45 protein-coding genes and 4 pseudogenes (2 of these 49 cut by a window edge) are annotated in these 57,671 nt (G+C 66.5%); 31 read left to right on the top strand and 18 right to left on the bottom strand.

The window, feature by feature from the left end:
- The 7 genes from NU688_RS04815 to NU688_RS04785 form a co-directional block, all read left to right on the top strand.
- Positions 1 to 173, top strand: the end of a protein-coding gene (locus NU688_RS04815) for a YbgC/FadM family acyl-CoA thioesterase (RefSeq protein ID WP_257859387.1). Its footprint begins 286 nt before the window's first position; 173 of the gene's 459 nt are visible here — the last part of the coding sequence; the start codon falls outside the window, past its left edge; its stop codon occupies positions 171 to 173.
- Positions 170 to 892: a protein TolQ gene (tolQ, locus tag NU688_RS04810; RefSeq protein ID WP_257859386.1), complete on the top strand. Its 723-nt coding sequence runs from the start codon at positions 170 to 172 to the stop codon at positions 890 to 892. Before NU688_RS04815 ends, tolQ begins: the two co-directional genes overlap by 4 nt.
- Before the next feature lie 15 nt (positions 893 to 907).
- Positions 908 to 1,348: a biopolymer transporter ExbD gene (locus NU688_RS04805; protein ID WP_206178787.1), complete on the top strand. Its 441-nt coding sequence runs from the start codon at positions 908 to 910 to the stop codon at positions 1,346 to 1,348.
- Positions 1,349 to 1,351: 3 nt separating this feature from the next.
- Entirely contained in the window at positions 1,352 to 2,263 is a 912-nt protein-coding gene (gene tolA / locus NU688_RS04800) for a cell envelope integrity protein TolA (RefSeq protein WP_257859385.1), read from the top strand.
- A 111-nt stretch (positions 2,264 to 2,374) separates the two neighbouring features.
- A complete protein-coding gene (locus NU688_RS04795) occupies positions 2,375 to 4,105 on the top strand; it encodes a penicillin-binding protein 2 (RefSeq protein ID WP_257859384.1) in 1,731 nt (576 codons plus the stop codon).
- 84 nt (positions 4,106 to 4,189) lie between these two features.
- Positions 4,190 to 5,410, top strand: coding sequence for a SprT-like domain-containing protein (locus NU688_RS04790; protein ID WP_257859383.1), 1,221 nt, complete (start codon positions 4,190 to 4,192; stop codon positions 5,408 to 5,410).
- A complete protein-coding gene (locus tag NU688_RS04785) occupies positions 5,407 to 10,638 on the top strand; it encodes an AAA domain-containing protein (protein ID WP_257859382.1) in 5,232 nt (1,743 codons plus the stop codon). Before NU688_RS04790 ends, NU688_RS04785 begins: the two co-directional genes overlap by 4 nt.
- On the opposite strand, the gene NU688_RS04780 is transcribed toward NU688_RS04785, so the two are convergent.
- Positions 10,613 to 11,002 (bottom strand): YgiW/YdeI family stress tolerance OB fold protein, encoded by a 390-nt coding sequence (locus NU688_RS04780; protein ID WP_257859381.1) that lies wholly within the window; start codon positions 11,000 to 11,002, stop codon positions 10,613 to 10,615. The two genes, NU688_RS04785 and NU688_RS04780, sit on opposite strands and share 26 nt — an antisense overlap.
- Before the next feature lie 95 nt (positions 11,003 to 11,097).
- Entirely contained in the window at positions 11,098 to 14,616 is a 3,519-nt protein-coding gene (gene dnaE, locus NU688_RS04775; RefSeq protein WP_257859380.1) for a DNA polymerase III subunit alpha, read from the bottom strand.
- A 253-nt stretch (positions 14,617 to 14,869) separates the two neighbouring features.
- Between dnaE and NU688_RS04770 the strand changes: the two are divergent.
- The 3 genes and pseudogenes from NU688_RS04770 to NU688_RS04760 all read left to right on the top strand — a co-directional run.
- Positions 14,870 to 15,053, top strand: a pseudogene (locus NU688_RS04770) (IS5/IS1182 family transposase); the annotation flags it as partial.
- Positions 15,054 to 15,155: 102 nt separating this feature from the next.
- The gene (locus NU688_RS04765) at positions 15,156 to 15,932 is read left to right on the top strand and encodes an ATPase (RefSeq protein WP_257859379.1); all 777 of its coding nucleotides are present in this window, start codon (positions 15,156 to 15,158) and stop codon (positions 15,930 to 15,932) included.
- A gap of 26 nt (positions 15,933 to 15,958) precedes the next feature.
- Positions 15,959 to 16,276: a hypothetical protein gene (locus NU688_RS04760; RefSeq protein ID WP_257859378.1), complete on the top strand. Its 318-nt coding sequence runs from the start codon at positions 15,959 to 15,961 to the stop codon at positions 16,274 to 16,276.
- A 97-nt stretch (positions 16,277 to 16,373) separates the two neighbouring features.
- On the opposite strand, the pseudogene NU688_RS04755 reads toward NU688_RS04760, so the two are convergent.
- Positions 16,374 to 16,499 (bottom strand): annotated as a pseudogene (locus tag NU688_RS04755) (IS5/IS1182 family transposase); the annotation flags it as partial.
- 180 nt (positions 16,500 to 16,679) lie between these two features.
- On the opposite strand from NU688_RS04755, the gene NU688_RS04750 reads away from it, so the two are divergent.
- The 5 genes from NU688_RS04750 to NU688_RS04730 all read left to right on the top strand — a co-directional run bounded on the left by NU688_RS04750 (position 16,680) and on the right by NU688_RS04730 (position 21,922).
- Complete coding sequence (locus NU688_RS04750; RefSeq protein WP_257859377.1) at positions 16,680 to 17,471, top strand: sulfurtransferase; 792 nt, start codon at positions 16,680 to 16,682, stop codon at positions 17,469 to 17,471.
- A 23-nt stretch (positions 17,472 to 17,494) separates the two neighbouring features.
- Positions 17,495 to 18,199 (top strand): response regulator, encoded by a 705-nt coding sequence (locus NU688_RS04745; protein ID WP_257859376.1) that lies wholly within the window; start codon positions 17,495 to 17,497, stop codon positions 18,197 to 18,199.
- Complete coding sequence (locus tag NU688_RS04740) at positions 18,162 to 19,712, top strand: sensor histidine kinase (protein WP_257859375.1); 1,551 nt, start codon at positions 18,162 to 18,164, stop codon at positions 19,710 to 19,712. The genes NU688_RS04745 and NU688_RS04740 overlap by 38 nt, the downstream gene beginning before the upstream one ends.
- A 115-nt stretch (positions 19,713 to 19,827) precedes the next feature.
- On the top strand, positions 19,828 to 20,349 hold the full coding sequence (locus tag NU688_RS04735) for a tripartite tricarboxylate transporter TctB family protein (protein ID WP_257859373.1): 522 nt from the start codon (positions 19,828 to 19,830) through the stop codon (positions 20,347 to 20,349).
- A 4-nt stretch (positions 20,350 to 20,353) separates the two neighbouring features.
- Positions 20,354 to 21,922, top strand: coding sequence for a tripartite tricarboxylate transporter permease (locus NU688_RS04730; RefSeq protein WP_257859372.1), 1,569 nt, complete (start codon positions 20,354 to 20,356; stop codon positions 21,920 to 21,922).
- Between the two features lie 62 nt (positions 21,923 to 21,984).
- On the opposite strand, the gene NU688_RS04725 is transcribed toward NU688_RS04730, so the two are convergent.
- From NU688_RS04725 to NU688_RS04710, 4 genes are all read right to left on the bottom strand, one after another.
- On the bottom strand, positions 21,985 to 22,917 hold the full coding sequence (locus tag NU688_RS04725) for a pirin family protein (RefSeq protein ID WP_257859371.1): 933 nt from the start codon (positions 22,915 to 22,917) through the stop codon (positions 21,985 to 21,987).
- 25 nt (positions 22,918 to 22,942) lie between these two features.
- A complete protein-coding gene (locus NU688_RS04720; protein ID WP_257859370.1) occupies positions 22,943 to 23,494 on the bottom strand; it encodes a flavodoxin family protein in 552 nt (183 codons plus the stop codon).
- Positions 23,495 to 23,640: 146 nt separating this feature from the next.
- Entirely contained in the window at positions 23,641 to 24,057 is a 417-nt protein-coding gene (locus tag NU688_RS04715; RefSeq protein ID WP_257859369.1) for a DoxX family protein, read from the bottom strand.
- A 73-nt stretch (positions 24,058 to 24,130) separates the two neighbouring features.
- The gene (locus NU688_RS04710; protein WP_257859368.1) at positions 24,131 to 24,832 is read right to left on the bottom strand and encodes a pirin family protein; all 702 of its coding nucleotides are present in this window, start codon (positions 24,830 to 24,832) and stop codon (positions 24,131 to 24,133) included.
- A gap of 163 nt (positions 24,833 to 24,995) precedes the next feature.
- Between NU688_RS04710 and NU688_RS04705 the strand changes: the two genes are divergently transcribed.
- The 4 genes from NU688_RS04705 (at position 24,996) to trmB (ending at position 28,815) form a co-directional block, all read left to right on the top strand.
- Positions 24,996 to 25,949 carry a LysR family transcriptional regulator gene (locus NU688_RS04705; RefSeq protein ID WP_257859367.1) on the top strand — a complete coding sequence of 318 codons (954 nt, stop codon included), beginning with the start codon at positions 24,996 to 24,998 and terminating at the stop codon, positions 25,947 to 25,949.
- A 98-nt stretch (positions 25,950 to 26,047) separates the two neighbouring features.
- Positions 26,048 to 27,130, top strand: a complete 1,083-nt coding sequence (locus NU688_RS04700) for an NAD(P)/FAD-dependent oxidoreductase (protein WP_257859366.1) — start codon at positions 26,048 to 26,050, stop codon at positions 27,128 to 27,130.
- Between the two features lie 12 nt (positions 27,131 to 27,142).
- Complete coding sequence (gene gluQRS, locus NU688_RS04695; RefSeq protein WP_257859365.1) at positions 27,143 to 28,054, top strand: tRNA glutamyl-Q(34) synthetase GluQRS; 912 nt, start codon at positions 27,143 to 27,145, stop codon at positions 28,052 to 28,054.
- A complete protein-coding gene (trmB, locus tag NU688_RS04690) occupies positions 28,054 to 28,815 on the top strand; it encodes a tRNA (guanosine(46)-N7)-methyltransferase TrmB (RefSeq protein WP_257859364.1) in 762 nt (253 codons plus the stop codon). The genes gluQRS and trmB overlap by 1 nt, the downstream gene beginning before the upstream one ends.
- Positions 28,816 to 28,828: 13 nt before the next feature.
- Here the strand turns inward: trmB and NU688_RS04685 are convergent, their stop codons facing one another.
- Complete coding sequence (locus NU688_RS04685; protein WP_257859363.1) at positions 28,829 to 29,290, bottom strand: energy transducer TonB; 462 nt, start codon at positions 29,288 to 29,290, stop codon at positions 28,829 to 28,831.
- Positions 29,291 to 29,374: 84 nt separating this feature from the next.
- Between NU688_RS04685 and NU688_RS04680 the strand changes: the two genes are divergently transcribed.
- Positions 29,375 to 30,538 (top strand): ABC transporter substrate-binding protein, encoded by a 1,164-nt coding sequence (locus NU688_RS04680; protein WP_257859362.1) that lies wholly within the window; start codon positions 29,375 to 29,377, stop codon positions 30,536 to 30,538.
- Positions 30,539 to 30,550: 12 nt separating this feature from the next.
- Here NU688_RS04680 and NU688_RS34035 read toward each other — a convergent pair whose 3' ends face one another.
- From NU688_RS34035 to NU688_RS04660, 5 genes and pseudogenes are all read right to left on the bottom strand, one after another.
- Positions 30,551 to 37,426: a YadA family autotransporter adhesin gene (locus NU688_RS34035; protein ID WP_374684632.1), complete on the bottom strand. Its 6,876-nt coding sequence runs from the start codon at positions 37,424 to 37,426 to the stop codon at positions 30,551 to 30,553.
- 75 nt (positions 37,427 to 37,501) lie between these two features.
- Positions 37,502 to 37,621 (bottom strand): annotated as a pseudogene (locus NU688_RS34030) (ESPR domain-containing protein); the annotation flags it as partial.
- A gap of 405 nt (positions 37,622 to 38,026) precedes the next feature.
- Positions 38,027 to 38,405 (bottom strand): annotated as a pseudogene (locus NU688_RS04670) (integrase core domain-containing protein); the annotation flags it as partial.
- A 52-nt stretch (positions 38,406 to 38,457) separates the two neighbouring features.
- Positions 38,458 to 39,147, bottom strand: coding sequence for an alpha/beta hydrolase (locus NU688_RS04665; protein ID WP_257859361.1), 690 nt, complete (start codon positions 39,145 to 39,147; stop codon positions 38,458 to 38,460).
- Between the two features lie 102 nt (positions 39,148 to 39,249).
- Positions 39,250 to 39,972, bottom strand: a complete 723-nt coding sequence (locus NU688_RS04660) for a Crp/Fnr family transcriptional regulator (RefSeq protein ID WP_257859360.1) — start codon at positions 39,970 to 39,972, stop codon at positions 39,250 to 39,252.
- Positions 39,973 to 40,106: 134 nt separating this feature from the next.
- Between NU688_RS04660 and NU688_RS04655 the strand changes: the two genes are divergently transcribed.
- The 11 genes from NU688_RS04655 (at position 40,107) to NU688_RS04605 (ending at position 52,367) form a co-directional block, all read left to right on the top strand.
- Positions 40,107 to 40,697, top strand: coding sequence for an HD domain-containing protein (locus NU688_RS04655; protein ID WP_257859359.1), 591 nt, complete (start codon positions 40,107 to 40,109; stop codon positions 40,695 to 40,697).
- Between the two features lie 27 nt (positions 40,698 to 40,724).
- Complete coding sequence (locus NU688_RS04650; RefSeq protein ID WP_257859358.1) at positions 40,725 to 41,492, top strand: class II aldolase/adducin family protein; 768 nt, start codon at positions 40,725 to 40,727, stop codon at positions 41,490 to 41,492.
- A gap of 100 nt (positions 41,493 to 41,592) precedes the next feature.
- Entirely contained in the window at positions 41,593 to 42,471 is an 879-nt protein-coding gene (locus tag NU688_RS04645; RefSeq protein WP_257859357.1) for a bile acid:sodium symporter family protein, read from the top strand.
- 7 nt (positions 42,472 to 42,478) lie between these two features.
- Positions 42,479 to 43,399 carry a LysR family transcriptional regulator gene (locus tag NU688_RS04640; RefSeq protein ID WP_257859356.1) on the top strand — a complete coding sequence of 307 codons (921 nt, stop codon included), beginning with the start codon at positions 42,479 to 42,481 and terminating at the stop codon, positions 43,397 to 43,399.
- 95 nt (positions 43,400 to 43,494) lie between these two features.
- Entirely contained in the window at positions 43,495 to 44,931 is a 1,437-nt protein-coding gene (gene tcuA, locus NU688_RS04635; protein WP_257860517.1) for an FAD-dependent tricarballylate dehydrogenase TcuA, read from the top strand.
- Positions 44,915 to 46,150, top strand: a complete 1,236-nt coding sequence (tcuB, locus tag NU688_RS04630; protein WP_308340282.1) for a tricarballylate utilization 4Fe-4S protein TcuB — start codon at positions 44,915 to 44,917, stop codon at positions 46,148 to 46,150. The genes tcuA and tcuB overlap by 17 nt, the downstream gene beginning before the upstream one ends.
- A gap of 41 nt (positions 46,151 to 46,191) precedes the next feature.
- Positions 46,192 to 46,980, top strand: coding sequence for a class II aldolase/adducin family protein (locus tag NU688_RS04625; protein ID WP_257859355.1), 789 nt, complete (start codon positions 46,192 to 46,194; stop codon positions 46,978 to 46,980).
- 83 nt (positions 46,981 to 47,063) lie between these two features.
- Positions 47,064 to 48,023 carry a tripartite tricarboxylate transporter substrate binding protein gene (locus NU688_RS04620; protein WP_257860513.1) on the top strand — a complete coding sequence of 320 codons (960 nt, stop codon included), beginning with the start codon at positions 47,064 to 47,066 and terminating at the stop codon, positions 48,021 to 48,023.
- A complete protein-coding gene (locus NU688_RS04615; protein ID WP_257859354.1) occupies positions 48,020 to 48,982 on the top strand; it encodes a D-2-hydroxyacid dehydrogenase in 963 nt (320 codons plus the stop codon). Before NU688_RS04620 ends, NU688_RS04615 begins: the two co-directional genes overlap by 4 nt.
- Positions 48,983 to 49,024: 42 nt before the next feature.
- Positions 49,025 to 49,993 (top strand): tripartite tricarboxylate transporter substrate binding protein, encoded by a 969-nt coding sequence (locus tag NU688_RS04610; protein WP_257859353.1) that lies wholly within the window; start codon positions 49,025 to 49,027, stop codon positions 49,991 to 49,993.
- A 94-nt stretch (positions 49,994 to 50,087) separates the two neighbouring features.
- A complete protein-coding gene (locus NU688_RS04605) occupies positions 50,088 to 52,367 on the top strand; it encodes a glycoside hydrolase family 3 N-terminal domain-containing protein (RefSeq protein WP_257859352.1) in 2,280 nt (759 codons plus the stop codon).
- A 21-nt stretch (positions 52,368 to 52,388) separates the two neighbouring features.
- On the opposite strand, the gene NU688_RS04600 is transcribed toward NU688_RS04605, so the two are convergent.
- From NU688_RS04600 to phnE, 5 genes are all read right to left on the bottom strand, one after another.
- Positions 52,389 to 52,763, bottom strand: coding sequence for a hypothetical protein (locus tag NU688_RS04600; protein WP_257859351.1), 375 nt, complete (start codon positions 52,761 to 52,763; stop codon positions 52,389 to 52,391).
- Positions 52,764 to 52,891: 128 nt separating this feature from the next.
- Entirely contained in the window at positions 52,892 to 54,781 is a 1,890-nt protein-coding gene (locus NU688_RS04595) for a hypothetical protein (RefSeq protein ID WP_257859350.1), read from the bottom strand.
- 33 nt (positions 54,782 to 54,814) lie between these two features.
- On the bottom strand, positions 54,815 to 57,070 hold the full coding sequence (locus NU688_RS04590) for a phosphocholine-specific phospholipase C (RefSeq protein ID WP_257859349.1): 2,256 nt from the start codon (positions 57,068 to 57,070) through the stop codon (positions 54,815 to 54,817).
- A gap of 54 nt (positions 57,071 to 57,124) precedes the next feature.
- Positions 57,125 to 57,319 carry a hypothetical protein gene (locus tag NU688_RS04585; protein WP_257859348.1) on the bottom strand — a complete coding sequence of 65 codons (195 nt, stop codon included), beginning with the start codon at positions 57,317 to 57,319 and terminating at the stop codon, positions 57,125 to 57,127.
- 133 nt (positions 57,320 to 57,452) lie between these two features.
- Positions 57,453 to 57,671: the end of a phosphonate ABC transporter, permease protein PhnE gene (phnE, locus tag NU688_RS04580; RefSeq protein ID WP_257859347.1), read on the bottom strand. Its footprint extends 789 nt past the window's final position; 219 of the gene's 1,008 nt are visible here — the last part of the coding sequence; its start codon lies off the right edge, out of view; it ends in the stop codon at positions 57,453 to 57,455.

Genomic DNA, 57,671 nt, shown 5'->3' with positions numbered 1-57,671 from the left:
CAAAAACAGAGCAAGAGCGAACTGGCGCTGCGGCACCGGTCTTGCTGTGCGAAGGCACGATCCGTATCGGGTGGGTGAACGCCGCCACTTTGCGTCCCGCACGCATCCCTTCCCCGGTTTCGGGAACCCTCGAGCGCTGCGGCGGCTCCATGACTCAACCTTTCAAGCCATGAACCAAGATCTTTCCATCATCAACCTCCTGCTCCACGCCAGTTTCGTGGTGCAAATGGTCGTGCTGCTGCTCGTGATCGTCTCGATTGCCAGCTGGGCCGCGATCATCCGCAAGTACTTCGCGCTGCGGCGCATGCGCACCCTGAACGACGACTTCGAGCGCGAGTTCTGGTCGGGCACGAGCCTGAACGAGCTGTTCGCCTCGGCCGCCCAGAACGCCAAGTTCGCGGGACCGATGGAGCGCATCTTCGCCTCGGGCATGCGCGAGTATCAAAAGCTGCGCGAGCGCCATGTGAGCGACCCCGCCACGCTGCTGGACGGCGCCCGCCGCGCGATGCGTGCGAGCTTCCAGCGCGAGCTCGATGCGGCCGAGCAGAACCTCTCGTTCCTCGCCACCGTCGGTTCGGTATCGCCGTATGTCGGCCTCTTCGGCACGGTCTGGGGGATCATGCATGCCTTCACGGGCCTGGCCGCCCTCGCGCAGGTGACGTTGGCCACCGTGGCGCCCGGCATCGCCGAAGCGCTGGTGGCCACGGCCATCGGCCTCTTTGCCGCCATTCCCGCGGTGGTCGGCTACAACCGCTTCGCCCGCGAGATCGACAAGATCGCCATCGCCCTCGAAACCTACATCGAGGAGTTCTCCAACATCCTGCAGCGCAACCTCTCGGCCAATCCGGGCGCGGCTGCCGCGGCAACCACGGTGGCTCCGGCCAACCGCTGAGCGGAGTCCGAGCGCATGCCCGCCGTTTCATCCCGGGGCCGTGGCCGCCGGACGATCAACGAGATCAACATGGTCCCGTTCATCGACGTGATGCTGGTGCTGCTGATCATCTTCATGGTCACCGCGCCGCTCATCACGCCGAGCGTGATCAACCTGCCCTCGGTCGACCGTGCCAACAAGCAGCCCGACAAGCCCATCGAGATCGTCATCAAGAGCGATGACGAAGTGCAGATCAAGAAGGACCCGTCCACCGGCAACACGGGCAGCACCTCCATCCCGATGACCCAAATCGGCGCCGCGGCCAAACAGGCGCAGGGCGGCGACGCCCAGCGCCCGGTGGTCATCAGCGCCGACAAGTCGGTGAAGTACGAAACCGTCGTGAAGGCAATGAACCAGCTCAAGCGCAGCGGCATCGAGCGCGTGGGCCTGTCGGTCACCACCACGGGCGGCAAATAAGGCATGTCGCTCGCACTGGATCGCCCCGAGTTCGCGCCACCGGCGCAGCGCGGCACGCCGCGTGCCGTCGTGCTCGCCCTCATCGCGCATGCGCTGCTGATCGCGGCACTGACGTGGGGGGTGCGCTGGCGCAGCGATGCCGACGAAGGCGCCGTCGATGCGGAGCTGTGGTCCTCCACCGTGCAACAGGCCGCACCGCGGCTGTCCGCACCGGAGGCGCCAACGCCCGCTCCCGCGCCGCCCCCGCCTGCACCGACACCGCCGCCGCCTCCTGCAGCCAAGGCCCCTGAGCCCGCGCCCGCGCCGGCCGCACCCGACATTGCCCTGGAGCGCGAGAAGAAGCTCAAGGAGCAGAAGGAACAGAAAGAGCGCGAGCTCGAGCAGCAACAGCAGAAGAAGAAAGAACTCGAAGCCAAGCAGCGCGCCGATGACGAGGCACAGCGCAAGAAAGACCAGCAGAAACTCGCCGACGCGAAGAAGCAGCAGGAAGCCGACGCCAAGCAGGCCGAAGCCAAGAAGGCCGAGACCGCTGCGAAGCAGGCGGCCGCCGATCGCGCCGCCACGCTCAAGCGCATGCAGGGTCTGGCGGGCGCGAGCGGCGCCGACGATTCGAAGGGCACGGCCCTGCGGTCTTCAGGTCCGTCGAGCGGTTATGCCGGACGCATCGCCGCCGCGGTGCGCCCGAACATCACCTTCCCCGATGCCGACACGGTGAACGGCAACCCGGCCGCCGAGTTCGAGGTGAACCTCGCGCCCGACGGCACCATCGTCGGCGTGAAGCTCACGCGCTCCAGTGGACTGCCCGCCTGGGACGAAGCGGCCGAGCGCGGCCTGCACAAGACCGACAAGCTGCCGCGCGACACCGACGGGCGCATCTTCCCGTCGCTGATCGTGTCGCTCCGGCCGAAGCGCTGATTCGCACCGGCGCCGGGGGGCCTTTCGCGAGGCCGCCCGGAACTCCGCTGCCGCCCTGCTGTCTACCCGCGCACAACAACAGCGGGCCCCGTGCTCGCACAAGAGCCCAAGATGAATTCCAACGGCCGAATCCGCTACGGCAGCAGTCCGCTCCTGGCGAGCCCGACACCCGTCTGGCGCAGCAAGTTCATCGTGGCCAGCATCGCCTTCGGCTTCGTGCTGCTGGCCGGCCGGGCCGCCTATGTGCAGGTCTTCAACCACGACTTCTTCCAGCACCAGGGCGAGGTGCGCTACCAGCGCACGCTGGAGCTGCCCGCGAACCGCGGGCGCATCCTCGACCGCAACGGGCTGATCCTCGCCTCCGACATCCCGGCGCCCAGCATCTGGGCCATTCCCGAGGACATCGAGCGCGACGATCCGGCCGTGCAGGCCAAGTTGAAGCAGGCGGCAAAACTCCTCGGCATGCCGCAGAAGGAGTTCGACAAGAAGCTGGAGGACGAGGACAAGAGCTTCGTCTGGCTCAAGCGGCAGGTCGACACCGCCGTTGGCAAGCAGGTCGCCGAGCTCGGCATCAAGGGCATCTACCTGCGCCGCGACTACCGGCGCCAGTACCCCGAGGGCGAGGCGGCCGCGCACCTGGCGGGCTTCACCAACGTCGAGGACATCGGGCAGGAAGGCGTGGAGCTCGCCTTCAACGGCGAGCTGGCCGGCAAGGCGGGCTCCCGCCACGTCATCAAGGACCGCCTGGGCCACATCGTCGAGGACACCGAGGACCAGGTGCCACCGACCGACGGCCACGACATCCAGCTGAGCATCGACGACCGCGTGCAGTTCACCGCCTACGAGAAGATCCGCGACGCAGTGATCGCCAACAAGGCCCGGGCGGGCAGCGTCGTAGTGGTCGATACCCAGACGGGCGAGCTGCTCGCCATGGCCAACTACCCGAGCTACGACCCGAACGACCGCCGCAACCTCACCGGCGAACAGTTGCGCAACCGCGCGATGACCGACGTGTTCGAGCCGGGCTCGACGATGAAGCCGATCACCATCGCCACCGCGCTGCAGCTCGGGCGCGTGACGCCGCAGACCATCATCGACACCAACCCCGGTCGCATCACCGTCACGGGCGCGACGATCCACGACGACGAGAACTTCGGCGTGCTCACAGTGCAGGGCGTGATCCAGAAGTCGAGCAACGTGGGCGCCACCAAGATCTCGCAGCGCATGACGGCGCAGGAAATGTGGAACTCGTTCACCTCGCTGGGCCTCGGCCAGAAGCCGCAGACGCCCTTCCCCGGCGCGGTGACCGGGCGCCTTCGGCCCTGGAAGTCATGGCGGCCGATCGAGCAGGCCACCATGTCGTACGGCTACGGCCTCTCGGCGTCGCTGTTCCAGATCGCACATGCCTACACGGCCTTCGCGCACGACGGAGAGGTCATCCCGGTGGGGCTCCTCAAAAGCACCGACACCGATCCGCCCGGTGTGCAGGTGTTCTCGCCGCAGGTCGCGAGCGAAGTGCGCAAGATGATGCACCTGGCGGCCGCGCCCGGCGGCACCGCGCCACTCGCCCAGACCCAGGGCTACTCGGTCGGCGGCAAGACCGGCACCGCGCACAAGCAGGTGGGCAAGGGCTATGCGAGCAACAAGTACCGCGCCTGGTACACCGGCATGTCGCCGATCGACAAGCCGCGCATCATCGTCGCGGTGATGATCGACGAGCCCGGCGCGGGCAAGTACTTCGGCGGCCTCGTGGCCGCGCCGGTGTTCAGTCAGGTGGTGCAGCAGACGCTGCGCATCCTGAACGTGCTGCCCGACCTGCCGGTGGCCTCCATGGCGCACTGATGGCGCACTGATGGCCCATTGATGGCACGCTGATTCACCTTGCTCGTTTAGGATCGTCGGCAACTCATTGCCGGCGCTCCTGACATGGTCGATTTCCCTCCTGCCGTTCGCCTCGAAGACCTGATCCCGCTCCCCTACCAGCAGGCCCTGGCCGCCCATCTGCAGGCGAACGAGCCCGAAGTCTGGCGCTGGGCCGCCTCCGCCGAGGCCCGCGAGGAGCATGCCGCAGCCGTGCGCGCCGACCTGCTGCGCAATTCGTACCGGCTCGATGCCGATGCCCACCCCGAGCTGCACGCGCATTGCAACGCGGCGGTGCAGCGCCTGGGCATCACGGCGCGCGTGGCGCTCTACCAGGCGGGCGACGGCACGATGAATGCCACGCTCTACTTCCTGCCGGGCGAGGCGCACATCGTGCTCTCGGGTCCGCTCATGGAGCGACTGCAGGGCGCCGAGCTGCAAGCCGTGCTCGGTCATGAACTGGCGCACTACCTGCTGTGGGAGCGCGACGGCGGCAAGTACCACGTGGTCGACCGCATCCTGCAGGCCGCGGCCGCCGATTCGCGCGCCGACGCGAGCCACCTGCATGCGGCGCGGCGCTACGGCCTCTACACCGAGGCCTTTGCCGACCGCGGTGCCTGCATCGCCTGCGAGGCGCTCGAGCCCGCGGTGACCGCGCTGGTGAAGGTGCAGACGGGCCTGAACCAGGTGAACGCCGCGAGTTATCTGCGGCAGGCCGACGAAATCTGCGCCGCGCCCGAAATCCAGACGCGTGGCACCAGCCACCCCGAGGTGTTCGTGCGGGCGCGAGCGCTGCGCCTGTGGACCGAACGCCAGCCCGAGGCCGACGAATGGCTGGCCAGTGCGCTCGAAGGCCCGCTGGACATCGCCACGCTCGACCTGCTCGGGCAGCAGCGCGCCGATGCGCTGACGCGGGAAACCATCGCCCAACTGCTGCAGCGGCCCTTCCTGCAATCCGAATCGCTGCTGGCCCATGCGCGCCGCTTCTTTCCGAACTTCGCGCCGCCCTCGGCGCCCTTGCCGCCACCCGCAGCAGTGCCTGCCGGCATGCACGACTACCTCGCCAGCGTGCTGGTCGATTTCGTCGCGGCCGACCCCGACCTGGACGACATCACGCTCGCCGCCGCGCTCGGCCTCGCCGAAGCGATGGGTTGCGCTACGCAGCTCGAAGAGCGCGTGGTGAAGGACATGCGCTTCCCCAAACGCAGCCTGACCCGCGTGAAGCGCGATGCCGCCACGCTGCTTGAAAAGGCTGCCGCCCAACACCTGCAAGGCGCCTCCGCATGAATACCGCCGTCGCCCCCCTGCTGCAACTGCTCGACACCGCCGACGCCCACGGCGGCCTGCAGACCGACGATGTGCTGAGCCTCGTGCTGCCGCTGCTGCGCGAGGTGTCCGCACTGCACGAGCAGGGCAAGGTCGCCGCGCTCGGCAGCGCCTTTGCCTACCGCGTCGACGATTCGCCCGCCCTCGTCCTCGTCCAGCCCGAAGGCGCCGAGCCGCGCCAGAACCGCGAAGCCATCGCGCCGCTCGAGCAACCCGCCGCCTCGGTGCTGCGCGTGGTCGGCGAGCACCGCGTGACGCTCGATGCGGACGAAGGCGTCTCGGTCGAGAACCTCGCGCTCATGGCCGACGCCGCGCCCGACGCCCTGCCGACGCGCCCCGTCTACCTGCCCGGCTACACCGCGTGGGAATTGCGATTCGCACATCACGACGCGCTGACCGACATCCTCTGCCTCGGCCAGGTGCTCGCCAGCCTTTCGTGCGGACTGGCCTTCACCGACAGCGAGGAGCTCGGCCGCTTCGTCGCGAGCCGCAACAACCTGTTCGCGCTCAACCGCCGCCTGCACCCGGTGGTGGCCGCGGTGATCGGCGAGATGACCGCGCTCGACCGCCACGAACGCGCGCGCGACCTGCCCTCGGTGATCCGCCGGCTCGAAACCTACCGAGACCAGCCCCTGGACCTCGGCCTCGACCGCATCGCGCCCGCGAGAGACGGCGCGGGCCAGCGCCGCCAGGCGATCCGCCTGCACCTGCGCGACCGCCTCTTCGACCTCTCGCGCCGCAACCGCCTGCTGCACTTCAAGCCGAGCCAGACGCATGTGAACCTCACGGTGGCGAGCGTGCCGCTGGTGGTCGACATCAAGAACATCCGCGTCGACCAGCTCTGCCTATGGGACGGCCGCTTCGCGAACGACATCGCCACCTGCGTCCCCGTGCCGCTCGCGCGCTGGCTGCGCTTCGAAGACCAGCCCTACCTGCCGGGCGCGCTCGACCGCATCCTGCAGGAGGCGCGGCGCGACCGCTCCGAATACGGCTTCTCGCAGCTGTCGCTGGTGATCGCCTTCCTGCGCTGGCACAACCTGAAGGAAGGCGAGGCCGAGCGCGCCGAGCGTATCGCCTCGCCGCTGCTGATGCTGTCGGTCGAACTCACGCGCAAGAAAGGCGTGAAGGACCAGTACCTGCTCGAAGCCGCGTCCAGCGAAGCGCAGGTCAACCCAACGCTGCGCCACCACCTGCGCCAGCTCTACGGCATCGTGCTGCCCGAGAGCATCGACCTGCGCGAAACCACCATCGAGCAGTTCCACGCCCAGCTGTCCGCGCAGATCGCCGCGACCGAACCCGGCGTGCAGTTGCGGCTGGTGAAGCAGCCCCAGATCGAGCTGATCCACCAACGCGCCCGCCAGCGGCTCGAACAGTTCAAGCGGCGCACCCGCGTGCGCAGCCCCGGCGCGCAGCCGGTGGCGGCGCAGGACTTCAGCTATGCGAAAGACGACTTCCGCCCGCTCGGCCTGCAGCTCTTCCACGCCAAGGTGCGGCCGGTTCCGTTGTCGCTTCGCGATGCGGTCGGCGCACGCCCCATGCCGCGCGCGCCGCAGATGGCGTCCACCGCCGCGCAGACCGAGCAGCAGACGTATTCGCTGCACGAGAGCACCGGCAATCCGTACCAGTGGGATGTCGACCTCACCTCGGTGACGCTCGGCAACTTCAACCACCGCAAGATGTCGCTGGTGCGCGACTACTCGGCGCTGAGCGAGACCGAGATCGCGAGCGATGCCTTCGACCGCGTGTTCTCGCTGCAGCCGCGCCAGGTCGATGCCGAGACGCCCGCCGCCCTGCCGCTGGCCGACCAGTGGCCCGTGGTGCAGGCCGATGCGACGCAGACCGCCGCCGTGGCGCTCGCGCGCACCGGCACCAGCTACATCATCCAGGGGCCGCCCGGCACGGGGAAGTCGCAGACCATCACGAACCTCATCGCCGACTACGTGGGGCGCGGGCAGCGCGTGTTGTTCGTCTGCGAGAAGCGCGCCGCCATCGACGTGGTGTTCCACCGGCTGCGGCAGCAGGGGCTGGACGAGCTGTGCTGCATGATTCACGACTCGCAGGGCGACAAGAAGGCCTTCGTGCAGAACCTCAAGAAGACCTACGAGCACTGGCTCGCGGCGCCTGAGGAACTGGACGCCGAGAGCCGCGAGCGCACGCAGCTCGTCGACACGATGGACGCCGACCTGAAGGCACTGGAACGTTTCGACGCGGCGATGCGCGATGTGCCCGAGCACCTGGCCGTGGCGGTGCGCACGCTGATGGCGCGGCTGATCGCGCTCAAGCCGCACGATCCCGCTTTGACACCGTTGCAGGCCGAGGCCCTGCCCGCTTTCGCTGCCTGGCGCAAACATGAGGACCTGGTCGCGCGCCTTCACCTCGCGGTCACCGAAAGCCTGGGCGTGCCGTATCTGTCGGCGCATGCGTTCGCGCAACTCGCGCCCGTACTGCTGCGGCAGGAGCGGCCGCTCGCACGATTGGTCGAACTCAGCGGCCGCGCGGCGGAACAGACCGGTCCGCATCGGGATGCGTTGACCGACGCCTGGCCGCCGCTGGGCGATGCGCCCACGCTCTGGGGCGATGCGCTGGCCGTGGTGGCCGATGCTCGCCGCGTGGCCGCGCTCGCGGCGCGCGGGCATCTCTCGCTGCTCGACACCGCGCACCCCACGAGCCTCGCGTTCGGCGAGGCGATGACGCAGCGCCGTGCGTTGCAGCAGGTGCTCAAGGAAGCCCAGGAGCGCACCAGCCACTGGCGCGACAAGTTCTCCCCGGGCGACACCGAAGCCGGGCTCGCGCAGGCCAAGGCGCAGCAAGGCTCCTTGCTGCGCTGGCTCCAGCCTTCGTGGTGGCGCCTGTCGGGCGAACTCAAGCGCCGCTACGACTTCGCCAAGCACGCCGTTCGCCCGCAACCGAGCCAGGTGCTGGAGGAACTGCTGGCCGAGCACACGGCCCGCGCAGCCGTCGGCAAGCAGGCGTCGCAGATCGAGGCCACCTACGGCTGCGCCGACCCCGACGATTTCGTGCAACAGCTCGATGCCCTCCGTCGCGGAGACGCCACCGGCACCGGCGTGCGCGCGGCCTTCCACGCGCACCTGCGCACCGAGCCCGGCGCGAGCCGCAACGTCGAACGGCTCGCAGCCCTCGGCGAGCGCACCGACGCGCTCGACGCCCTGTGGCACGACCTACTCGACGACCCGGCCGCCCTGCCGCTGTCATCGCTCGAAGAACTGGCCCGCACGCTGCGCGAACAAGCCGACACCCTTCCCACCGTGCTACCCCACCTGCAGGAACTGGCCGATGCCGACCCGGCCCTGGCCAAGGCCCTGCGCACGCTGCCGCTCCCACCCGACGCCATCGAATACGCCGTCGCGCGCGAAGGCCTGGAGCGCGTCTACCGCACCGAGCGCTGGCTGCCGCGCTTCGACAGCGCCGCGCTCGCGCGCCATGCGCAGCGCCTCGCAGACGGGGAGCGCAAGCTGCTCGACCGTAACGCCCGCACGCTCGCCGCCGCGGTACGCCAACGCTTTCGCGAGCACGTGCGCACCAGCGCCCTTCCCGCGAGCCAGCTCGATGCCGGCGGCAAGCTTTTCAAGAAGAGCTACAACGCGGGCCGGCGCGAGCTCGAACACGAGTTCGGCAAGACCATGCGCTACAAGGCGATCCGCGAACTCGCCTCGGGCGAGACCGGCCAGGTGGTGCGCGACATGAAGCCGATCTGGCTCATGAGCCCGCTCTCGGTGTCCGACACGCTGCCGCTCGCGGCCGATCTCTTCGATGTGGTGATCTTCGACGAGGCAAGCCAGATTCCGGTGGAAGAAGCCGTGCCCGCGCTCTACCGCGCGCCGCAGATCATCGTGGTGGGCGACGAGATGCAGCTGCCGCCAACCAGCTTCTTCTCGTCGGGCCGCGACCCCGAGGACGACACCGTCTCGGTGGAAGACGAAGGCGACCGCATCGCCGTGGTGCTCGATGCCGACAGCCTGCTGAACCAGGGCGCGCGCAACCTGCCGGCCACGCTGCTGGCCTGGCACTACCGCAGCCGCTACGAGTCGCTCATCGGCTTTTCGAACGCGGCTTTCTACGCGGGCAACCTCTTCACCATTCCGGACCGGAGCCTGCCGGCGGATGCGCGCGAGGAGATCCTCGTGGAGTCGCGCAGCCCGACGGACACCTCGGTGGCCGCGAACGTCGATGCCCTGCTCTCGCGCGCCATCAGCTTTCACCGCGTGACCGATGCGGTGTACGAGAACCGCATCAACGATGGCGAGGCGCGCCACATCGCGCAACTGGTGCGCGAGCTGCTCAAGCGCGAGACCGGGCGCAGCCTGGGCATCGTCGCGTTCTCCGAAGCGCAGCAGACCGAGATCGAGGCCGAACTCGATGCACTGGGCGCGATCGACAGCGACTTCGCCGCGCGGCTGGAAGCCGAGTACGTGCGCGAGGAAGACGACCAGTTCTGCGGCCTCTTCATCAAGAACCTGGAGAACGTGCAGGGCGACGAGCGCGACATCATCATCCTGAGCATCTGCTACGGCCCGAACCCCGAGGGCCGCATGCTGATGAATTTCGGCCCGATCAACCAGCGCGGCGGCGAGAAGCGGCTCAACGTGATCTTCAGCCGCGCGCGGCATCACATGGCCGTGGTCTCGACGATCCGCCACGAGGCGATCACCAACGACCACAACGAAGGCGCTGCGGCGCTCAAGCAGTTTTTGCGTTATGCGGAGTGCCTGTCGCGCGGCGATTCGGCGACCGCGCGGCGCGTGCTCGAAAGCATGAACCCGCTCACGCGGGCCAGCGGTGCGCAGCATGCGCGCGCCGACGAGGTAACGGCACAGCTTGCGGCCGCGCTGCGTGCGCGCGGACATGCGGTCGATGAGCAGGTGGGGCAGTCGCGCTTTCGCTGCGACCTCGCGCTGCGTGCGCCGGAGGCCGGGCACTATGCGCTGGGCATCCTCGTGGACACCGCGACGCACTACGAGAACCGCAACGTGCTGGAGCGCTATGTCTCGCGCCCGCGTGTGCTCGATGCATTCGGATGGCAGGTGGTGCAGGTGCTCGCCAAGGACTGGCTGCACGCGCCGGAGGCCGTGCTCGAGCAGGTCGAGCTGGCGCTCCGGAAAAAGGGCAACAAGGCGGCGGTGAATGAACCCGCCGCCGCCGAGGTCAGCGCGCCAGGCTCAGCTGCTTGACGTCCAGCTCGGCCTTGCCGACGAGGTCCTTGTCGAACTCGCCCGAGATCTCGACGCGCACCTTGTCGTCGATCTTCACGCCGGGCGGGAAGTGCTTGGCATCGATCTCCACCTTCATTCGGCCGCTGTCGTCGGCGAAGGTGTAGTGCTCGCCGCCATCGTGCGAGACGATGAAGCCGCGCAGCGTGGCGTGCTGATCGTCCTTGCCGGTGTCGAGCAGTTGCTTGACGGTCATCGTCGGCACGCTGCTCGGGCCGGCGTACTGGGCGAAGGCGGCGGACATCGCCAGCGACATGCCGAGCGCGAGCGCGGCGTTCTTCAGGTTCTTGTTGGTCTTGGTCTTGTTGGTCTTGGTACAGGTCATGGCAATCGTTCCTCCTTGAACAGCCTGGTTGTGAAGAAACAGATGGACGCGCGATGCGCCCAAACGTTCCACGACCCTCGAAACCCAGGGGCCATTCACTCGTAGACGATCAGCGCCTTGCCCGCCTCCGCCTGCGCCGTCCAGCTCGCGAGTGCGGCATCGGTCGGGAAGAACTTGGCGCGCTCGCCCAGTTGCAGCTCGACCTGCGCGCCACCACGTGCCATCGACAGGCGCACCGGCAACCCTTGCACGAGATCGCCGACTTCCGTCTGCTCGGTGCGAGGCGGAAAGTCCTTCACCAGCCGAGCGATGTCCGGCGCCTTGCCGTTCACCGCCACGCGCAGGAACTTGCCGAAGCGGCAGCGCGCCGTGGCCAGGTCCCACACCTGCTGCACCTGGAAGCGCGCTTCGAAACCGCCGCGTGCCGGTTGCAGCCTTCCGCTCACGATGACGAGTTCGTCGTCCTTGAGCGTGTTGCGGTTGGCGTTGATGAGCGCCTCGTCGGCCGTGGCGTCGATGGACTCGGACTTGTCGTCGAGCTTGAAGATCGCGAGCCGCCCGCGCTGGCCGTTGATCACGCGGAAGTCGCTCACGATGCCCGCGATGACTTGCTGGTCGCGGCTGTCGAGCAGGTCGCCGATTTCGCGCTTGCAGAAGCGCCGCACCTCGTGCGAGACCTCGTCGAAGAGGTGGCCCGAAAGATAGAAGCCGACGGCGGTTTTCTCGAGCGTCAAACGCTCCTTCACGCCCCAGGGCGTGGCGTCGACGAGGTCGGGTTCGGCGGTGGCCGAGCCGTGCTCTGCATCTCCGAAGATGTCGACCTGCGAGGCGTTGGCGGCCGTCGCGCTGGCGAATTCGAAGGCGCGGTCCACCGAGGCGATCAGCGCCGCACGGTTCTGCTGAATCGCATCGAACGCGCCGGCCTTGATCAGCGCCTCGACGGTGCGCTTGTTGATGCGCTGGCGGTCGATGCGCACGCAGAAATCGAACAGGCTCTTGAACGGCCCGCCCTCTTCGCGCGCCCGCACCACGGCCTCGACGGCGAGCTGGCCCGTGCCCTTGACGGCACCGAGGCCGTAGCGGATCACCCGGTCGGTGACCGGCTCGAAACGGTAGTTACCCCGGTTCACGTCCGGCGGCTCGAAGGTGATGCCGAAGTTCTTCTGGGCGTCTTCGAACAAGAGCTTGAGCTTGTCCGTGTCGTCCATTTCCACGGTCATGTTGGCGCAGAAGAATTCGGCCGTGTAGTGGACCTTGAGCCAGCCCGTGTGGTACGCCAGCAGCGAGTACGCAGCGGCGTGCGACTTGTTGAAGCCGTAGCCCGCGAACTTCTCCATCAAGTCGAAGATTTCGTCGGCCTTGTCCTGGGGGATGCCGTGCGTGGCGAGGGCACCCGCGCGGAATTTCTCGCGGTGCTCGGCCATCTCCTCGAGCTTCTTCTTGCCCATTGCGCGGCGCAGCAGGTCGGCGCCGCCGAGCGAGTAGCCGCCCAGTATCTGCGCGGTCTGCATCACCTGCTCCTGGTAGACCATGATCCCGTAGGTCTCCGAGAGCATCTCGGCCACGGCCGGGTGCGGGTACTCGACCTCTTCGCGGCCGTGCTTGCGCGCCACGAAACTGGGAATCAGGTCCATCGGGCCCGGACGGTACAGCGCGTTGAGCGCGATCAGGTCTTCCAGGCGCGTGGGCCGCGCGTCCTTCAGCATGCCCTGCATGCCGCGGCTTTCAAACTGGAACACCGCTTCCGTCTTGCCTTCGGAGAAGAGCCGGTAGGTGGCGGCGTCCTTCAGCGGAATGTTCTCGAACGCGAAGTTCTCCTGGCCCTTGTGGCGCGCGACGATGAAGTCCTTGGCGATCTCCAGGATGGTGAGCGTGGCCAGGCCCAAGAAGTCGAACTTCACGAGGCCGATGGCTTCGACGTCGTCCTTGTCGTACTGGCTCACGGCCGAGTCGCTGCCGGGCTGCTGGTAGAGCGGGCAGAAATCGGTGAGCTTGCCGGGCGCAATGAGCACGCCGCCGGCGTGCATGCCGATGTTGCGCGTCATGCCTTCGAGCTTTTGCGCGAGCTCCACCAGCATGCGCACTTCTTCTTCCTTCTCGATGCGCTGCGCGAGCTGCGGCTCCATCTCGATGGCGTAGTTGTTCTTGTCGCCCTCGATTTTTTTCTCGGGCGGGTACTGCAGCGTGACCGACATGCCCGGCTTGTTGGGAATCAGCTTGCTGATGCCGTCGCAGAACATGTAGCTCATGTCCAGCACGCGGCCCACGTCGCGGATGGCGGCGCGCGCGGCCATGGTGCCGAAGGTGGCGATCTGGCTCACGGCGTTGCGGCCGTACTTGTCCTTCACGTAGTCGATCACGCGGTCCCGGTTGCCCTGGCAGAAGTCGATGTCGAAGTCGGGCATCGAGACGCGTTCGGGGTTCAGGAAACGTTCGAACAGCAGCTTGTATTCGAGCGGGTCGAGGTCGGTGATCTTCAGCGCATAGGCCACCAGCGAGCCCGCGCCCGAGCCCCGGCCCGGGCCGACCGGACAGCCGTTTTCCTTGGCCCACTTGATGAAGTCGCCCACGATCAGGAAGTAGCCGGGGAAGCCCATGTTCAGGATCGTCTTGATCTCGAACTCCAGGCGTTCCACGTAACGTGGCCGCTCCGCGTCGCGCTTGGCCGCATCGGGGTAGAGATGCGCGAGGCGCACTTCCAGCCCTTCGAACGACTCCTGCCGGAAGAAGTCGTCGATCGGCATGCGCACGCCTTCGCTCACGAAGGGCGTGGGGAAGTCGGGCAGTTGCGGCTTGCCGAGCACCAGCGTCAGGTTGCAACGCTTGGCGATCTCGACCGTGTTGGCCAGCGCGCTCGGCACGTCGGCGAACAGGGCCTGCATCTCGGCGGTCGACTTGAAGTACTGCTCTTCGGTGAACTTGCGCACGCGGCGCGGGTTGCCGAGGATCTCGCCTTCGGAGATGCAGACGCGCGCCTCGTGCGCCTCGTAGTCCTGCCGTTCGGCGAACTGCACCGGGTGCGTGGCGACCACCGGCAGCTTGAGGCGGGCCGCGAGCTTCACGGCGGCGACCACGTGCGGCTCGTCTTCCGGACGGCCCGCGCGCTGCAGCTCGATGTAGAAACGGTGCGGGAACATGCCGGCCAATTTCAGCGCGAGTTCGGCCGCGCGCTCTTCCTGGCCTTGCAGCAAAGGCACGCCCAGCGGTCCTGCCTGCGCGCCCGACAGCACGATCAGCCCGCCCGAGAGTTCTTCGAGCCATTCGAGCTTGCAGGCCGCCTGCGACTGGCCGCGGCCCACGTTCTGCGTCCAGGCGCGTGCGAGCAGCTCGGACAGGTGCAGATAGCCCTCGGTGTTCTGCACCAGCAGCACGAGGCGGGTGAGCACGCCGGGCTCCTTGCCCAGCCCCTCGATGAAGATTTCAGCGCCGATGACGGGCTTGACGCCCTTGCCCCGCCCCTGCTTGTAGAACTTGACCGCCCCGAACAGGTTGTTCAGGTCGGTGATGGCCAGTGCGGGCTGCTGGTCGGCAGCGGCGGCCTTGATGACTTCGTCGATCCGGTTGGTGCCGTCGACGACGGAAAACTCGGTGTGCAGGCGCAGGTGAACAAACATCCCGCCATTGTAGAAACCGCCGCTTCACGATGTGGGCTCAATGTCGGAGACGACTCGCAGCCGGGCCTTCTTCCCCGTGCATTCCGTCCTCCGGCTCGACGACGGCTAACCGCAAGCCCAAGCATGTTCCATGCATCCGATCTCACCAAATCATCATCGGACTTCGATTAATTTAGTCGGCCCTGCAAATCCCCGACAACCCGCATGAACACTGAGTTTGCGCTGGCGCACAAACACTCCCAATCTCCCGAGAATCGTTGCATCAGGCGCTGATTTCTTCCGCCCGCGCCTGGCCGAGACGATTGACCTGCGCCATCCACTGGCGGTGCTGGCCAACGGCCTTCCCGGGCACAGATCCGGGTGGCGCAGGCGTTACCGCAGCCGGTTGTCCCCGCCTGCCCATCTGTTTCATGGCCAACTTGCTGTACCTCAAGCACGACCAGTTAGTTACAAAACTTTTCATGGTTGTGTGAGAAAGTGCCTCGCGAGTTACTGCAGCCAAAAATAAAGTGATTGAATCTTGATTTGCATGGAGGGATATGAAAAGAAGATTGAAAGTTATTCTGACAATATTTGGCTTCGCCTTCTTGGCCTCATGCGGAGGAGGAGAGGGTGAAAAAACGGGCCTAACTGCGCCTTCCGGGGAAACCGGCACCACACTCTCACCGAGGCAAGAGAAATTCGAATCAGAAGAGGGATATCCATTGACCGCGGTTATTTGGCCTGAAAGAGAAATAGCAGTTTGCTGGCAAATGGATGTCGACGCCTTTAATTCATATTCAGCTCAGCGCGAAAGTGTGCGGCAGGCCATTCATTCCACATGGGAGCAATCATCACTTGTCCGTTTTATTGGATGGCAACGATGCAATGGAACGCCTAATCAAGGTGTATCTATCGCAGTTCAAGATGTCGGGGCTCATACCAAGGGTTTAGGCACTCGCTTGAGAAATGTGGTGGAAGGTGTGGTGCTGAATTTTGAATACACGCAGTGGAGCCCCGACTGCCAAAACCAAAAGGACTATTGCAATAGAGTACTCGCCGTGCACGAATTTGGCCATGTTCTTGGTTTTGCACATGAACAGAATCGACCAGACACACCCGATCCCCGGTGCGCCGCCCAAGAACAGGGAACTGATGGTGATGCGCTGTTTGGAGATTGGGACATTTCTTCAGTAATGAATTACTGCAATCCACAATGGAACGGAGATGGAGCTTTGAGTCCAACGGATATCGCCATGGTAAAAAAATATTATGGCGATCCAGCGGGCATCGCATTTATTGATATTACGCCGAGCATTTATTTGCTTACCAACTGATTTTCGAAAACTTACGGAGGATAAAAATGTTGAAGTCTTTGATTCCAGCGATGATGATCGCAGCTTCTTTGCCCGCTCTGGCTGGATCAGCCAATGGCAGAGTAAATTTAATTGCAGTTCAGCCAGGCGTAATTGTTATTGAGATCGCCAATCAAGTTGATCGACCGGCGTGCGCAACCATGACAGGATTTACTATTGATGGAAGTAGTTCGGAGGGGAAAAACACAATGGCACTTGCGCTTGCTGCCGCCAGTCAAAATAAATCAATTAGCGTGACTGGAAAAGGGGTATGCACTTTAACGGGCAATCGAGAAAATATCGCGTATGTGGTTGTTGTTAACTAAAGAGCAATAAGGGCGCATTTACCCTGCCCAGGATATCGTGGGGTTCAGTGACACGTGATTGTTGAATCCCGCCGATCTCTGACCCTAGATTGGAGCCGCGCGCGCCGACCGCGAGGCCTTGCTTGTGCGTGACGGCTACGCTGACCTTCACGCCGAACATTGGGCTTTTGCCGCCGATGCATTCGACCTTCGGGACGTGCAAGGCGTACAGCTTGTGTTTGTCCCTGGCACGCCGAGTGCGGATCCGCTCGGCGCGTCTCATCAATTCGCGCGGGTTGGACATTGCACCGGTCGATGCGCCGGCCACCGTGGCGCCCATGACGGCGATCTTGCGCCCGACCTCACGCAGCACGCCCCCTTCAACCGCAGCTGATCCGCGCAGCGCTAACTACAATCGCGCCCCGTGCAAGAGATTCTGAATATCGCGGCCTACAAATTCGTAGCCATAGACGACAGCCCCGTGCTGCGTGAAGACCTGCGTGCCCGCACGCAGGCCCTGGGCCTCATGGGCACCATCCTGCTGGCGCCCGAAGGTATCAACCTGTTTCTGGCGGGCACCGCCGACGCCGTCCACACCTTCCTGGCCGGTCTGCGCGCCGATGCGCGCTTCGCCGATCTCGAGACCAAGGAAAGCTGGTCCGCCGCGCAGCCCTTCCGGCGCATGCTGGTCAAGCTCAAGCGCGAAATCATCCGCATGGACCATCCGGCCATCCAGCCAGCGGCCGGCCGCGCGCCCGGTGTCGATGCCCTCACGCTCAAGCGCTGGCTCGACCAGGGCCACGACGACGAAGGCCGCGAGATCGCATTGCTCGACACGCGCAACGACTTCGAGGTCGACGAAGGCACCTTCGACGGCGCGATCGACTGGCGCATCACCAAGTTCACCGAATTCCCGCCCGCGCTGAAAGCGCACCGCGCCGATTTCGAAGGCAAGACCGTGGTGAGCTTCTGCACCGGCGGCATCCGCTGCGAGAAGGCCGCGATCCTGATGCGCGAAGAAGGCGTGGAGCATGTACTGCAGCTCGAAGGCGGCATCCTGAAGTACTTCGAGGAAGTCGGCGGCGCGCACTACCACGGCGATTGCTTCGTGTTCGACGGCCGGCGCGCATTGGCGCCCGACCTGAGCGCACGCGCGGCCGATGCCAGCGCGCGCGCGTCGGAAGACATCGACCTGGGCCGCGGCCTGAAGAAATAACCGGCACTCACCGGCAACCCCTCATGCGCATCCTCCTGGTGGAAGACGAACTGGACATGGCCTCGTGGCTCATCCGGGCGTTGACCCAGAGCGGCTTCGTGGCCGACCATGCGCCCGATGCGCGCACCGCCGAGGCCTTCATGGCCGGCACCGAATACGACGCCATCGTGCTGGACCTGCGCCTGCCCGACAAGCACGGCCTGAGCGTGCTGGCCGACATGCGCGATGCCGACGACCGCACGCCCGTGCTCATCCTCACCGCGCAGGGCGCGTTGCAGGACCGGGTGCGCGGCCTGAACCTCGGCGCGGACGATTTCCTCACCAAGCCCTTCGAGCTGGTCGAGCTCGAGGCGCGCCTGGCCGCGCTGGTGCGACGCAGCCGCGGCAAGCAGCATCCGCGGCTGCAGTGCGCCTCGCTCTCGTACGACAGCGAAAGCCACGCCTTCACGCTGCGCGGCACGCTGCTGTCGCTCACGCCGCGGGAGCAAGCGGCGCTCACCGCGCTCCTGATGCGCAGCGGCGCGCCGGTCGGCAAGTCGCAGCTCTTTGCCAAGGTGTTCACCAACGACAGCACCGCCGGCCCCGACGCCATCGAGGTGGTGCTGCACCGCCTGCGCCGCAAGCTCGCGGACAGCGACGTGCGCATCGTCACCGTGCGCGGGCTGGGCTACATGCTCGAGAGCATTGCCGATGGACCCCCAGGCTCCGTCCCGCCCACCGAGGGCTGAACCGCAGCGCTTCGGCATCCGCGCGCGCCTGCTCGCGCTGCTGCTGCCGGGCATCGTCGCGCTGCTGGCGCTGGACAGCTGGAACGACTACCGCACGCTCACCGATTCGCTGGTCGTCGCCTACGACCAGAGCCTGCTCGAGCCGGTGCAGGCGCTGGCCAACGGCATCGTGGTCGCGAGCGACGGCAGCGTGCGGGTGCAGGAGGCCTTCTCGGTGCAGGCGATGTTCGAATCGACGCACCTGCGCTACAAGTACCTGCACGTCGGCGTGCAGCGCATTCCCAAGGGCGGGACGCTCGACCCCAACGGGCCCGAGGACACGCTCATGGGCGTGCCCGGCCTGCCCCGCCCCGCGCAAACGCCGCCCGACGGCACGCCGGTGTTCTACGACGCGGTGCACGAGCAGCACCCGGTGCGCGTGGCCGCGCTGCGCCAGACGGTCTACGACAACACCCATGCCGGCACCGCCTACAGCGTGCTCATCCAGGCCGCCGAAGGCACCGGCCCGCGCCTGCAGGCACAGAACGAATCGCTCAAGCAGGAACTGCTGCGCGACGCGCGCATGGTGCTGGTGATGGCCGTGCTGGTGTGGCTCGGCGTCGCCTGGACGCTGCGGCCGCTGGAGCGCCTTCGCCGGTCGCTGCGCGAACGCCCGCGCGACGACCTGAAGCCGCTCGACGCGAGCGGCGTGCCGCAGGAGGTGGTGCCGCTGGTGGATGCGGTCAACCACCACATCGCGGACCACCGGCGCATGGTGGCGGAGCAGTCTCAGTTTCTGGCCGATGCCTCGCACCAGTTGCGCACACCGCTGAGCATCCTGTCGATCCAGGCCGGCTATGCGGTGCGCGAGACCGACCCGGCGCGCATGCGTGAATCGCTGCACGCGATCGTCGCGCAGCTCGCACGCACGCGGCGCCTGAGCGAGCAACTGCTGGCGCTGGCGCATGCCACGACCGAAGACGAGATCGCTGGTGGCACCGAGCCCGAGGTCGTCGACCTCAGCGACATCGCGCGCGCCGTGGTGCTGCAGTACCTGCCGCTCGCACGCGAGCACGACCAGGACCTGGGCTGGGTCGATGCGCGCGGTGAATCGGAGACGGAAGACCAGACCCCGCTGCTCCCCGTCAAGGCCAACGGCGCCGAGCTGCACGAGGTGCTCGCGAACCTCGTGCACAACGCCATCAAGTACACGCCGCGCGGCGGCAACATCACGGTGACCGTGCGGCGCGAGGCCTCGCATGCGCTGGCCGAGGTGTGCGACAGCGGCCCGGGCATCGCCCCCGAACGGCGCGACAGCGTGTTCGAGCGCTTCCACCGCGACCCGGCCGCAGGCGCCGTCGCCACGCAGGGCGCGGGCCTCGGCCTCACCATCGCGCGCAGCTATGCGCGGCGAAACGGCGGCGAGATCGAACTCGACAGCGCCGACACGCCGGAGAGCGCGAACGGCGGCGGCCTGCGCGCGATCCTGAAGCTACCGCTAGCGACCGTTTTACCTAGGGTTTCTGCGGGGTAGCGCGGTACGCAATTACACGTATTTTGGGGTTCAAGAGGCCTTTCGCACTCTCATCGAAAGGCGATTGAAAGCCTCGATTCCTAGACTGCGCTCCTTCCAAATCGAAGGAGACTCAATGCACCCGCACGGTGAAGATCCGGCCTCGCACGCGCTTCGGCCCGCATCGAAATTCAAGAAGGATTACTACGGCGGCGCGTTGCTCGTGGTCATTGGCCTGGCGGCCGTCTATGCCGGTGTCGGCTACCGCGTCGGCGAGCTGGCGCACATGGGACCGGGCTTCTTCCCGGTGGCGCTCGGAGGCCTGCTCGCGCTCACGGGCCCGCTCATCGCCATCTCCGCGCGTGGCGACAAGCCCTCGAGCGGCGAAGAAGCCGCATCGCACGGCCATCCGGGCGGCATGCCCGACCTGCGCGGCGGCATCTGCATCATCCTGGGCATCCTCGCGTTCCTGCTGCTCGGCGAATACGGCGGCCTGCTGCCGGCGACCTTTGCGATCGTGTTCATCTCGGCGCTCGGTGACCGCGACAACACGCTGACCGAAGCGGTGCTGCTTTCGCTCGCGATGTCGTTCATCGCGGTGGTGGTGTTCTGGTGGGCGCTGAAGTTGCAGCTGCCGTTGTTCCAATGGAGAGGCTGAAGCCATGATCGGTCAATCCCTCCACGACCTCTGGTTCGGCTTCGGTGTCGCGTTCCAGGGCTCCAATCTCTTGTGGTCGTTCTTCGGCGTGCTGGTGGGCAACCTCATCGGCGTGTTGCCGGGCATGGGCGCGCTGCAGGCCATCTCGATCCTCTTGCCGCTCACCTACGCGATGCACCCGGTGCCCGCGATCCTGATGCTGGCGGGCATCTTCTACGGCTCGCAGTACGGTGGCGCCATCGGCGCCATCTTGATGAACATGCCCTCGCATCCGCCGCATGCGGTGACGTGTCTCGACGGCTACCCGATGACCAAGCAGGGCAAGGGTGGCGTCGCGCTCGGGGTGACGATGATCGCCTCGTTCTTCGCGGCGTCGGTCGGCATCATCGTGATGATCTTCGCCTCGCCGCTGCTGGTGCAGATCGCGTTCAAGTTCGGCCCGACCGAGATCTTCTCGATCATGCTCTTGGGCCTGCTCGCGGGCTCGACCATGTCGCGCGGCTCGCCGCTCAAGGGCGTGGCGATGACGATCTTCGGCCTCCTGTGCGGCGTGGTCGGCACCGACGTGAACAGCGGCAGCTTCCGCTTCGCCTTCGGCCTGCCCGAGCTGAGCGACGGCCTGGAGTTGGTGGCCATCTCGATGGGCCTCTTCGGCGTGGCCGACTTCCTGCTCAACGTGAACCGCATGAAGGCCATCGGCGACACCGGCACGCTCAAGCTGAGCGACATGCGCCCGAGCAAGGAAGAGCTGAAGCGCGCCTTCCCCGCGATGATCCGCGGCACCATCGTCGGCACGGTGTTCGGCGCGATGCCCGGCACGGGCCCGACCATCACCACCTTCATCGCCTACGCGCTGGAGCGCAAGGTGTCGAAGACGCCCGACAAGTTCGGCACCGGCATGATCGAAGGCGTGGCCGGCCCCGAGGCCTCGGCCCACTCGAAGACGCAGGTCGACTTCATCCCGACGATGAGCCTCGGTATTCCGGGCGATGCGGTGATGGCGCTGATCCTCGGCGCGCTGCTGATCCAGGGCATCCAGCCCGGGCCTCAGCTCATCACCGAGCACCCAGACATCTTCTGGGGCCTGATCGCCTCGTTCTGGATCGGCAACGTGATCCTCGTGGTGCTCAACGTGCCGATGATCGGCGTGTGGGTCAAGCTCCTGAAGGTGCCCTACAAGTACCTGTTCCCGGCCGCGATGTTCTTCATTGCGACTGGCGTCTACAGCACGCAGAACAGCCTGTTCCAGATCTGGGAAGTGCTGGTATTCGGCATCGTCGGCGCTGTGCTGATGACGCTGGAGTTCTCGGTCGCGCCGATCTTGCTGGGCTTCGTGCTCGGGCCGATGGTGGAAGAGAACTTCCGCCGCGCGCTGCTGCTCTCGCGCGGCGACATGTCGGTGTTCGTGACGCGGCCGATCAGCGGCACCTTCATCGGGCTGTGCGTGCTGCTGCTGGCCGGTGTGGGCTTCTCGGCATGGCGCGGCCGCGCGGGGCGCAAGGCCATGATCGAACTGCCGAAAGCGCCCGATGGCGCACCGCCGGCCGAGGCCATCTCGATCGGCAGCAAGTAAGCCGAATGCGCAAAGACTAAGGGCCCGTTGATCGGGCCCTTTTTTCATGTCCGCCTGCTTGCTTACACCGGCGTCGTGCCCGTGTCGGGCTCGCGCACGCCAAAAGGCTTGCCCGGCAGCGGAATGAATTCGGTCTCGCCAGGCACATGGCCCATGCGTTGTGCGGCCCAATCGGCACCGGCTTCGAGAATGCGTTCGCGCCGGCTCGAAACGAAGTTCCAGGTGATGTAGCGCGGACCGTCGAGCGGCTCGCCGCCGATCACCATCAAACGTACTGCAACATCGGACGTCAGGACCGCGCCTTGCCCGTCGGGCAGCACCGCCATCGTGTGCGCGGGGATCGCCTCGCCGTTGACGCGCACATCGGCATCGACGGCATAGATGGCCAGCTCTGGCGCCAATGCAGGCAGCTCGAAGCGCCCGCCTGCCGGCAATGCAATGTCGAGGTAGACGGTCTGCGCCAATGTCTTCACCGGAGAGCGTTGGCCGAAGGCCTCGCCCACCAGCACGCGCACGTTGGCGCCCTGCTCCACCACTTCGGGGATGGCGCTGGAGGCCGTGTGCTCGAAGCTTGGCTCGACCTCTTCATGCGCCTGGGGCAACGCGGCCCAGAGCTGCAGCCCGTGGTTCACGTAGGTGTCGGCCTTCAGGCGCTCGGGCTTGCGTTCGGAATGCACGATGCCGCGCCCCGAGGTCATCCAGTTGATCGCGCCGGGCAGGATCTCCTGCACGCTGCCGAGGCTGTCGCGATGCATCATCGCGCCCTCGAAAAGATAGGTGACCGTCGCGAGGCCGATGTGCGGATGCGGCCGCACGTCGTGCTCGGTGCCGGGCTTCTCGGTGGCCGGCCCGAAATGGTCGAAAAACACGAAGGGTCCGACCGAGCGGCGCTGCGCGGCGGGCAGGAGGCGCCTCACATTGAAGCCACCACCCAGGTCCTTGTCGTGCGGTTGAAGCAGTTGGGGCAACTGAGTCTGGGCGGTGGTATCGGTCATCGGGGGCTCCGTGGGTGGCTGGGTTTTATCCGCGTGATCTTGCCACTGCCGCAATACGCTCGCCGAACGCGCGGGCTGTATCGAAGTCACCCTTGAACATCTCGGCCGGGCTCGCGTCCGATGGCGATTGCGTCAGCAGGCCGCCGTAGCCGCCCACATAGTTCATCGACTCGCGCGTGGCGGCCTTGTTGTTGGTCGGCAGGATGCCCATGCTGACCCAGATGCCGCTGTGCTGCATCGCGAGCGTCCAGAGGTAGCCCAAGGTCGTGACCTTGTCGCCGTTCATGGTGGCGCTGTTGGTGAAGCCCGCGAAGAGCTTGTCTTTCCAGCCCTGCGTGTACCAGACCTTCGACGACGCATCGGCGAACTTCTTGAACTGCCAGCTCACGCCGCCCATGTAGGTCGGCGAGCCGAAGACGATGGCGTCGGCCGCGGCCAGCGTTTCCCAGCCGCCTTCGGGCAGGTTGCCGTCGGCGTCGATGGCGAGCAGTTGCGCGCCGGCGGATTCGGCCACGGCTTGCGCAATGCGCTGGGTATGGCCGTAGCCGGAATGGAAGACGACAACGATGTTTGCCATTGGATGATCTCCTGAGTGAAACGATGGTCAGTGGGGGCGAATGCCTTTTCGTGGAACACCGAGGAACCGGCTTTGCCGGGCCTCAGGTGTTGCCCCCGGTGGGGGTTGGCGAAGCGACACGAAGTGCGCGAAGCCTGGGGGAGAGCTTATTTTTTATCGATGCTGAAGCGGCCGGGGCCGAAGGCGGCGAACGCGAGCAGGCCACCGGCAATGGCGATGTTCTTGTTGAAGTTGATCTGCTGCATCATCTTCATCGCATCGGGTACCGCCCAGTACTTGTGGAAGAACAGCGCGGTGGCGATGGTGAAGAGCGCCAGCACGATGGCGGTCCAGCGGGTCTTGAAGCCCAGCAGCAGCGCAATGCCGAAGCCCAGCTCGACGATGATGGCAATCGCGGCGCCCACTTCTGGCAGCGGAAGGCCCACCGACGTGATGTAGCCCACGGTGCCGCCAAAGCCCATGAGCTTGCCGATGCCGGCGGGAATGAACAGGTACGCGACCAGGATGCGGCCGATCAGCGCCAGGGTGTCCTGGGCTGCATTGGGGGTGGTTGTGGTTGCCATGATTGAAAACTCCTCGGGTTGTTGAAATACAGGGACGGGAAAAAAAGCCGAGCGACAGGCGCCCGGCGATGGATCAGGCAGTCAGGTCGAACACGAGCACTTCGGCATCCTTGCCGCCGCCGAGGGTCAGCTGCGATTCGCCTTCGAGCATCGCGGCGTCGCCGCCCACGAGCTTCTTGCCATTGACCTCGAGCTCGCCGCGCACCAGGTGCACGTAGCTCTTGCGCGACGGGTCGAGCACCAGGCTGGCCTTCTCTTCGCCGTCGAGGAGGCCCGCGAACAGGCGCGCATCGGCATTCACCTTCACCGAGCCGTCGCTGCCGTCGGGCGAGGCGACGAGGCGCAACTTGCCGCGCTTCTCGGCGTCGCTGAACTGCTTCTGCTCGTAGCCGGGCGCGATGCCGCGCACGTTGGGCTCGATCCAGATCTGCAGGAAGTGCGTGGTCTCGTCCTTCTTGTGGTTGAACTCGCTGTGCATCACGCCGCGGCCGGCGCTCATGCGCTGGACGTCGCCCGGCGGAATGGATTCGATGTTCCCCATGCTGTCCTTGTGCGCCAGTTCGCCCGAGAGCACGTAGCTGATGATCTCCATGTCCTTGTGGCCATGGGTGCCGAAGCCCGCGCCCGCGGCCACGCGGTCTTCGTTGATCACTCGCAGGTTGCCGAAACCCATGTGGGCCGGGTCGTAGTAACCGGCAAAAGAAAAGCTGTGGAACGAGCGCAGCCAGCCATGGTCGGCATAACCGCGTTCCTGTGATTTACGGACTTGCAACATCGTAGAACTCCTTGGCCGTTCCCCGAAGGGATGTTCTGGCCTTCTTCGTATGCCGCGCCGGATGCGCAGCGGATGTGAAGAACTTTAGGCCTGCGCCTGCGAGGGAAAAGCGCCTGGTTTTGATGGCATCATTCAAATTTTTTGATCAATCGATGGAGCCGCCATGCCCAGCGCCAGAGACGTACTGACCCCCGACGCGCTCGCCATGCTGCAGACGGTGGCCAACACCGGCAGCTTCGCCGGCGCGGCACGCGCGCTCAACCTCGTGCCCAGCGCACTGAGCTACCGGGTGCGACAGATCGAAGACGCGCTCGACGTGCTGCTGTTCGACCGCAGCGCGCGCCAGGCGCGCATCACCGAGGCCGGCGCCGAGCTGCTGCGCGAATCGGCGCGCCTCCTGAATGAGATCGACGCGGTGGCCAACCGCGTGAAGCGCGTGGCCACCGGCTGGGAGCCGATGCTCACCATCGCGGTCGACAGCGTGATCGCGCGCGACCCGCTGCTCGACCTGGCCACCGCCTTCTTCGCGCTCGATCCGCCCACGCGGCTCAAGCTGCGCGACGAGACGCTGCTGGGCACCATCGAGGCGCTGACGAGCGGCGAGGCCGACCTCGCCATCGGCGCGGTGCTCGATGCGGCGAGCCTTGCCTTCACGGCCACCGGCATTCGCAGCCGGCCCATCGGCGAGCTGCGTTTCGTGTACGCCGTGGCGCCGCACCATCCGCTCGCGCGGCTGCCAGAGCCGCTGACCGATGAAGTGCTGCGCCAGTACCGCGCGGTCGCGGCCGCCGACTCGGTGCGCAGCGGGCCGAGCATGACGGTCAACCTCGTCGGCGGGCAGGACGTGCTCACCGTGCCGAGCATGCAGTTCAAGCTGGCGGCGCAATTGCATGGACTGGGTGGCGGCTTCCTGCCCGAGCCGATGGCGCGGCCGTACATCGAGGCGGGCCACCTGATCGAACGCAGGACCGAGCGCATGCCGCCGCTCGGCACCATGCATTGCGCATGGCGCGTGCGCAGCGCGGGCGGGCCGGGGCGCGCGCTCGAATGGTGGCTCGCGCAGTTCGAGCACGAGGCCACGCGGCGCGCGCTGCTGGAGCGCCATCGGGGACGCTGAGGAAAGTCCCGAGGACCAGTGCTCCGGCCGCCCTCGCAGACCGATGTAGAGTGCGGACACATTCATCCGCATCCCTCCTCAAAAGAAAAGAGTCCGCCATGACCACTCGCGCAACTGCAAAGCAGACCGACCGCCACCGAACCCCTTCCACCCCTCGCCACTACGCCGTCGTCGGCGCCGGCATCGCCGGGGTGGCCTGCGCACGAACGCTGGTGCAGGCGGGCCACAAGGTCACGCTGTTCGAACGCGAAGCCGCACCCGGTGGCCGCATGGCAAGCATCGGCACCGCCTTCGGCCGCTTCGACAGCGGCGCGCAGTACTTCACCGTGCGCGATCCGCGCTTTGCACTGGCACTCGAATCCACGCCCAACCTCTGCCGCCCCTGGAGCGCCAACCTCGTGCGCGTGCTCGACGCCCACGGCCGCGTGGCCGAAGCGGCACTGCCGGGCCGCGAGTCGCACTGGGTGGCGCAGCCCGGCATGGATGCGCTGGTCGCCCACTGGGCCGCGCCGCTCGCAAACAACCTCATCGCGAACACGCAAGTCACCCAGATCGAGCCCGACGCGCTCGACGCCAAGCGCTGGCAACTGCGCACCGCGGGCGAAGACGATTCGCAGCATGTGTACTCGGGCTTCGACGCCGTGCTGCTCGCCGTGCCGCCCTCGCGCACCCGCGTGCTGCTGGGCGACGGCAAGCTCTCCGCGTCCATCAGCCAGAAGATCGAGCCGGTGCGCATCGCCCCCTGCTGGACGCTGATGATCGCGTTCCCGCAGGCCAACCAGGCCAACATGTCGCACCTCGGCCCGCAGTGGAACGCGGCGCGCAGCACCCACCATCGCGTGGCGTGGCTCGCGCGCGAATCGTCCAAGCCCGGCCGCGAACGCATCGAGCGCTGGACGCTGCAGGCCAGCGCCGCCTGGTCGCAAGAACATCTGCGCGACGACGCGCCGCGCGTCGAAGCCAAGCTGCTGCGCGCCTTCGCCGAAATCACCGGCATCCACGCCGTGCCCTCGCATGCGCAGACGCGCTGCTGGACCGAAGCACAGACGCAGGTGCCCGTGGGCAAGACCCACCTCTGGGACGCCAAGGCCCGCATCGGCGTGGCCGGCGACTGGTGCACGGGGCACCGGGTGGAAGACGCGTTCCTCTCGGGCCTCTCGCTGGCGCTCGCAGTCATCTGATCGACCTGCCGGATGCGTGAGACCGGCCGTTTCGCGCCCTCGCCCACCGGCCCGCTGCACGCCGGCTCGCTGGTGGCCGCGCTCGCGAGCTGGCTCGATGTGCGCGCCCGTGGCCCGCAGGCGCGCTGGCTGATCCGCATCGAGGACGCCGACACCGAACGCTGCCTGCCCGGCATGGGCGAGCACATGCTGCGGCAGCTCGCCGATTGCCATCTGCTGCCCGACGAAACGCCCGTGTGGCAGACGCAGCGCACGGTGCGCTACGAAGCTGCGCTGCAGAGGTTGCAGGCCCTCGGCCTCGCCTATTCCTGCGGCTGTTCGCGCAAGGACATCGACACCGCGCTCGCTCGGCTCGGCCAGCGGCACGAGCGGCATGGCGAGCGCGTGTACCCCGGCACCTGCCGCGATGGCCTGCACGGCAAGCCCGCGCGGGCCTGGCGCTTCGCCACCGAGAAGTTCGAATCGGCACGGCCAGGCGAACTCCGCTGGACCGACCGGCGCCTGGGCGAGCAACACCAGGACGTCAGCCGCGAGGTCGGCGACTTCGTGCTGCGCCGCGCCGATGGCCCGTGGGCCTATCAACTCGCCGTGGTCGTCGACGATGCCGAACAGGACGTGACCGACGTGGTGCGCGGCGAGGACCTGGCCGACAACACCGCGCGCCAGATCCTCCTGCAGCGCGCGCTCGGCCTGCCGACGCCGAGCTACCTGCACACGCCGCTGGTGCGCGGCGCCGACGGCGACAAGCTCTCCAAGCAGAACGGTGCGACGCCCATCGACACCGCGACGCCAGAAGCCGCGCTGGCCGCGCTCGACACGGCCGCGCGCGTGCTCGGCCTCGGCCCCGCCACGGCCACATCCTGCGCCGCCGCACTGGCCGGCTGGGTGCCCGAATGGCGCGCTCTCTACAATTCGCGGCCGTAATGACCTTTCCCGACACCGTGCCCCACGACCTCCCGCCCAGCGACGACAACACCGACGACAGCGCAGGCGACGGCGACAACAAGCCGCACCCGCTGCACCGCCGCCTCAAGAGCTTCGTGAAGCGTGCCGGCCGCACCACCGATGGCCAGGCGCGGGCCTTTTCCGAACTGGGTCCGCTGTTCCTCATCCCCTACACCCCGGAGCCGCTCGACCTGACCGCAGCCTTCGGCGGTCGCGCCGCCCCGACTGTGCTGGAGATCGGCTTCGGCATGGGCGAGGCCACCGCGCACATCGCCACGGTGCGGCCCGAGACCAACTTTTTCTGCTGCGAGGTGCACGAGCCCGGCGTGGGCGCGCTGCTCAAGCGCATCGGCGAGCAGTCGATCTCGAACATCCGCATCTGCGCGCACGACGCGGTCGACGTGCTCGACCACATGCTGCAGGCCGGCACGCTGGCCGGCGTGCACGTGTTCTTCCCGGACCCGTGGCACAAGAAGCGCCACAACAAGCGCCGGCTGATCCAGCCTGAATTCGTGACCAAGCTGGCGCAGCACCTGCGCCCCGGCGGCTACATCCATTGCGCCACCGACTGGCGGCCCTACGCCGAGCAGATGCTCGAAGTGCTGGCGGCCGAGCCGCTTCTGCGCAACACGGCCGAAGGCTATGCGCCGAAGCCGGAATACCGGCCGCTCACCAAGTTCGAGAACCGCGGCATCAAGCTGGGCCACGGCGTGTGGGACCTGGTGTTCGAACGCGCCTGAAGAAGAAAGCCCGCTACTCGACCTGAAAGCGGAACGGCAGCCGCATCCGGGTGCGCACCGGGCGCCCGTCCGCCGACCGTGCCGGATCGAAGCGCCATCCCTTGAGCGCATCGGTCACGGCCTTCGACAGCAGCGGGTGCGGCGACCTTTCGATGCGGACGTCCTCGGCCTTGCCTTCGGTGCCGACGTAGAACTCCGCGATCACCTGGCCCTCGACGCCCTCTTCCGCCAGCGCGGTGGGATAGGCGGGAATGCGACGCTCGCGAATCACCGCCATCGTCTCGACAGCAAGCGCCTTGGGGCGCGTGGCCTCGACCGGCGGCGCGCTGATGACCATGGGCGACGGTTCCGGCGCAGCGCCTGGTGGCGGCACCGGCGCGGGCTCCGCGATTTCCACCACGTCCCGCGACGGCACGGTGCATCCCGCGAGCACCATGCACAACCCCCATCCACCCCAGAGAAAAGCAAATTTCATAGGGGAATTCTGTAGCGGCCCCGCCTATCGCCCTGGCCTCGATATTGCTACACTTTTTTACTACTGTAAGCAAAGGGTGTCCAGATGAACACGTCACGCAGGGAATGGCTGGGCAAGGCATACGGCGCGCTGCTGCTGGGAAGTGGCATCGGCATCACTCACAGGGTCTCGGCGCAGACCCGCACAGGCGGCGCACCCCGCGTCGTGCTGCTCGGGCAATCGGTGCCGCTGACCGGCAGCGCCTCTGAAATCGGCAACGCCTTTGCGGCGGGCAGCCGACTCGCGGTGAGCGACTTCAACACCCGCAACGCCACCACCGGACTGCAGTTGAAACTGGTCCAACTCGACGACGGCTACGACGCCGCGCGCGCCACCGCCAACGCGCGCACCCTGCTCGGTACCCAGAAGGCCGACCTGCTGTTCGGCTTCGTCGGCACCGCCAGCAGCGAGGCCGGCGCGAACGTCGCCACGCAACAGGGCAGCCTGCTCTTCGCGCCGTTCGCGGCCTCCGACAACCTGCGCGGCGCCGACCACCCCAATGTGTTCCATGTGCGGCCCGGCATGATCGACGAAGCCCTCAAGATCGTGCGCCAGTGCGCCACCGTGGGGCAGACCCGCGTGGCGCTCGTGGGCGACGACGACGCCATGGGCCGCGCCGGCCTTGCGGCCGTGCAGCAGGCCATCACCGAACTCAAGCTCACGCCGCTGGTCGCCAGCGCGCTGGTGCCCGCGGGCGGCGACAAGCTCGACGCCGCGCTGAAAGACGTGCAGAAGCAGTCGCCCCAGGCCATCGTGCTGGTGTCGCTCTCTGGCACCACCGCCAACGCCATTCGCAAGCTGCGCAAGAGCGGCTACACGGGCAACTTCATGGCCTTCTCGATCGTCGGCATCGATCCGCTCTACGCGGAACTCGGCAAGGACATCGGCGGCATCGTCATCTCGCAGGTGGTGCCCTCGCCGCGGCCCTCGGCGATTCCGATCGTCAAGGAGTACCTCGCGGCGGTCGACAACTCCGACCAGACCGCGTCGTACGAAGGGCTCGAAGGCTTCATCGCCGCCAAGGCCGTGGGCGAGGCGGTGCGCCGCGCGGGCCGCGGCTTCAACACCGCGACCCTGCAGCGCACGATGACCGCGATGACCGACTACGACGTCGGCGGCTTTCGCATCAACCTGCGCCCGGGGCTGCGGGACAACGTGCGCAGCATCGACCTGATCAGCATCTCGGCCGACGGTCGCGTGCTGCGCTGAAGCGCGAGAGCCTCACTCCCACACGCCGCTGACACCCACCCGTGCCGCCACGCCACCGGACGTGGTCGCTGCCACACCGCCGGTGACGCTCCAGCGGCCGCCTTCCGCAGTCTTGCGCAACGAGAGCGCAATGGCCGACTGGCTCGCGTAGTAGCCCATGCCTGCTGCATAGGTCACCTTGCCCGCAATGTATGGCGCGCTTTCCAGGGCCATCGCCGCAGCGACACCCGAGTAAGCCTTTTCCGCCACATTGCCGATGCTGTTCTGCAGTTCGGCCGCGCGCCTGTCGGTGTACTGGTTCGCCTGCAGGACGGCGCCGCCAAGCTGATTCACGTTGACGGCATCCGTGCCCTGGACGCCTGGCGCCACGTTGGAGATGCGCGTGCCCTCGGGTGCCTGGCCCGCACCCAGCGTGATCTGGTTGTAGTTGACTGACCCATCCGGGTTGGTCGCGTACTGCACGCTGCTGGCCTTCGATGCGCTCGATACAGCCTTCAGTTGCGCCACGTTGGCGGCATCGCTGTCGGCCGAGCCGGCCGCCACGCCCGTGATCTGGCGGAATTGGCCGTTGCCGGCATTGCCCACCGACACTGCGGCCTGCGTACTCGTGGTCGCTGCAATGGCCGCCTCCTGATCCGCCGTCGCATTGCCCGGCACATACCCCGCGACGCGCGCGGCCCTGGAAGCGACCGAGCCCGAACCGAGCGCAACGCCGCCGCTTTGCTGCACCACGGCACCGAAGCCGATGGCGGTGCCCCTGGACACGTTCTGCGCCTGGCTCAGCGGCGTGCCGCCTGCGTCTGCGTTGCCGCCGATAGCCACGCCGCCGCCGCCCGCCCGGGAATTGGCACCAATGGCCTGCGAGCCGGTGGCGAGAGCACCTGTACCCATCGCGATGGCATTGGCGCCCGTGGCCTGGGCACCGAAGCCGATCGCCACCGCGCCGTTGGCCGTGGCCTTCGCACCGTTGCCAGCAGCAAAAGAGTTGTCGCCGCTGGCCACTGCTCGAGGTCCGATCGCCACGGACTCCTGGCCGCTGGCCTCGGAATCCGCCTCCTTCGAGTTGGCCTGGAAGTACCTTGTGCCCTTGTCGTTGATCGTGTTGACGGTCGTGCTCAGGCTGCCGACGCTGCTGTTCGTCGTGCTCAGGCCGGTCGACAAGCTGGAGATGCCGCTGGCGGCAGTGCTCAAACCGGAGGACGTCGAGGTCGACAGGCTGCTGATGCTGCTGCTCGCTGTGCTCAGACCTGACGACGTGGAAGTCGACAGGCTGCTGACGCTGCTGGCGGCAGTGCTCAGTCCGGAGGACGTCGAAGTCGACAGGCTGCTCACGCTGCTAGCGGCAGTGCTCAGTCCGGAGGACGTCGAAGTCGACAGGCTGCTCACGCTGCTAGCGGCAGTGCTCAGTCCGGAGGACGTCGAAGTCGACAGGCTGCCGATGCTGCTCGTTGCAGTGCTTAGTCCAGACGAGGTCGACGTCGACAAGCTGCTGACGCTGCTCGCCGCAGTGCTCAGACCGGACGATGCCGAGGTCGACAGGCTGGTCACGCTGCTGGCAGCCGTGCTCAGTCCGGAGGACGTCGAAGTCGACAGGCTGCTCAGGCTGCTAGCGGCTGTGCTCAATCCACTCGATGTCGAAGTGGACAAGCTGCTCACGCTGCTGGCAGCCGTGCTCAGACCCGACGATGTCGAAGTCGACAGGCTGCTCAGGCTGCTAGCGGCTGTGCTCAATCCACTCGATGTGGAAGTGGACAAGCTGCTCACGCTGCTGGCAGCCGTGCTCAGACCCGACGATGTCGAAGTCGACAAGCTGCTCACGCTGCTAGCGGCTGTGCTCAGGCCCGACGACGTGGAAGTCGACAGGCTGCTGACGCTGCTAGCGGCTGTGCTCAGTCCGCTCGACGTGGAAGTTGACAGGCTGCTGACGCTGCTAGCGGCGGTGCTCAATCCACTCGATGTCGAAGTGGACAAGCTGCTCACGCTACTCGCGGTCGTGCTCAGACCCGACGAGGTGGAGGTCGACAAGCTGCTGACGCTGCTCGCGGCCGTGCTCAGGACGGAGGACGTCGAAGTCGACAGGCTGCTGACACTGCTGGCAGCCGTGCTCAGGCCGCTCGACGTCGAAGTCGACAAGCTGCTGACGCTGCTGGCAGCCGTGCTCAGGCCAGACGACGTCGAGGTCGACAGGCTGCTGACGCTGCTGGTAGCCGTGCTCAGGCCGGAGGACGTCGAAGTCGACAAGCTGCTGACGCTGCTGGCAGCCGTGCTCAGGCCAGAGGATGTCGAAGTCGACAAGCTGCTCACGCTGCTCGCGGCCGTGCTCAGACCGGATGACGTCGAGGTCGATAAGCTGCTGACGCTGCTGGCAGTCGTGCTCAGGCCAGAGGATGTCGAAGTCGACAGGCTGCTCACACTGCTGGCGGCAGTGCTCAATCCACTCGATGTCGAAGTGGACAAGCTGCTCACGCTGCTGGCGGCAGTGCTCAGGCCGGAGGACGTCGAGGTCGACAAGCTGCTGACGCTGCTCGCGGCCGTGCTCAAGCCGGACGATGTCGAAGTCGACAAGCTGCTGACGCTGCTGCTCGCTGTGCTCAGACCCGACGATGTCGAAGTTGAAAGGCTGCTCACGCTGCTCGCGGCCGTGCTCAGTCCGGAGGACGTCGAAGTCGACAAGCTGCTGACACTGCTGGCGGCCGTGCTCAAGCCGGACGATGTCGAAGTGGACAAGCTGCTCACGCTGCTAGCCGTAGTGCTCAAACCAGACGACGTCGAGGTCGACAAGCTGCTGACGCTACTCGCGGCAGTGCTCAGGCCGGAGGACGTCGAAGTCGACAGGCTGCTGACACTGCTGGCAGCAGTGCTCAGACCCGACGAGGTAGAGGTCGACAAGCTGCTGACGCTGCTCGCGGCAGTGCTCAGGCCCGACGATGTCGAAGTCGATAGGCTGCTGACGCTGCTAGCGGCAGTGCTCAGGCCGCTCGACGTCGAAGTCGACAAGCTGCTCACGCTGCTGGTAGCCGTGCTCAAACCAGACGACGTCGAAGTCGACAAGCTGCTGACGCTGCTCGTGGCGGTGCTCAAGCCGGACGACGTCGAGGTCGACAGGCTATCGATGCTGCTCGTAGCAGTGCTCAGGCCAGAGGATGTCGAAGTCGACAGGCTGCTGATCCCGCTGGTTGCAGTGCTCAGGCCAGATGACGTTGAGGTCGAGAGGCTGTCAATGCTGCTCGTGGCTGTGCTCAGACCAGAGGATGTCGAAGTCGACAGGCTGCTGATCCCGCTGGTTGCAGTGCTCAGGCCAGATGACGTTGAGGTCGAGAGGCTGTCAATGCTGCTCGTGGCTGTGCTCAGACCAGAGGATGTCGAGGTCGACAAGCTGCTGATACTGCTGGTCGCAGTGCTCAAGCCAGATGACGTTGAGGTCGAGAGGCTGTCAATGCTGCTCGTGGCTGTGCTCAGGCCAGACGATGTCGATGTCGACAGGCTGCTGATCCCGCTGGTTGCAGTGCTCAGACCAGATGACGTTGAAGTCGAAAGGCTATCGATGCTGCTGGTCGCTGTGCTCAAGCCAGACGAGGTCGAAGTCGAGAGGCTACTCACGCTGCTGTTGGTCGTGCTCAGGCCGCTCGAAGTAGATGTCGACAAGCTGCCGATACTGCTCGCCGCAGTGCTCAGTCCGGACGATGTCGACGTCGACAAGCTACTCACGCTGCTGTTCGTCGAACTCAGACCAGTGGACAGGCTGGAGATACCGCTGGACGTCGATGTCGACAGACTGCCGATGTTGCTCGTAGCCGTGCTCAAACCACTCGACGTAGACGTAGAGAGGCTATTGATACCACTGGTCGCTGTGCTCAGACCGCTTGAGGTAGATGTCGAAAGGCTACCGATGCTGCTCGTCGCGGTGCTCAAGCCACTCGAAGTGGATGTCGACAAGCTGCTCACGCTGCTGCTCGTCGAACTCAAACCAGTGGACAGGCTGGAGATACCGCTGGACGTCGATGTCGACAGACTGCCGATGCTGCTGGTCGCCGTGCTCAGGCCCGAGGAGGTCGAAGTCGACAGACTGCCAATGCTGCTGGTTGCAGTGCTCAGGCCGGATGAGGTCGATGTCGACAAGCTGCTCACGCTGCTGCTCGTCGAACTCAGACCAGTGGACAAGCTGGAGATACCGCTGGACGTCGAAGTCGACAAGCTGCCAATGCTGCTGGTCGTCGTGCTCAGACCAGAGGATGTCGAAGTCGACAGGCTGCTGATCCCGCTGGTTGCAGTGCTCAGGCCAGATGACGTTGAGGTCGAGAGGCTGTCAATGCTGCTCGTGGCTGTGCTCAGACCAGAGGATGTCGAGGTCGACAAGCTGCTGATGCTGCTGGTCGCAGTGCTCAGGCCAGATGACGTTGAGGTCGAGAGGCTGTCAATGCTGCTCGTGGCTGTGCTCAGGCCAGAGGATGTCGAAGTCGACAGGCTGCTGATGCTGCTGGTCGCAGTGCTCAGACCAGATGACGTTGAGGTCGAGAGGCTGTCAATGCTGCTCGTGGCTGTGCTCAGGCCAGAGGATGTCGAAGTCGACAGACTGCTGATGCTGCTTGTGGCGGTGCTCAAGCCACTCGACGTTGATGTCGACAGGCTGCTAATACTGCTGGTCGCCGTGCTCAGACCCGACGATGTCGAAGTCGACAGGCGGCCGATGCTGCTGGTCGCTGTGCTCAAGCCACTGGAGGTCGAGGTCGACAGGCTGCTGATCCCGCTGGTTGCAGTGCTCAGGCCGGATGACGTTGAAGTCGAGAGGCTATCAATGCTGCTGGTCGCTGTGCTCAAACCACTCGAAGTAGACGTCGACAAGCTGCCGATGCTGCTCGTCGCTGTGCTCAAGCCAGACGACGTCGAGGTCGACAGGCTGCTCACGCTGCTGGCGGCCGTGCTCAAGCCGGACGATGTCGAAGTGGACAAGCTGCTGACGCTGCTAGTCGTAGTGCTCAAACCAGACGACGTCGAAGTCGACAAGCTGCTCACCCTGCTCGCGGCCGTGCTCAGGCCGGAGGACGTCGAAGTCGACAGGCTGCCGACACTGCTGGCGGCCGTGCTCAGACCCGACGACGTCGAAGTCGACAAGCTGCTGACGCTGCTGGCAGCCGTGCTCAAGCCGGACGATGTCGAAGTCGACAGGCTGCTGACGCTGCTCGCGGCCGTGCTCAGGCCCGACGACGTCGAAGTCGACAGGCTGGTCACGCTGCTGGCAGCCGTGCTCAGACCCGACGATGTCGAAGTCGACAAGCTGCTCAGGCTGCTGGCAGCCGTGCTCAGTCCGGAGGACGTCGAGGTCGACAAGCTGCCCACGCTGCTGGCGGCAGTGCTCAATCCGCTCGACGTGGAAGTCGACAAGCTGCTGACGCTGCTCGCGGCAGTGCTCAGTCCGCTCGAGGTGGAAGTCGACAGGCTGCTCACACTGCTGGCGGCAGTGCTCAGACCCGACGATGTCGAAGTCGACAAGCTGCTGACACTGCTGGCGGCCGTGCTCAGACCCGACGATGTCGAAGTCGACAAGCTGCTGACACTGCTGGCGGCCGTGCTCAAGCCGGACGATGTCGAAGTGGACAAGCTGCTCACGCTGCTAGTCGTAGTGCTCAAACCAGACGACGTCGAGGTCGACAAGCTGCTGACGCTGCTAGCGGCAGTGCTCAGGCCGGAGGACGTCGAAGTGGACAGGCTGCTGACGCTGCTAGCGGCAGTGCTCAGGCCCGATGACGTCGAAGTCGACAGGCTGCTGACGCTGCTGACGGCCGTGCTCAGACCCGACGATGTCGAAGTCGACAGGCTGCTGACGCTGCTGGCGGCCGTGCTCAGACCCGACGATGTCGAAGTCGATAGGCTGCTTACGCTGCTGGCGGCAGTACTCAGGCCGCTCGACGTCGAAGTCGACAAGCTGCTGACACTACTGGCGGCTGTGCTCAAGCCACTCGACGTCGAGGTGGAAAGACTGTCGATGCTGCTCGTCGCGGTACTCAGACCAGAGGAAGTCGAGGTCGACAGGCTGCTGACGCTGCTGGTCGCGGTGCTCAACCCACTCAATGTCGAGGTGGACAAGCTGCTGACGCTACTGGCGGCTGTGCTCAAGCCGCTCGACGTGGAAGTCGACAAGCTGCTGATGCTGCTAGTCGCAGTGCTCAACCCACTCGACGTCGAAATCGACAAGCTGCTGACGCTACTCGCGGCAGTGCTCAGGCCGGAGGACGTCGAAGTCGACAAGCTGCTCACGCTGCTGGTAGCCGTGCTCAAACCAGACGACGTCGAGGTCGACAAGCTGCTGACGCTGCTAGCAGCCGTGCTCAGGCCGGAGGACGTCGAAGTGGACAGGCTGCTCACGCTGCTAGCGGCAGTGCTCAACCCGCTCGAGGTCGAAGTCGACAGAGTCCTGATACTGCTCGTCGCCGTACTCAACCCTGTAGAAAAGCTGGCCATGCTGCTAGTCACCGTGCTCAATCCCGTCGACGTCGAAGTCGAGAGACTGTTGAGCTGATCGAGATTGATCGCGTCGGTGAGTTGCGTTCCAGCAGCCAGATTGGTCAGTCTGTCGTTCGAGGCAGATATCTGCCCGTTGCCGGAGTTCAGCGTAACGGTGTTGGCGGCCAACGTGGCGCCGGCAGCGTTAATGACAAGTGAATTGGCGGTTCCAGCAAACCACAAACCGGAAGAAACGTCCCCTGCCCAAACAGCTCCTGCTGTCTCTGGCGGGCGGGCGCCGGTTAGGTAAGCAAAATTTTCACCCGCGACACCGGTGATGGGGTTGCCAAATGAAAAGCAATTTCCCCACCCACTGTTGGCCCAAATGCAGTTCTGCGCGCTTACCGTTGTGCTCCTCTGCGTTCCCATAGTGCTCTGCGCCAGCACTGGATTGCTGAGCCCTAACAACGCGAAAGCGGCCGCCGCTAGCGGCGCACGGAAAAAGGAGCCGGAACCTGGCGCAAGCTCACGCCCGGGGAGGGAGGTTTTTCCGGAACCTTTGCCACGACCGCGGCTGATCTCGGAGGCAGCGACCCAAGCACCGAGTGCTTCATTCCAGATAGTTTGAAAAGTCTTGTTCATTCGCAAAAATCGATCCGACAAAGAAATGGCATGTGCCGCGCCCGCATCGATCGCAAACGACAAGAAGAGTGCTGAGAGCGCATGCGGGATCAACCGCCCTGCTGCGCAATGCCGAACTTCCGCGAACAACCACCGGCCGCGCATCGTTCGATGCGTGCTCAGGTCTGTTCTGGGGGATTTCTCGCACCGGGTGCGAGGTTTAGGTCTGCTTCAACCACTCGACCCGCTGATGAAAACCACGGAATCCGTGGCAGCGATCGAAGGTCGCGAATCTAAATTCGTTCGTTTGAAAGGAGTTTTTTAAATGTCCAAAAACGACTTTCGAGCCCGGAAATCATTTTCGAATGTGAACAAATATCCCAATAGATGGATGTTCAGACGGACATGTATGTGAATACTTGAGTCTTAGTTGTCGAGTCGCAATAGGTTGTGCCCGGCAAGTCGGGAGGCTGGAGACCTGTCGCCCAAGGCCGAGTGCGGCCTCCTGGCGTCGTAGGGCCTGTTCACACTACGCAAGGGGTCGCGAAGCTCGCCACAGGCAGCCGTGTCGTGCGTTCATTGCTGTTGGCCCGCAGACGGCCATCAGCCCACTCGCGCAGACAGGTCTGGATGAATCGCTCGGCCTTGCCGTTGGTCTGTGGGCGATAGGGTCGGGTGAAGCTGTGTTTGATGCCAAGGCCTGGCAAGCCTTGGCGAACAGCCGCGAGCGCTAGGCCGCACCGTTGTCGGTGATCAGGCGCTTGATGGTCACGCCCAAAGCCGCGTAGTGCGCAACAGCGGCCTGATCGGCATTTCGGCCGAAGGTCGCGTGCTGCACTGAAGCGCGGCGGCGTCCGTCAGACGGCGCCTGCCGCCTCGTCGATCAACGCCGCCACCTCCACCGGCTTCGACGCCAGCGAGGCGTGGCTCGCAGCCAGCGTGATGACCTTGCGGGCGCCCAGGCGCGCCGACATGCGCTCCTGGTTGGCCGGCGCGATCATGCGGTCGTCGCTGGAAATCTGATACCACGAGGGCTTCTTCTTCCAGGCCGGCGAAGTGATGGCGTCGCCGAAGGTGCTGGCCAGTGGCGCCTTCTGCGTCACGCCCATCACGAGGCCTTCTTCGGCCGTCAGGTCCTGGCAAAAGCTCTCGTGGAATTTCTCGGGCTTGACCCACAGGTAGCCGTCGCTGTCGGGCGCGAGGTTGGGCACCGCGACCGGCGGATGCTGCTCGGTGATGGCCCCGGGGCTCTCGCCCGCATCGGGCGCGAAGGCCGCGATGTAGACCAGCCCGACCACGTTGGGCAGGTCGCCGGCCTGCGTGATCACCGCGCCGCCGTACGAGTGGCCCACCAGCAGCACCGGCCCCTGCACTTGCGCGACCAATTTGCGCGTGCGTTCGGCATCGTCGGCCAGCGAGGTCAGCGGCAGCTCGACCGCGCGAATGCCCGCGTGGCCCTTGCGCGAAAGCTCTACGATGACCTTGCTCCAGTGCGCCGCACCACCCCAGAAACCATGGACCAGAACGACCGTCGGTTTATTGCTCATGATTCGAATACTTCCCTGTGAAAACTAAAGACCGCCGGGCCACCATGGCACGACGGGGGAGCTTTTATACGCCGCCCTGCGCGCGTTTTTTGCGACACCCATTCAGCCAGTACTGACAAGCCTCTGAAGCGCATCGAGCGACAGCAATTCGATGCGCCCGTAGCCCAGCGCGACCACGCCCTCGCCCGCCAGCGCATTGAGTTCTTTCGAGAGCGTCTGGCGCGTCACGCCAAGCATCATGGCCAGCGCCTCCTGCGGCAGCTGGAGGCTGCGCCGCAGGTGAACCGATTGCGTCGCATCGCCGCGCGCCAGCACCAGCAGCCGGTGCGCCACCCTCGCGCGCAGGCTGCGCAAGGTCGCGTCTTCCGCGAGGCCATAGAGCATGCGCACCCGCGCCGCCAGCATTGCGCCGATGGCGTTGGAGAACACCACGTCGCGCATCTGCCGCGCGAAGGCTTCGGGCGACACCACCAGCAGGTCGAGCGCTTCGAGTGCGGTGGCGTCGTGCGTGCGGGGCGAGCCGTCGATGAGCGTGATCTCGCCGAACCAGTTGCCCGGCTCCAGCACCGCGAGGATGGCCTCGCGCCCGTCCTGGCGCAGCGACGAAATCTTGATCGTGCCCGCCACCAGCCCGTAGAAGCCTGCGCCCGCAGCCTGGATCGGATCGCCCTGCCGGAAGATCATCGCGCCGCGCCGCACATGGATGAGCTCGGCCGCGCCCACCAGCGCATCGCGCTGCGCGCGCGGCATGCTGGTGAACCACGGGTTGCCCTCCAGCGCGGCACGGTGCGGGGCGGAGAGGCGCGGCTTGGTGGAAGGAGGCATCGGAAAAAGGACGGACGGGTCCCCCTCGGGACAGGGGTTTACCAGCACCCTACATTGTCAAATTCTTGACAGTTGAGCGTCAAGTGCAGGTCTACAGTGACCGGCACCCACAGACGAACAACGGAGACGACACGATGAGCGCAAGGGCAAGTTTCAAGAGCATGCAGGAGAGCACGCGCGAAGACTGGCAACTGATCGGCGGCGAGTTCATGCAGTTCGCGGGCGGCCTGCCCGCGCGTGTGATCAAGCACCTGCAGATCCTCGAGGGCGACTACGGCGGCTTTCCCGTCGACCGCTACACCCACTCGCTGCAGACCGCCACCCGGGCGTTGCGCGACGGCCGCGACGAGGAGTACGTGGTGTGCGCGCTGTTGCACGACATCGGCGACACGCTCGGCAGCTTCAACCATCCCGACATCGCCGCCGCGATCCTCAAGCCCTTCGTGAGCGAAGCCAACCACTGGATGGTGCAGCACCACGGCATCTTCCAGGGCCACTACTTCTTCCACCACATCGGGCTGGACCGCGACATGCGTGAGAACTTCAAGGACCACCCGCACTACGAGCGCACGGCCGAGTTCTGTGCGCTCTACGACAACCCGGCCTTCGACCCGAAGGCCGAGACCTTGCCGATCAGCGAATTCGAGCCCATGCTTCGCCGCTTGATGGCGCAACCCAAGCAGAGCATCTACAAGACCGTGCTGAAAGAGCCGGCAACGGCCTGACAGACACCCGACAAAGGACACATCCCCATGAACGCGAACTCCCAATCCGAAATCCAGAAGCTCGTCTCCGCCGAAGAGTGGCAACTGCGCGTCGACCTCGCCGCCTGCTATCGCCTCGTGGCGCTCTACGGCTGGAGCGACCTGGTGTTCACGCACATCAGCGCGCGCGTACCCGGCCCCGAGCATCACTTCCTCATCAACCCCTACGGCCTGATGTTCGACGAGATCACCGCGTCCAGCCTGGTGAAGGTCGACCAGCAGTGCAACAAGATCATCGACTCGCCCTACCCGGTGAACCCGGCCGGCTTCGTGATCCACAGCGCGGTGCATGCCGCGCGCGAAGACATCCAGTGCGTGCTGCACACCCACACCAAGGCCGGCATTGCGGTGAGCGCGCAGAAGAACGGCGTGCTGCCCATCAGCCAGCAATCGACCTTCGTGCTGGCCTCGCTCGCGTATCACGACTACGAAGGCGTGGCCTTCCGCGACGACGAGAAGCCGCGCCTGCAGGCCGACATGGGCCATGCCAACTTCCTCATGCTGCGCAACCATGGCCTGCTCACCTGCGGCAAGACCATTGCCGATGCGTTCCTTTCGATGTACACCTTCGAGAACACCTGCCAGATCCAGATCGCGGCGCAATCGGGTGGCAGCGAACTCACGCACGTCGACCCCAGGATCATCGATGGCGTGGGCCAGGCGATGAAGGTGCAAAGCGGGGGCCTGGGCGGCATGTTCGTCTGGCCTTCACTGATCCGGAAACTCGACCGCATCGACGACAGCTACAAACAATAAGACGCGTCGATCCCCGGTTTTCCACGGCTGCCAGCGCCCGCGCGACGGGTGCCGGCAGCCATTTTTTTAGACAGAAGAACGAAAGAGGAGACAAAAACCCATGGACACCACGCTCATCGTGACCCGGTTCCTGTTCGGCGCGCTCGCGCTGGTGATGTTCGGGCTGGGGCTGTCGCTTTCGCTCGAAGACTTCCGGCGCCTCTTCAAGCACCCGAAGGCGGTGACCATCGCGCTCGTGCTGCAGGTCATCGGGCTGCCGCTCGCCTGCTACGCGATCATCGTGGGCTTCGGGCTCTCGCCGGTGTTCGCCATCGGGCTCATGCTGCTGGCGGCCTCACCGGGCGGCATTTCGGCCAACCTGTTCTCGCACCTCTTCGGCGGCAACGTGGCGATGAACATCTCGCTCACTGCGGTGAACACGCTGCTGTCGATCATCACGCTGCCGCTCATCGCCAACTGGGCCATCAACCATTTCGCGCAGAGCGGCCAGGTGGTGCCGCTGCAGACGCGCAAGCTCGTGGAGGTGATCGCGATCGTGCTGGTGCCGGTGGCCATCGGCATGTTCGTGGCCTCTCGCAAGCCCGGCTTCGCCGCGCGCATGGAGAAGCCGACCAAGATCTTCAGCGGCGTGGTGCTCGCGGTGGTCACGGTGCTGGCCATCGCGAACGAGTGGAAGACCATCACCGCCACCTTCGCCGAAATCGGCATTCCGGTGCTGCTGTTCAACCTCGTGAGCCTGCTTGCGGGCTATTACCTCAGCCGTGCCGCGGGACTGGACAAGCCGCTGGCCACCGCCATCAGCTACGAGATCGGCATCCACAACTCCACGCTCGCCATCTTCATCGCGGTGAGCGTGCTCGGGAGTTTTCCGCTCGCGCTGCCGGCCGCGATCTACTCGGTGGTGATGTACATCACGGCCCCGCTGTTCGGATGGTTGCTGCTTCGGCGCGGCCAACCGGCTACCGTGCCTGCGCGATGATGCGCGCATGGAACTGAGGCAACTGCGCTACTTCGTCAAGGTCTGCGAACTGCGCAGCATGGGCCGCGCGGCCGTGGAGTTGGGTGTGGTCACCTCGGCGCTGAGCCAGCAGATCAGCCGCCTCGAAAGCGAACTCGCCACGCGCCTCCTGCAGCGCAGCTCGACGGGCGTCACGCCCACCGATGCGGGCCTGGCTTTCCTGCAGCAGGCACAGCTCACCTTGCGCCATGCCGACGACGCGGTGCGCGCGGCGCAGCAGGCGCGCCTGTCGGGCCATGTGAGCGTGGGCCTCGCGCCCACCACCGCCACCGTGCTCGGCGTGCCGCTGATGCGCGCGATGCAGGAGCGCTACCCCGAGGTGCGGCTGCACATGGTGGAGGCGCTCTCGGGCCATCTCACGACGATGCTGCATGCGCGCCAGCTCGATCTGGCCGTGCTGTTCCAGACCGACACGCCGCGGCGCTGGAGCGTGTCGCCGCTGCTGGCCGAAAAGCTCTTCGTGGTCGCCTCGCCGACGCTGGCCGAGCGCCCCAAGGGCAACAAGGTGCGCCTCTCCCAATTGGCCGATGTGCCGCTGATCCTGCCGAGCGGCAGCCACGGCCTGCGCGCCACGCTGATGGCGGCCTTTCTGCGGGCACGCGTCACGCCGCGCATCGTGGCCGAGGTCGACGGCCTCGCGCTCCTGATGGACGCAGTGCACGCCGGCTACGGCGCCACCGTGCAGCCCGGCGCGGCCACCGCGCGGCACGACCGCGACGACCTCGAGCTCACCCAGATCAGCGACGCCCACGTCGGCCGCCGCAACCTGCTCGTGAGCCTGTCGGACGACGAGCTCTCGCCCGCCGCGCTGGCCGCGCGCGTGGTGGTCGCCGACACCGCCCGTACTCTGGTGCTCGAAGGGCGCTGGGCCGGTGCCAGTCTTCACTAAAACTGAACACCCGTTGCCTCTTCCGGCCTTTCGCGTGAAGGCCGCGCTCCCTAAAGTCTCCTGGATTCCAAGGAGACCCACGAGTGATGGATGTACTGGCAGACGTAGTGGTTGTTGGTGGCGGCAATGCCGCGCTGTGCGCCGCGCTGATGGCGCGCGAGGCCGGCGCTTCGGTGCTGCTGCTGGAAGCCTCGCCCAAAGAATGGCGTGGCGGCAATTCGCAGCACACCCGCAACCTGCGCTGCATGCACGACGCACCGCAGGACGTGCTGATCGATGCCTACCCTGAAGAGGAGTACTGGCAAGACCTGCTGAAAGTGACCGGCGGCCTCACCGACGAGCACCTCGCGCGCCTGGTGATCCGCGCCTCGTCGAACTGCCGCGACTGGATGCGCAGCCACGGCGTGCACTTCCAGCCGCCGCTGTCGGGCGCGCTGCATGTGGCGCGCACCAACGCCTTCTTCATGGGCGGCGGCAAGGCGCTGGTGAACGCGTATTTCCGCAGCGCCGAGAAGCTGGGCGTGCAGATCCGCTACGACACGCCCGTGGCTTCGGTCGAACTCGACGGCGACCGCTTCATGGCCGTGCGCACCGAAGCCGGCGAGCGCATCGAGGCGAGGAGCTGCGTGCTCGCCTCGGGCGGCTTCGAATCGAACCGCGAATGGCTGCGCGAGGCGTGGGGCCAGAACGAGCGCGGCGAATGGCCGGCCGACAACTTCCTCATCCGCGGCACGCGCTTCAACCAGGGCGTGCTGCTGAAATACATGATCGCCGCGGGTGCCGACAGCATCGGCGATCCGTCGCAGGGCCACATGGTGGCCATCGATGCGCGTGCGCCGCTCTACGACGGCGGCATCTGCACGCGCATCGATTGCGTGTCGCTCGGCGTGGTGGTCAACCGCGACGCGCAGCGCTTCTACGACGAGGGCGAAGACTTCTGGCCCAAGCGCTATGCGATCTGGGGCCGGCTCGTGGCGCAGCAGCCAGGGCAGATCGCCTGGTCGGTCATCGACCAGAAGGCGGTCGGCCGCTTCATGCCGCCGGTGTTCACCGGCACGGAGGCCCATACGCTGGGCGAGCTGGCGCAGAAGATCGGCCTGGACGAAGCCACGTTCGTGCGCACCGTGCAGGACTACAACGCCGCGTGCCGCGTCGGCCGCTTCGACCACACCGCGCTGGACGATTGCCACACCGAAGGCATCGCCCCCGCCAAGACGCACTGGGCGCGCCCGCTGGACACCGCGCCCTTCTACGCGTACCCCCTGCGCCCCGGCATCACCTTCACCTACCTGGGCCTGAAGGTGGACGAGACCGCCGCCGTGCGCTTCGGCGGACGGCCGAGCCCCAACCTCTTCGTGGCCGGCGAAATGATGGCCGGCAACGTGCTGGGCAAGGGCTACACGGCCGGCGTCGGCATGAGCATCGGCACGGCCTTCGGCCGCATCGCCGGGACACAGGCCGCAAAGGCAGCGAAGGCCGCCAAGAACATTTCGAAGAATTCCCCGGAGACCGCCCTTGCAGCAGCTCACTGATCTCGTCGCACGCGCCCGTGCGGATGCCGATGGCATCGGCAGCGCACCGCCTTCGCAGCGCGTGATCCCGATCCAGCCCGCCCTTCCGTTGACCGCCAGCGAGGGCGAGGTCGCGCGCATCCTGCAGATCTGCAATGCCTGCCGCTACTGCGAGGGCTTCTGCGCCGTGTTCCCCGCGATGACGCGCCGGCTCGAATTCGGCAAGGCCGACACGCACTACCTCGCCAACCTCTGCCACAACTGCGGCTCGTGCCTGCACGCCTGCCAGTACGCGCCGCCGCACGAGTTCGCGGTGAACGTGCCGCAGGCGATGGCGCAGGTGCGCATGCAGACGTACCACGACTACGCCTGGCCGCCCGCGATGGGCGCCCTCTACAAGAAGGCCGGGCTCACGGTAGCGCTGGCACTGGCCGGCGGACTCGCGCTATTCCTGGTGCTGGCCGTCGCGATGTCGGGTTCGCTGCTGCACGAACCACTCGCGGGCAATTTCTACGCGATCTTTCCGCACAACTTCCTCGCGCTGGTGTTCGGCGCGGTGTTCCTCTTCGTGATGTTCGCGCTGGCCATGGGCGTGCGCAGCTTCTGGCGCGAGGTGTCGCCCGCGAACGATCCGGGCAACGCGCCGTCGATGCCGGGCGTGCGCGGTCCGGCGAGTGCCGAAGCGGCGCACGACGCGCTGCGCCTGAAGTACCTGGGCGGCGGCCACGGCGAAGGCTGCAACAACGAGGACGACCGCTTCACGCTCTGGCGCCGGCGCTTCCACCACTTCACCTTCTACGGCTTCATGCTGTGCTTTGCCTCGACCTGCGTGGCGACGCTGTACCACTACCTGTTCGACCTGCACGCGCCCTATGCGCTCACGAGCCTGCCGGTGCTGCTGGGCACTGCCGGCGGCATCGGCCTCGTGGTCGGCCCTATCGGCCTCCTGTGGCTGAACCTGCGGCGCAATGCCGCGCACGGCGACGTGGCGCAGCGGCCGATGGACCGCGGCTTCATCGCGCTGCTGCTGCTCACGAGCGTGACGGGCCTCGCGCTCCTCGCATGGCGCGACACGAGCTTCATGGCGCTGCTGCTGGCAGTGCACCTGGGCGTGGTGATGGCGCTCTTCCTCACGCTGCCCTACGGCAAGTTCGCGCACGGCATCTTCCGCTCGGCAGCGCTCCTGAAGTTCGCGATCGAGAAACGCCTGCCCAGCCGCCTGCAGCTGGGCGCCGATTGAACCCACGCTACACCCCACCCGACATTGAAAGGAACCCCACGATGACGAACCCTGGCGTGCTCCAGATCCCCTCCATGAAGGACAAGTGCTCCGCTGCCGAATGGCAGGCCCGCATCGACCTGGCCGCCTGCTACCGGCTGGTCGACCTGTACGGCATGTCGGACATGATGGCCAACCACATCTCCTCGCACGTGCCCGGCGAGCACGGCGCGTTCCTCATCAACCCCTACGGGATGATGTACGAGGAGATCACCGCGTCCAGCCTCATCAAGGTCGATGCCGACGGCCGCATCCTCTCGTCGCCCGACTTCGGCGAGCTGAACTACGGCATCAACAAGGCCGGCTACGTGATCCACAGCGCGGTGCATGCCGCGCGGCCCGACGTGGCCTGCGTGATCCACACGCACAGCTGGGCGTCGATGGCGGTGTCTTCGCTCGAATGCGGGCTGCTGCCGCTCACGCAGACGGCCATGCGCTTCCTGAAGATCGGCTACCACGAGTACCAGGGCGTGGTGCTGAACACCGAAGAGCAAGCCTCGCTGCTCGCCGACCTCGGGCAGAGCGAGGCCGTGATCTTCCGCAACCACGGTGCGCTCGTGGTGGGCCGCAGCGTGGGCGAGGCCTTCAACTGGATGCACCGGCTCGAGCTGGCCTGCCGCGCGCAGATCGGCGCGATGTCGTGCAACACGCCGCTGAAGGCCGTGCCGCAAGACGTGCTCGAAGAAACCTGGAACAACTACCAGCCCGGCACCCGCCGCCCCTACGGGCTCATGGAATGGCCCGCGCTGCTGCGCAAGCTGGATCGCATGGACCCGGGCTTTCGCGACTGACCGCGCTCCTTTTTCGCTACGAAGAACACTTTCAGGACATAAGAATGAGCCGAGACAAACCCCTTCCCCTCCTGCAAACGCTCATGGGCGCAGCAGTCGCCGCGCTGCTGGCAATCGGCCTTGGTGCCGCGCCCCATGCCCAGGCGCAATCCGCGTACCCCAGCAAGCCCGTGCGCGTGGTCGTCGCCTTCACCGCGGGCGGCACCACCGACATCCTCGCGCGCGCCGTCACGCAGCAGATGTCCGAGAAGCTGGGCCAGCCCTTCGTCATCGACAACAAGCCGGGCGGCGGCGGCAACATCGGCACCGAGTTCGTGGTGCGCGCGCCGGCCGATGGCTACACGCTCATCGTCAATTCGGTCGGCCCGATGGCCGTGAACCAGACGCTCTACAAGAACATGACCTACGACCCGCTCGCCGACCTCGTGCCGGTGGTGCAGATCGCCGACGTGCCCAACGTGCTGGTCGTGAACCCCGAGGTACCCGCCAGGACGATGGAAGAGTTCATCGCCTACGCCAAGGCCAACCCCAACAAGCTGAACTACGGCTCGACGGGCATCGGCACCTCCTCGCACCTGTCGAGCTACATGCTCAGCAAGCGCATCGGCGCGGAGACGCTGCACGTGCCCTACAAGGGCGCCAACGCGCTGACCGACCTGCTCGCGGGGCGCATCCAGTTCATGTTCGCGACCATTCCCTCGGTGATCCCGCACATCCGCGCGGGCAAACTGCGCGCGATTGCGGTGAGCAGCCTGAAGCGCTCGCGTTCGCTGCCCGACGTGCCGACGGTGGCCGAGAAGGGCTTTGCGGGTTTCTCGGCCGGCTCGTGGTTCGGCTTCTTCGCGCCCAAGGGCACGCCGGCACCGGTGATCGCTTTGCTCAACAAATCGGTGAACGACGCGCTGCCTTCGCTGGAAGCGCAGATGATCCGCGAGGGCGCGGACCCGGTCGGCGGCACGCCCGAACAGTTCGGCAAATTCACGCGGCAGGAGTACGACAAGTGGAAAGTGATCGTGCGCGAATCGGGCGCAACGGCGGAATGACTTCGCCGCTGCGCATCCTGATGACACCCGCGGCCGAGCGGCAGGCCGGCGCGGGTTTGACCGAAGCGCTCGGCAACCGCGCCTACGTGGCGGTGAACCCCGGGGACGATGCGGACATCGCCTTCGTCTCGCGCGACGTTACCGGCCTTTCGACCAAGCATCAGGTGCTGCCCGATACGCAGCAGTTTCACGATGCCTTGCGCAACGCGCCATCGCTGCGCTGGGTGCATGCGCATTCGGCGGGTGCCGACCGGCCCGTGTACGGCGAGCTGCGTGCGCGCGGCGTGGAGGTGACGACTTCGTCGGGCGCCAATTCCGGCGTGGTCGTGCAGACGGCGCTTGCCGGCGTGCTGATGCTGGCGCGCTGCTTCCCGCAACTGCTTGCGGCGCAGCGCGAGAAGACCTGGGCGCCGCTCGTGGGCAGCGGCTTGCCGCGCGACCTGGCGGGCCAGACGGCGGTGATCGTCGGCTGGGGACCGATCGGGCAAGGCCTCGGCGCGTTGCTCTCTGCGTTGGGTCTGCGCGTGGTGGCTGTGCGCAGCACCGCGAGCGCCGAAAACAGCGTGCGCTTCGAGGACCTCCACACCGTGCTGCCGCGCGCCGACTGGCTGCTGCTCGCCTGCCCGTTGACCGAGCGCACGCGGGGTCTCGTCGATGCGGCCGCGCTCGCCCTGTTGCCGCCCGGTGCGAGGCTGGTGAACGTCTCGCGCGGCGAAGTCGTCGACGAGCCCGCGTTGATCGCAGCCCTCCGCAGCGGCGCGCTCTCGGGCGCCTACCTCGACGTGTTCGCGCACGAGCCCCTGCCATCCGATTCCCCGCTGTGGGACATGCCGAACGTGATCGTCACGCCCCACACCGCCGGCCATTCGGACGGCAACGAGGCGCGTGTCGCTGCGCTCTTCCTCGACAACCTGAAACGCTGGAACGAAGGCCAGCCGCTGCTGAACCGCGTGGCCTGACGCCAATCCCTCTTCCAACAACAACACCAAGACCTCACGACCATGAACCGCAACACTTTTCTCCGCACCGCCGCCGCCACGCTGCTGCTCGCCGCAGGCACAGCCTCTGCCGCCGACTGGCCCACCAAACCCATCACCCTCGTCGTCCCGTTCGTGGCCGGCGGCACCACCGACATCGTCGCGCGCACCGTGGGCCAGAAGCTCTCGGAATCGCTCAAGCAACCCGTGATCATCGACAACCGCGGCGGCGCGGGCGGCACCGTGGGCGCAACCATCGCCGCGAAGGCGCCGGCCGACGGCTACACGCTGTTCCTCGCCACCATCGCGCACTCGATCGCGCCGGGCCTCTACAAGAGGCTCGCCTACGACTTCCAGCGCGACTTCGATCCGGTCGCACTCGTGGCCTCCACGCCCAACGTGCTGATCGTCAACGACAAGGTGCCCGCCAAGACGGTGGCCGAGCTCGTGGCGTACATCAAGGCCAACCCGGGCAAGGTCAACTTCGGCTCGGCCGGCAACGGCAGCACCGAGCACATCTCGGGCGAGCTGTTCCGCTCGATGACGAAAACCGACATCGTGCACGTGCCCTACAAGGGCGGCGCGCCGATGATGGTCGACCTGATGGGCGGGCAGATCCAGATGGCCATCGAGACCAGCCCCTCGGCCTCGCCGCACATCCACGCGGGCAAGGTGCATGCGCTGGCCGTGACGACGAAGACGCGTTCGCCCGCCTACCCCGGCGTGCCCACGCTCGACGAGGCGGGCCTCAAGGGCTACGACATGACGACGTGGTTCGCGCTGATGGCGCCGCACGGCACGCCGCCCGAGATCGTGCAGCGCCTGAACACCGAACTGGCCCGCGCGGTGCAGCAGTCCGATGTGGTCAAGCGCTTCGAGGAGCAGGGCGTGACGGCCGGGAACATGAAGCCCGCGGAGCTCGCGACCTTCATCGGCACGGAGACGACCAAGTGGGTCAAGGTGGCGAAAGAAGCCGGTGCGACGGCCGAGTAAGCGGAGTAAAGGGGCCGGGTCAGACATAGCCCTACGGCCACGACGGAAACCCGCTGGCCGGGGGCCAGGCGCGTTGTCTGCAGAATAGGAGGCCATGCACGTTCGAAAAGCGGCGCTCGCCGCCCTCCTCTCCCTCTCCTCCGGCTTCCTTCCCTCTGCCTTCGCCGCCTCCGCCCCGGGTGACCCCACGCCCGCCGACGTGGCGGATGCGCGCATCGAATCGCTGATCGCGCGCATGACGGTCGAGGAAAAAGCCGGCCAGCTCAGCCTCTACGGCCCCGCGGACATCAACATCCCGAACAACCCGCAGACCGCCTGGCGCAACGGCCAGCAGGAAACGGCCGACGTGCGCGCCGGGCGCGTCACCGGCCTTTTCAACAACGCGGGCCTCGAAGGCAAGCTGCGGCTGCAGCAGGTTGCGGTGCGCGAATCGCGGCTGGGCATTCCGCTGATCTTCGGCGCCGACGTGATCCACGGCTTTCGCACCATCTTCGCGATGCCATTGGCCGAGGCCTCCAGCTGGGAGCCTGCGCTGGCCGAGCGCACCACGCGCGCGGCGGCGGTCGAGGCCACGGCCGACGGCTTTCGCTGGACCTTTGCGCCGATGGTCGACATCGCGCGCGATGCGCGCTGGGGCCGCGGCCTCGAGGGCGTGGGCGAAGACCCGTACCTCGCGCGCCAGTTCGCGGCGGCGCGCGTGCGCGGCTTCCAGGGCAGCAATCTCTCGAACGCCGATTCGATGCTCGCCACGCCCAAGCACTTCGCGGCCTACGGCGCGGCCGAGGGCGGGCTGGACTACAACAGCAGCGACATCTCCGAGCGCACGCTGCGCGAGGTCTACCTGCCGCCGTTCCGCGCGGCCATCGACGCGGGCGCGCTCTCGGTCATGAGCGCCTTCAACGAAATCGGCGGCATCCCCTCGACCGCCAACCGCGCACTGCTCACCGGCGTGCTGCGCGACGAATGGAAGTTCAAGGGCTTCGTGGTCTCCGACTTCACGGCCGACGAGGAACTCATCGAGCACGGCTATGCCGCCAACAGCCGCGAGGCCGCCAAACAGGCCTTCATGGCCGGCACCGACGTGAGCATGCAGAGCGGGCTCTACATGCGCTACCTGCCCGACCTCGTGGCCTCCGGCGAAGTGCCGATGGCGCGGCTCGACGAGGCGGTGCGCCGCGTGCTGCACGTCAAGCAGAAGCTGGGCCTCTTCGACGACCCGTTCCGCGGCCTCGACGGAACGCCGGCCGCCCAGCGCCCCGAGAACCCCGAGTTCATCGCGCTCGCCCGGGAGGACGCGCGCCGCTCCATCGTCATGCTGAAGAACGAGGCCAAGCTGCTGCCGCTGCCCAAGGCCGGCACGAAGATCGCGCTGATCGGGCCGTTCTCCGAAGGCACCAAGGACCTGATGGGTTCGTGGAGCCTGTTCCCGGGCCAGTCGGCGCCGGTGGGCATCGACGAAGGGCTGCGCGCCGCACTGGGCGCCGGTTCGTCCGTGACGATCGCGCGCGGCTCGAACGTCGAGTCGCCGCTGCCCGGCGGCATCGAGGCCGCAGTGGCCGCCGCACGCGATGCCGACGTGGTGGTGCTGGCCATCGGCGAAAGCCAGAAGATGTCGGGCGAGTCGCGTTCGCGCAGCGACATCGGCCTGCCGCAGCCGCAGCAGGACCTGGCGGAGGCCGTGGCCGCGACCGGCAAGCCGGTGGTCGTGCTGTTGAGCAACGGCCGCGCGATGGCGCTCAAGGGCGCGGTGCGCAATGCGCGCGCCATCCTGGTGACCTGGTTCCTCGGCGTGCAGACGGGCCACGGCATCGCCGACGTGGTGTTCGGCGACTTCAACCCCTCGGGCCGCCTGCCGGTGAGCTTTCCGCAGACGGCGGGCCAGGTGCCCTACTACTACGCCCACAAGCGCACCGGCCGGCCTTCGCCCGAAGGCGCACCGGGCACATCGTTCAAGACGCGCTACCTCGATGCGACGAACGAAGCGCTCTACCCCTTCGGCTTCGGCATCGGCTACGCGCCCGTGCGCTACGACGACGTCGAGCTGAGCCAGGAGCGCATGACGATGGGCGGCACGCTGCGCGTGCGCGCCACCGTCACCAACACCGGCATGCGCGAGGCCGAGGAGGTGGTGCAGCTCTATCTGTCCGAACGCGCCGCAAGCGTGACGCGGCCGGTGCGCGAGCTCAAGGGCTTCCAGAAGGTGCGCATCGATCCGGGCACGTCGAAGGTGGTCGAGTTCACGCTCACCGCGGCCGACATGGAATTCATCGGCCGCGACATGAAGCCCGTGGTCGAGCCGGGCGAGTTCGACCTGTGGGTGGCGCCTTCGGCCGCGGGCGGCATCCGAAAGCGCTTCGTGCTAACCCGCGAGTGAGGCGCGAGTGAGCCGCGCGGCTCACTCGCCGTTCATGTTCGCGCCCATGCTCGCATGGGCGGTCGATGCCGGCAGGTTCGCCGACGCCACCGGCGGCTGCACCTGCGATTCGAGGATCTCGGTCGGATGCATCGCGTTGTTGGCGCGCACCGCCTCGGCCTGGACCTGCGCGCGGTCGGCGCCCGCCACCGGCGGCTGCACCTGCGATTCGGCGATCTCCGTGGCATGCATGCCGTTGTTGGCGCGCACGGCGTCCGCGGCCACCGCATCGCGCGACTGGGTCGAGTGCGACATCTGCGGATAGTCGGGATCGCCGCGCCCGCCCGCATGCGCGAGCGAGGCCAGCACCAGCGTCGGCGCGGCGGCGATGCAGAGGGCAACAGTACGAACTCTCATGGGTGTCTCCTGGAGTGATTGGTTTTTTCACTCTAGGCCGACCCACTTACGCACCAGTGAGAGCTTGCTTAGACCTGTGTGAGAAGGCGCGGGGGCCTGGATGACCTTTCACGCCCTCCCACACCTTCTTAGTCGAACACGCCCGTGAACGCGACTCGGCTCACCACGCCCGAGCTGGTCACGCCCGCGCCGAACGTGACGCTGTAGCGGCCGTCTTCCGAGGTGCGGCGCAGCGACCCGCCCATCGCGTTCTCGCTGCGGAAGTTGCCCAGGCCCACGGCGTAGCTGACCTTGCCCGGCACGACCGGTGCGGACTCCATCGCCGCGACGCCCGCGATGCCCGCATAGGCGCGCCGTGCGTTGTCGCTGATCTCGTTCTGCAGGCGCGCGGCCGTGAGGTCGGTGTAGGCCTTGCCGAACGGCAAGCCTTGCGCCGCGACGGTGTCGGTGTATGCATTGGCCGAGGCCACGCCGTTCTGCACCATGCCCTGCACCTGGCCCACGTTGGTCGCGTCGGTCGGCGCGCTGCCGGGCGCCACGCCGGTGAGCTGGCGGTTGCCCAGCGCCACTTCGCCGGCCGACGACTGCAGGCCGGCCATGCCCGTGGCCACGTAGTTCGTTTGCGCGCCGCGCGTGGTCACGCTGCCCGCGCCGAGCGCCACGCTGTTGGCGTGCTGCACCACCGCATTGGCGCCGAGCGCGATGCCCGCATCGGCCTGCGCCTGCGCGCCGCTGCCGATGGCCATTGCGTTGTCGGCGTTGGCGCGGGCCGAGGCGCCGATCGACAACGTCTGGTTCGCGCTGACGTACACGCCCGCGTCGTTGCCGATCGCGATGTTGGCGTTGCCGCTCACGTGCTGGCCGGCGCCGTTGCCCTGCGCCGTGTTGTCGTTGCCCGTCACGGCCTGCCCGGCCGCCGCGCCGAAGGCCTGGTTGCGGTTGCCCTGCACGCCGCCGCCCGCGGCCTGGCCCATCGAAAGGTTGCTGTTGCCCGAAACCTGCGCGCCGGCCATCTGCCCCGAGGCCTGGTTGCCCGAACCCGTGACGCCCGCGCCTGCACCCGCACCGCTGGAGAGGTTGTTGCTGCCGTTCACGTCGCGGCCCGCGCTGTTGCCGTAGGCCTGGTTGTTGTTGCCGGTGACGTTGCCGCCGGCACTGGTGCCGTAGGCCTCGTTGTCGGAGCCGGTGACATGCTGGCCGGCGTTGGAGCCGGTGGCGTCGTTGCGGTTGCCGGTGACGAACTGGCCCGCGGCGTAGCCGTTCGAGTTGTTGTAGTCGCCGGTGACGTTCTCGCCCGCACTGCGGCCCATGGTCTGGTTCCAGCCGCCGACCACGTTGGTGCCCGCGTAGTAGCCGATGGCCTGGTTGGCGTTCTTGCCCGACACGTTGGTGCCCGCGCCTTCGCCGATGGCCAGGTTCCAGTGGGTGCTGACGTTGTTGCCCGCGCCGTTGCCCATCGAGATGTCGTTGCTGCCGGTCACGTTCCTGCCGGCGTTGGTGCCGATGGCCGTGTTCTCGCTGCCCGTGACGTTGCTGCCGGCACCGTTGCCCATCGCGTTGTTGTTGCTGCCCGCGACGGTCATGCCGGCGTTGGTGCCGGTCGAGTTGTTGTCGGAGCCGGTCACGCCGCTGCCGGCGTGAAAGCCCGTCGCGTTGTTGTGATTGCCGGTGACGTTGTCGCCGGCACTGCGGCCGAAGGACTGGTTCCAGCCGCCCTTCACGTCGGTGCCCGCCTGGAAACCGATGGCCTGGTTGGCGTTGTCGCCGCTCACGTTGGTGCCCGCGCCGTCGCCGATGGCCAGGTTGTACTTGGTGCTGACGTTGTTGCCGGTGCCGGTGCCCATGGCCTGGTTGTTGGTGCCGGTGACGCCGGTGATTCCCGTGCCGGTGCCGATGCCCAGGTTGGACTTAGTTGGGTCCCAGGTGATGGTCTGGGCATGGCCCAGGCCGACACCCGAGCCGAGCGCGACGGCCAGCCCGACCAGGGCTGCGCCGCGCGTTGCGCGCTTGTGCTTCATGCTTCTCCTCGTTGTTGTCGTTGGCGGCGCGGATCAGGCCGTGAGATGCAGTGCCATCGCCGGATCGCTCACGCTGGGCTTGCCGGTCTCGACGCGGCCCGAGAAGCGGCGCTCGAAGTTGTCGGCGGTCACGGTGAAGTCGTACCAGTGGCCGCTGTCCTCCAGGCTCCAGTGCAGCAGGCCGGTGGCGCCCGCGGCCACGTCGAGCGGCCAGGGGCCGTCGGCGCGGTAGGCGTTGGCCTTGACCGACACCGTGCCGGCGCCCGTGCCGGTGTTGTGCACCTTCACGTAGACCTGGCCCGCGGCCGGGTCGTAGCAGACCTGCACTTCGGGCTTGAAGGCCGCGGCGGCGGTGGCCAGCGCATCGCCCTTGAAGGTGCGCACATAGCCGTTGCTGCCGTACACCCACAGCTCGTACTTGCCGCTGTCGGTGGCGCCGGCGTTCCAGTAGTCGGTGAGCTGCTTGCCGGCCTCGACGGTGTAGCGGCGCGGGATGCGGTCCAGGTGCAGCTTGTCGTAGACGTGGAACACCGCGCCCTGCTCGCCGGTGTTGCTGAAGATCAGCGACACCAGGCCCCGCGTTTCGATGCGCGCGCTGGTGTGCAGCTCGTAGGGCAGCGCGCGCGAGAAACGCGTGCCGGTCTCCTGGTACAGCGGCTGCGGCGTGACGGGAGCCTTGGTAATGGCCGCCGTGTTGCCCAGCAGCTTCTGCGCCGCATTGACCGCGGGATAGCCGCTCGTATCGGGCAGCTTGGGCACGACCGGATCGTTCGGGCTGACGAAGTCGAAGCAGGAGGTGAGGTCGCCGCAGACCGCGCGGTGCCACGGGCTGATGGCGTCGATCGTGATGCCGAAGCGCTTCTCCAGGAAGCGGCCCATCGAGGTGTGGTCGAACACCTGCGAATCGACCCAGCCGCCCTTGCTCCACGGCGAGACCACGTACATCGGCACGCGCGAGCTCAGGCCCCAGGGGCGCGTCTTGCCGCTGGTGGTGTCGGCGGCGTTCAGGTAGCTGCCCACGGAGGCATCGAAATACTCGCCGTCCAGCGGCACGGTGGACTTGCCCATCAGTTCGCCGCTGGCGTCGTACGAGGGCACCGCCGGCATCGCCAGGTGGTCGAAGAAGCCGTCGTTCTCGTCGAAGGTCACGAAGAGCGCCGTCTTGCTCCAGACCGCGGGATTGGACGTCAGCGCGCTCAGCACGTCCGAGATGAAGTCGGCCGCGCCGGCCACGCCTTCGCTGCTGCCGGGATGCTCGGCCAGCGCCTGCGTGGGCAGCACCCACGAGACCTGCGGCAGGGTGTCGTTCATCACGTCCTGCTTGAGCTGGGCGAGGAAATTGACGGGGCCGTCGGCCGCCGCGGGGCCACCCGTGAGGCCGTGTTCATAGATCGGCGAACCCGGTTGCGCGGTGCGGAAGCTCTCGAAGGCCAGGCAGCCGTTCATGGCACCCGTCCAGTTGTTGTTCATGTTCTGGTAGATGTGCCAGGTGATGCCCGCCTTCTGCAGCACGTCCGGCAGCGTGTCCCACTTGAAGGAGTTGTTGACGTACTTGTAGTTGTAGGCACCCGTGCCCGGATCGGTCTGGCCTGTTCCGTCCGTCTTCTGCGCCCTGCCCGCGACCCAGTTCGATGGGCTGGGCCAGCAGCGCGAGTTGACGGGCTCGGAATCGGTGTCCGTGCTGTTGATGCCCTTCTTGCGCAGTTCCGGGTTGAAGTTGGAGCCCGACCAGAACACGATGCGGTTCGGGTCGGTGCCTGTGAGGATGGAGCAGTGGTAGCCGTCGCAGATCGTGAAGGCATCGGCCAGCGCGAACTGGAACGGAATGTCCTCGCGGAGGTAATAGCCCATCGTCGCCTGGTTCTTGAACTGGATCCAGCGGTCCATCTTTCCCTGGTTCCACGCGCCTTGCATGTCGGGGAAATTGTGTGGCGTGCCGGAGCCGATCAGCGCATTGGCGATCGTGGAATCGCGGCGGAAGGGCTGGATCTCCGGGCCACCGACGACGGTGTTGGGCTGGAAATACACCGGCTTGCCGTTGGCCAGCGGAATCGGGAAGCGGTCGCCGAAGCCGCGCACGCCGCGCAGGGTGCCGAAGTAGTGGTCGAAGCTGCGGTTCTCCTGCATCAGGATCACGATGTGCTTGATGTCGTTGATGGTGCCGGTGTCGACGGCGGCCTCGATGGCGAGCGCCTTGCGGATCACGGGCGGCAGCATCGTCAGGGCCGAGGCGGCGCCGATGGCGCCCGCCGACTTGCGGAAGAAATCGCGACGGTTGGGGGTGTTCATGGGTGGTCTTTCAACACGGGGAAATGAGGAACGGATCAGGAGGCGATGGCGGCGTCAGGGCGCGCACTTGAGGGCTGGCTGCTGGGGCTGTTCGCCGCCGGGCTGCTGCGGGCCGGCGGGCGGCGTCTGGCCTGGCGGAAGGATGGGCAGGCCGCCACTGCCGCCACCACCACCGCCGCAGGCGGCGAGGCCAAGGCACAAGACGAGGCCCGCTGCAGCGAGGCCGTACCGGGAAGAAGCTGATTTCATGAGGTGTCCTTTGGAGTCGGTTGGGCGTGAGGGAGCAAAAAAAGCAAAAGCGAAGGCAAAGCCGGTCCCCTGCGGGCCCGCGAAGGGCTCGCACCGGAATCGGAAGAAGGTCGGGGATGAGTGGGGCTAGCGCTCAGGCATAGCGGCTGCGCAGGCGGGCTGCGACCCTGTCGAGCACGAGGACCGTCAGGAAGATCGCGATCAGGATCGTTCCGACGTGCGCGTAGTTGTACATGTCGTAGCGGCCCTTGAGCTCCTGGCCGATGCCGCCCGCGCCCACCAGGCCCACCACGGTGGCCATGCGCACGTTGCGGTCGAGCACGTAGAGCGTGTAGGCGATGAACTGCGGCAT

It is taken from the genome of Variovorax sp. ZS18.2.2 (genome assembly GCF_024701975.1).
Classification (GTDB): Bacteria; Pseudomonadota; Gammaproteobacteria; order Burkholderiales; family Burkholderiaceae_C; genus Variovorax.
The sequence above is the reverse complement of the archived record's forward strand: the minus strand, read 5'-3'. Positions and strand labels throughout refer to the sequence as shown.

Excerpts from the sequence above, each read along its gene's own strand:
- NU688_RS04710 (WP_257859368.1), bottom strand. The coding sequence starts at position 24,832 with ATGTTGCAAGTCCGTAAATCACAGGAACGCGGTTATGCCGACCATGGC.
- tolA (WP_257859385.1), top strand. The coding sequence starts at position 1,352 with ATGTCGCTCGCACTGGATCGCCCCGAGTTCGCGCCACCGGCGCAGCGC.
- tolQ (WP_257859386.1), top strand. The coding sequence starts at position 170 with ATGAACCAAGATCTTTCCATCATCAACCTCCTGCTCCACGCCAGTTTC.
- NU688_RS04705 (WP_257859367.1), top strand. The coding sequence starts at position 24,996 with ATGCCCAGCGCCAGAGACGTACTGACCCCCGACGCGCTCGCCATGCTG.
- dnaE (WP_257859380.1), bottom strand. The coding sequence starts at position 14,616 with ATGTTTGTTCACCTGCGCCTGCACACCGAGTTTTCCGTCGTCGACGGC.
- NU688_RS04660 (WP_257859360.1), bottom strand. The coding sequence starts at position 39,972 with ATGCCTCCTTCCACCAAGCCGCGCCTCTCCGCCCCGCACCGTGCCGCG.
- NU688_RS04625 (WP_257859355.1), top strand. The coding sequence starts at position 46,192 with ATGACGAACCCTGGCGTGCTCCAGATCCCCTCCATGAAGGACAAGTGC.
- NU688_RS04725 (WP_257859371.1), bottom strand. The coding sequence starts at position 22,917 with ATGACCGATACCACCGCCCAGACTCAGTTGCCCCAACTGCTTCAACCG.
- NU688_RS04780 (WP_257859381.1), bottom strand. The coding sequence starts at position 11,002 with ATGACCTGTACCAAGACCAACAAGACCAAGACCAACAAGAACCTGAAG.
- NU688_RS04585 (WP_257859348.1), bottom strand. The coding sequence starts at position 57,319 with ATGAAATCAGCTTCTTCCCGGTACGGCCTCGCTGCAGCGGGCCTCGTC.
- NU688_RS04665 (WP_257859361.1), bottom strand. The coding sequence starts at position 39,147 with ATGAGCAATAAACCGACGGTCGTTCTGGTCCATGGTTTCTGGGGTGGT.
- NU688_RS04680 (WP_257859362.1), top strand. The coding sequence starts at position 29,375 with ATGAACACGTCACGCAGGGAATGGCTGGGCAAGGCATACGGCGCGCTG.
- NU688_RS04700 (WP_257859366.1), top strand. The coding sequence starts at position 26,048 with ATGACCACTCGCGCAACTGCAAAGCAGACCGACCGCCACCGAACCCCT.
- NU688_RS04600 (WP_257859351.1), bottom strand. The coding sequence starts at position 52,763 with ATGAGAGTTCGTACTGTTGCCCTCTGCATCGCCGCCGCGCCGACGCTG.
- NU688_RS04740 (WP_257859375.1), top strand. The coding sequence starts at position 18,162 with ATGGACCCCCAGGCTCCGTCCCGCCCACCGAGGGCTGAACCGCAGCGC.
- NU688_RS04655 (WP_257859359.1), top strand. The coding sequence starts at position 40,107 with ATGAGCGCAAGGGCAAGTTTCAAGAGCATGCAGGAGAGCACGCGCGAA.
- NU688_RS04615 (WP_257859354.1), top strand. The coding sequence starts at position 48,020 with ATGACTTCGCCGCTGCGCATCCTGATGACACCCGCGGCCGAGCGGCAG.
- NU688_RS04795 (WP_257859384.1), top strand. The coding sequence starts at position 2,375 with ATGAATTCCAACGGCCGAATCCGCTACGGCAGCAGTCCGCTCCTGGCG.
- NU688_RS04595 (WP_257859350.1), bottom strand. The coding sequence starts at position 54,781 with ATGAAGCACAAGCGCGCAACGCGCGGCGCAGCCCTGGTCGGGCTGGCC.
- NU688_RS04650 (WP_257859358.1), top strand. The coding sequence starts at position 40,725 with ATGAACGCGAACTCCCAATCCGAAATCCAGAAGCTCGTCTCCGCCGAA.
- NU688_RS04645 (WP_257859357.1), top strand. The coding sequence starts at position 41,593 with ATGGACACCACGCTCATCGTGACCCGGTTCCTGTTCGGCGCGCTCGCG.
- NU688_RS04720 (WP_257859370.1), bottom strand. The coding sequence starts at position 23,494 with ATGGCAAACATCGTTGTCGTCTTCCATTCCGGCTACGGCCATACCCAG.
- NU688_RS04785 (WP_257859382.1), top strand. The coding sequence starts at position 5,407 with ATGAATACCGCCGTCGCCCCCCTGCTGCAACTGCTCGACACCGCCGAC.
- gluQRS (WP_257859365.1), top strand. The coding sequence starts at position 27,143 with ATGCGTGAGACCGGCCGTTTCGCGCCCTCGCCCACCGGCCCGCTGCAC.
- NU688_RS04610 (WP_257859353.1), top strand. The coding sequence starts at position 49,025 with ATGAACCGCAACACTTTTCTCCGCACCGCCGCCGCCACGCTGCTGCTC.
- NU688_RS04790 (WP_257859383.1), top strand. The coding sequence starts at position 4,190 with ATGGTCGATTTCCCTCCTGCCGTTCGCCTCGAAGACCTGATCCCGCTC.
- NU688_RS04805 (WP_206178787.1), top strand. The coding sequence starts at position 908 with ATGCCCGCCGTTTCATCCCGGGGCCGTGGCCGCCGGACGATCAACGAG.
- NU688_RS04715 (WP_257859369.1), bottom strand. The coding sequence starts at position 24,057 with ATGGCAACCACAACCACCCCCAATGCAGCCCAGGACACCCTGGCGCTG.
- NU688_RS04730 (WP_257859372.1), top strand. The coding sequence starts at position 20,354 with ATGATCGGTCAATCCCTCCACGACCTCTGGTTCGGCTTCGGTGTCGCG.
- NU688_RS04685 (WP_257859363.1), bottom strand. The coding sequence starts at position 29,290 with ATGAAATTTGCTTTTCTCTGGGGTGGATGGGGGTTGTGCATGGTGCTC.
- NU688_RS04640 (WP_257859356.1), top strand. The coding sequence starts at position 42,479 with ATGGAACTGAGGCAACTGCGCTACTTCGTCAAGGTCTGCGAACTGCGC.
- trmB (WP_257859364.1), top strand. The coding sequence starts at position 28,054 with ATGACCTTTCCCGACACCGTGCCCCACGACCTCCCGCCCAGCGACGAC.
- NU688_RS04760 (WP_257859378.1), top strand. The coding sequence starts at position 15,959 with ATGTTGAAGTCTTTGATTCCAGCGATGATGATCGCAGCTTCTTTGCCC.
- NU688_RS04605 (WP_257859352.1), top strand. The coding sequence starts at position 50,088 with ATGCACGTTCGAAAAGCGGCGCTCGCCGCCCTCCTCTCCCTCTCCTCC.
- NU688_RS04590 (WP_257859349.1), bottom strand. The coding sequence starts at position 57,070 with ATGAACACCCCCAACCGTCGCGATTTCTTCCGCAAGTCGGCGGGCGCC.
- NU688_RS04765 (WP_257859379.1), top strand. The coding sequence starts at position 15,156 with ATGAAAAGAAGATTGAAAGTTATTCTGACAATATTTGGCTTCGCCTTC.
- NU688_RS04620 (WP_257860513.1), top strand. The coding sequence starts at position 47,064 with ATGGGCGCAGCAGTCGCCGCGCTGCTGGCAATCGGCCTTGGTGCCGCG.
- NU688_RS04745 (WP_257859376.1), top strand. The coding sequence starts at position 17,495 with ATGCGCATCCTCCTGGTGGAAGACGAACTGGACATGGCCTCGTGGCTC.
- NU688_RS04735 (WP_257859373.1), top strand. The coding sequence starts at position 19,828 with ATGCACCCGCACGGTGAAGATCCGGCCTCGCACGCGCTTCGGCCCGCA.